Genomic DNA, 45,568 nt, shown 5'->3' with positions numbered 1-45,568 from the left:
ATGCTCGCCCCCACATCCAGGACTCGCTTTTGACCACAGCAGGGAGGGAGTCGTGCGACAGCCTCCTGCTTCACCAGCGCGTGCACCGAAACCGTCCCGGCCCGGGCCCGGCCGGCCGCCAGGCTCGAAGAACCGCCGCCCGGCCAGCCGCCACGACGTGGGCCGAGTCCTCACCACCGGCCCACCCACCACAAGGTAGGGACAAAACCTCGCCGCACAGCAGAATCAGGCTGACCGGCGGCGCTCAAGACGAGCCACCCCGCCGTCGAGATCGATCCCGGTTCTCCGCGGGGCACCATCCTGCTCGTCATCCCGCAGCACCAGCTCAATACGGCGTTGCTCCAGCTGGACCCGCTTGCTCGGGTAGATCAGAGCATGCAGTTCCTCAGTAGCCGTGGCACCCACACCCCGGCTCCCCAGCTCCCGTTCCCGAAAACGGCCAGGCAGCCACCCCCGCCCCTGAGCCTGCCGGACCACATACTGGACGGCCGCCAAAACGAACAGCGGTATCACCACGATCAACACCACGAACGGGCTTGTCAGCAAGCGCACCATGAACCGACAACGCCCACCATCGCACCCATGTTCCGGCCGACTTGACCAGCGAGGATAAAACGCAAGCTGACCTTGACTTTTAACCTCAACGGGGCGAACGGCGCTTCGGGCTTGATCGCTCGGGCCGGAGAACGCCGGACGGGGAAACAGCCCTTTGCGCGGTCGGTTTGACTGATGACGCCAACAGCGGTGCCAGGGTAACGGCCTTGGCCCCTGGGCTACAGCTCGCTGCCGCCATCGGCACCCTCCTGCTCACAGCCTCTCCCGCCGTTGCTGGCGGCGTGATCGTCTTCGACTCACCGTCGACCGACAACAGCTGCGCGAACGCAGCTGGTCACACCCCAGGCAGTACCGCGTCCAGCACGGGGGCCGCAGCCGGAAACGTTTTGGAGGCGCCGATCGTCGCACCGTTCAACCAGTGTGGTGGTGCCGACTTGCCGGCCCTGCCCCTTAACGATCTGGGTGTAGGCGTTGTGGTGAGCGTCCTGGACGATGGCCTTGAGTGGACGCACGCTGACATCTGAAGGCTGTAGAGGTGAACCACCGCATCCCCCCCTCCCCAGCCCACGCTGCGGGCCGGGCCCCACTCGCACGCGCGCATGACCTTGGGGCGAGTCCGGACAGCTTCACCCGCGCGACAAGGACGGCATGCGAGATCAAATCGGCACTCTCGATCCGGTACCGAGCAGGCCCGTGCTCCGCCCTTTTACGGACGGCGGTACTGCTGCGGCTTGCCTCAGGCCAGGCAACGGCCGCAATCTCAGCGGGTGTGCCACTGGTGATCGGGCAGGAAGCGTACGTCGTACTGCTCGGGGACTGTCGCGAACGCCTCCGGGCCTGGAACGACGGGCTGATGCGGCAGCCCGAGCCCGTCCGCCGGTGCACCGAGGTTCTCGAAGAACCGCTCGAAGGTGCCACCGGGGCCGGCGGCAACGCCCACGACCTGGCTGTGGTGTCGCTCCATGCGGTAAGCGTGCGGGCAGTTCTTGGGGACGAAGCCGAAGTCGCCGGGGGTGAGGAGATTTTCCTGCTGGCTGCCCTCGGTGTCCTCGACGAACAGCCGCACGGCTCCGTGGGTGACGTAGAAGACCTCGTGGGTGTCGGGGTGCAGATGGGCCGGTATGAGATCGCCCTTCGGGCCTTCGACGGTGAAGAAGTTGAAGATGTTCTCGGTCTGCTCGCCGCCCGCGTAAATGGTGATGAGGTCACCGCACAGGTGAGCGCGGTCGCCCTCGCCCTTCTCGATGAAGTAAGGCCGACCAGGCTCCGCAGGGATACGTGAAGCGCGCCGGTAACGGGTTACGTACTCGATGGTCATGGGGGTGTGTGCCCTCCGGGCTCGTCGGAACGACCTCCGTCGTGAATGTCAGGTAGCCTGACATGGTGAAGTGGTGACGAGCAAGCCGACCAGGCGGTGCGAAGTCGATGAACACACCACGGGGCCGGGCGCCGGCCCCGTCCCAGCCCAGATGGGGAGACCGTATGACGCCCACTCGCCGCAGCCTTCCGCGGCTGCTCCACGACGCCCGGCGATGGTTTGAGGAAGGGCTGGTCGCAGCCCTGGAAGCAGCAGGGACCGCACCCGTGTCACCGGCGCAGCTTCAGCTGTTCACCGTGCTGGACGACCAGGGCACCACGGTCTCCGAACTGGCACGCCGCATGGGCGTCACCCGCCAGACCGCACACCAGGCGGTGCACGGCCTGATCGCCGCCGGCCTACTCGAACAGACCGCCGATCCTGCATCCGCCCGCCAGCGGCTGATTCGGCGCACGGTGGAGGCCGAACGCACGCACCGTCAGGCCTGCGCCGTGCTCGAAGAGCTGGAGGAACAGCTCGCCACGCGCATCGGACAGGACGCGGTGCAGATCCTGCGTACAACGCTGGAAACGCCGTGGGGTCCCGCGCTGCCACCTGATCCAGCCATGTCGGAGCCCCAAAAATGAGGAAGCTTCACGGGCTTCGTTTTCGGCAGAGCGAACCGGGTCTGGCGCGTATTTCGAGAATATTCGCCAGACCCGGTTCGCTCTGCCGAAAACACGGGCCTGTTACCCATCGGCCAGCATCCAGCCGATACTGGTCGTTCCGAGGAGCAGCGGAAAGGCGGACACGACCCGTGCCTCAAGAGGCAAGGACGCTGAGGCACGAAGGGGTCCGGCAGACAGGGGTGCCCACCGTGCTGCCTGCCGGAGTGAGAGGAGTGCGGGGCCCGCGAGTGAGGTGATGGGTTCTCGCGGGCCCCACAAGTCCGGCAGACGATGGCACCCCTTGTCAGGGATACCTGCCGGAGCGGGTGGAGAGACCCGCGAGGGACTGGGGGAGCCAAGTCCTGCGGGCCCTGGTATCCCGGCCGGGTCAAGCACATGAAACTGCCCGCCGGAGCAGAAACGACATGATCCGCCGGCACTCCGAGGCGAGCACCGCCATCCCGATGCCCTCCGCGCGATGCGGCACGATCGAGCCCGCCGCCGTCGTTCGGCCCCGCCCGGCCTCCTCGACCGGCGGCTCGGCCAGCACCTCGGCGACCGTCTCGTGCGCATCAGCCAGCCGTTGAAGTGCACACGAGCGAGGCGACAAGACGAACCACTCGAACTCTCCGGCCAGGGAACCGAGTTCATGTCCGACCAGCAGAACCCGGCGATCATATTCGGAATGCGGATGGCTTCTTACGTCACCGAGCCCGCCCGTCGGCCCGTACAGGGTCGTTGCCGTCGGCTACCCTCGGTCGCCACGGTCCTCCAGGTTACGGGCGGCGGCCGCACGGAGGGGACCTGCACCTGGGGCACGCGGACTGAGGGGCGGCGGGGTCAGCGGAGGGCCGGGTCCGGACCGTGGAGGCCGAGGGACAGCGGGAGATCCTCCCGCTGCTTCACCTTGAGCTTCTTGAAGACCCGGGTCAGGTGCTGCTCCACCGTACTCGGTGTGACGAACAACTGCCCCGCGATCTCCCGGTTCGTGTGCCCCCGCGCCGCCAGCGCCGCCACCCGCCACTCCGCGTGGGTCAGCCCGCCCGCCCGCTCCCGGGCGTCCTCCGCGGGCCCGGCCCGGTGCGAGTGAACGAGGGCTGCCGCCCCGCACTCCCGGGCCAGGCGGTAGGCCAACTCCGACTGGGTCCGGGCCCGTCGGGCCTCTCCCAGCGACCCGTGCGCCATCCCCAGGTCGAGCATCGCTCCGGGCCAGCCCCAGCCGGTCGCCGCAGGTCCGCAGCAGCTCGGTGGCCTCGGTGAGCAGCGGCAGGCGGTCCCGGACGCCGGTGGTACGGGCCAGCAGGTGCAGTGTCCGACCCCGGGTGCGCGGATAGCGGTCGCCGGCCAGCGCGAGCTGTTCGTCAAGGAGTTCACGGGCGCGCTCGGGCCGGCCCCGCCCGCGCGGGTACGCCGGCCGATATCCGCCTTCCCGAGGAGGCCAAGGACCGGCTTGCTGCCATCGCTGCCGCCGAGGGCCTGTCGCTGCGCACCTACCTTGCCCGCCTGGCCGAGACGCCGCTCACCCCGGCCGAGCGCGCCGAGAAGGCACGGGCTGTTTTTACCGGGGTGTATGGGTTCAGGCACGGATTCCGTGAAGTCGATCAACGGACCGTCACGGTCTGTGCTCGATGGCCGAGACTTGCATGGATGGCTGTGCGGGTGCAGGCTCGGTCGGACAGAATGCTGGACATGACGACTTGAAGAGTACCGGCCCGGCGGCAGCACTGGCACAAGGTCGGGAGCGGCTGGTCCGTTCTGGACGGTGAACGCCGGATCTGCGCCGCATGCGGGACGCCCGTCCGCTCGTACCAATACCGCTTCTATCCGCCCGAGTCCTCCATGTTCGAGCGCTGCATCGGGTTCGCCTGGTGCTCAACTTGCAGGATCTACTCCGGAAACATGGTTCACATCCCGCGGAAGCGGGTTCTGGTCGATGCCCTCGTATCCCTTCCCCTTGAGCAACGCGAGCGGTTGCTGCGTTCGGAAACGGGACTGATCGAGTTCCTGGACCTCGGTGGGGGTGCTTGAAGGGAGTCCTGCCAGGAGACGGCGGCCAAGGTGACGATCAGTGACTTCTGAAAGGTGAGTGAGGGGGCCCGCCAATGTGGGCCCCCTCAGTGCGATCCGGTCACTCTCGTGAACTCAGGGAAGTTCAGCGCCCGAGTCGGCTCGCGGTTGGTGGCCCGGACGGCGTCGAGTTCAGCTAGCCAGCGCAACAGAGTGGCGGTATCCCCGGTGCTAGTGACGCCCCAGGGAGCGCTCTGCGCTTGAGCAGAGCAATCTCCTGGACCGCAAGGTGCCCTTGCCTCGAATTGCCGTTTGGCGGCCAGCGTCGAGATGTTTCCCAGGACTGAACTGCGACCCAAGAGGCAAGCAGGGGTGCCAAGGTCTCGGGTCAGGAGATCGCGCGGCGGTATGGGGTCTACTTCACTATGCGAGAAATGAATATAGGGGTCTATTGGCAAAAACGGACTCCGATAGCGCTGCTTCTTCACCCCCACGCCATATTCGGGCTGCGCGTCAGCTTGCGTAATTGGACTACCTGCACCTGTAGATACTGTGGTGGTCGTGAACCCGGCACCTATTTCGGGGTGGTTCGGGCCAGGTGTTGCGGTGCCGTCTAGGCTGGCCGTCGCAGAGGACCTCTGGCCGGGCGGTGGGATTGAATTCCTGTGCCCAGAATCTATGAAGAGACCGCAAAGGTGGCGTCGGATGCCGTTGCGGATGCCGTTCTGGAAGCCGCGTCCCCGATAGCCCTGGTCAGCCCACAGGTACCGCAGCCGCGGGAACTTGCCTGCGCAACGGGCGAGCAGGACCTCGACGCCGTCACGGTCGTTGACGCTGACCGGGCTGACGCACACCGCCAGGACCAGGCCGAGCGTGTCGACCATGAGGTGGCGCTTGACGCCGTGCACCTTCTTGCCGCCGTCGTACCCGTGCCAGCCGCCCCGCTCGGTGCCTTTGACGCTGGGCTGTCCACGATTCCGGCACTCGGTGTGGGATCACGGCCCCGGTTCAAGGAGTTCCCACTCCACATCGGACAGATCCGTCGCATACGCAGCACGCCCACCGGTCACCGCCCGCCTCCCCCGAAGGAGCGACTACCAAGCCGCCTTCCCTGAACGGGGCTTGTCAGACACCCTCTAACACCATGCGCGTAGGGCGGGCCAGGTCTTCGGGCCGACTTCCCCGTCGACGGCCAGCCTGCCCTTGCACAGCCTGTTGTAGTGGTCCTGAAAGGCGCGCACGGCGGCTTGCGTGTCCTGTCCGTACTGGCCGTCGATGCCGAACGGCCCGATGTCGTAATCGCGTTTGACCAGGATGCACTGGGCTTCCTTCACGGCCTCCCCGGACGAACCGAACTTGATGACGACGCTGTTGCCGTCGTAGAAGCCGCAGGTGAGGGGCGTGCTCGTGCTGACGTTGCCCGTGACTGAGGCAGCGGGCGCGGCGGCGTCGACATCGACGGCATCGGTGATGCGGGAGCCGTGAGACCGAGACACGCGGTCAGCAGTACGGCAGCAGACCTGACGAGGGACGTGCGCATGGGGACCGCCTCCTGTCAGAGTGTCACTTCGGCCCACAACGGCTTGTGGTCGGAGACCTTCGAGGAGGTGGCGTCCGACGACGTCACGTGGACGGACGGCGGGACGAAGAGGTAGTCGAATTTGTCGCCACTGTCATGGGTCGCCTCGCCGCTGCGGCACCAGATGTAGACCGATCCGACGAATTCGCCTTCCTTGATGGTGTTTCCGCAGGGGCTGTCGGTCTCCTTGAACGTGCCGTGGGCGCCACGGCCGTAACCCGGGTCGTAGAAGTTGTCGGCGACCGCCGAGAGAGGGTCGTCGTCGAAGTCCCCGCCGAGGAACTTCGTATACCCGGCGTACTCCGCCCTCGCGAGAAGAGCCTTGGCGGCTGCGGCTTCCTTGCGCCGGACGTTCAGTGGGAACGACTCGTTTCCCGAGGTCAGGTATGCCGAGCAGATGAGGAGTCTGCGGGAGCCCGACTTCACGCAGATGATCTGCCGGCGCTCGATGGGTTCCTTGATGTCCGCGGGGGACAGGACTTCGGCGAAGGACTTCTCGATGCCCAGGTCCTTGCGGTACAGCACGGCATTCTGCTGCAAGGCGTTGCTGTGGTAGCACTTCACCGGGTTCCGGGAGGAGCCCGTGCCGGCGAAGATGTCCGCGGTCACCACAGTCCTGGACACTACGGACCAGGGCGTCCGGCGCCTCATTGGTGAGCTTGCCGTAGACCTTGTTTCCGCCCGCCTGGTTGAAGGTGCCGATGATGATCCGGTCCGGGATCCGGTCCGGGATCCGGTCCGGGGTCCGGTCCGGTGACAGCGGGGCGGCCGCAGATGTCTGTGTTCTGACTCCCGGCCGACCCCGCGCGGCAGAGGCCGGCCCGGCCGAGAGGAGTCTGCGGGGCGCACGAGCACGTGTGCAAGGGCGGGAACTGGCCGAAGAAGTGGGCGACTGATCAGCTGTCGAGGGTCTCGTCGGCTTCCTCGAAGTCGCTTATCTCCGGAGTGCCACGGACCGCGAAGAAAGGAAGGACACCCTCCGCCACCACGTACTTGCGGGGTAGCGAGAGGCCGAAGTGCCTTTCGATGATGCCGATGGTGCGGCGATCGCGGTCCTTGTACGGCTCTTCCTCCTGATGCGCGGAGCGCTGCTCGGTACCCCCGCGCCAGTGCTCCTCACCGATTCCGAAGGAGCAGATGAGCTGCCCGTCCCGGGCGTGGTCGAACGTCTTCGGGGGATGTTCCGGCATCGGATCCAAACGGACGGCGTCCACTCCTCCGTGCGACACCTTCAGGAGGCGCTCACGGCCCGTGGAGTCGCCGTATTCCACGGCGAAGGACCATGCGCCGCTTCTGCCGACGCGGATCAGGCCGTCCCCGTCCTCACCAGGACGGTACTGGCCGTCAAAGACCGCATCCCATGCTTCCATGTCGCTGATCGGCCGGTGACCGGCACCTGTCCGTCCTCCCTCTTTGCTTCGTACATTAGAGGGCCCCACTGACACACAGGCAGTGCGCCAGTGGGGCCGCGTGCGCCATCGAGCTGCGTGGGAAATCTAGGACGCTATCGACCACTTCAGCTGCGCCGGCGCCGATGCCGGGCTTCCCGTGTACTTGGTGGTGTACGCCGGCGCCTTGCCGTAGTCGTCGCCCCCGCTGCCCAGGTACCAGCCGTTCCCTTCGTTCTTGACGAGTTTGGTGCTCGCGTCGTAGGACCACTTCAGCTGCGGGGGAGCGGACGCCGGGTCGCCGGTGTATTTCGTGGTGTACGCGGGGGCCTTGGCGGACGAGGAGTCGTCGCCGCTGCCGAGGTACCAGCCGTTCGCCTCGTTCTTGATGAGCTTGGTGGCGGGGTCGTAGGACCACTTCAGATTGCCGGGTGCCGACGCGGGTTCCCCCGTGTACTTGGCGGTGTACGTGGGAGCCTTGGCGGCGGAGGAGTCACCGCCGCTGTCGAGATACCACCCTGCTTCCTCGTTCTTGACGGGAGCCGGGGAGGGGGCGGCCGCCTGTCCCGCAGCGGGGATCAGGGCCACCATGGTTGCAGCAGCTACAAGGATCGCGGACCGCCGGGCGAGCGGGTGCACGAGCGGGTGCACTGGCATGGTCTTCCTGCCGTTTCTGCGCGTGATTCGAGAAGGCGAACGGTTCGCCCCTCAGAACCGCACTGTCCGCAATGAGCATGAGCCAGCGCTCGTTTGCGTACCTACCGGAACCGTTCCCCACCACCGGTTCGTGCATGGGCACACGGCTCGGCGCGGGTGCGCAGCGGCGGCGCCGCGCGTTCGCGGGCGCCCGGCGTACGCGTGAGGGCACCGCCGCCGGCACGGCTGCGGCGGCCCCCGCCTGCGTGGCGGGTTTTCGATACATGGCCGGGGGACACGCGGATCGAAGGTGGCTGTGTGCCTGTAGGAGCCGGACACGCGGAGAATCACCTGAGGGCGGACGGACACGGGAAAGCGTTCCGGGCGCCCGACGCCCAGTGGCTTCGGCCTCGACCTCGACCTCAGCAGCCGGAGGCTCCATGAACCGCTCTGTGAGCAGCGCCCAGAGCACCCTGATGAACAGGCAGACCGGCCCGGAACGCCCCTATGACGTCGTGCTCTTCGGGGCGACGGGGTACGTGGGGGAGCTCACGGCCGAGTACCTGCTCGCGCACGCGCCGAAGGGATGCCGGTGGGCGCTCGCCGGCCGCAGTCGCGCCAAGCTGGAGAAGCTGCGGGACCGGCTGGCGGCGCTCGACTCCGTACGGGCCGCGGACGTGGCTCTGGTGACCGCTGATGCGGACGGCTGATGCGGACGATCGGGCTGCGATGCGTGCGCTGGCCGAGTCCGCGCACGTCGTCGCCTCGACCGTCGGCCCGTACATCTCGTACGGGCAGGAACTGGTGGCGGCGTGCGCGGAAGCCGGTACCGATTACACGGACCTCACCGGAGAGCCGGAGTTCGTGGACCTGATGTACGTACGCCACGACGCGCAGGCCCGCAGGACGGGCGCGCGGATCGTCCACGCCTGCGGATTCGATTCGACGCCGCACGACCTCCTCGCGTACTTCACGGTGCAGCAGCTGCCGGAAGGGGTGCCGCTGACGGTCGACGGCTTCGTGCGCGCGTCGGGGATGTTCTCCGGCGGCACGCTGGCCTCGGCGCTGACGATCGCCTCACGGCAGCACCAGGCGAAGGCGGCGGCCGAGGAGCGGGGCCGGTACGAGCCGCAGCCGGCCGGGCGCCGGGTCAGGGCCCCGCTGGGGGCGCCGCGGTTCAGCAAGGAGACGGGCACGTGGGCGCTGCCGCTGCCCACGCTCGACCCCCAGGTCGTACGCCGCTCGGCGGCCGCGCTGGAGCGGTACGGACCCGACTTCCGCTACCGCCACTACGCGTCGGTGAAGTGGCTGCCCGTGGCTCTGGCCGGGCCGGTGGGGCTGGGCGCGCTGTTCGCGGCTGCGCAGGTGGCTCCCGTGCGGTCCTGGCTGGCGAGCCGCTACGAGCCGGGGAGAGGGCCGAGCGCGGAGCAGCGGGCGCGGGCCTGGTTCCGGGTGCGGGCCGTCGGCGAAGGAGGCGGCCGGCGTGTGTTCACCGAGGTCACGGGCGGTGACCCGGGCTACGGGGAAACGGCGAAAATACTGGCCGAGGCGTCGCTGTGCCTCGCCTTGGACGACCTGCCGACGACCGCCGGGCAGGTCACGACGGCTACGGCCATGGGCGACGCGCTGATCGGGCGGCTGCGGGATGCCGGTATGCCGTTCCGTGTCTGTCACACGGACTGACGAGGCGCGCATTCTTCGCCCTGGGCGGCGTCCCTCTTCTTGCGGAGTCCTTGTGCGGTCGCTGCGGAGCGTGCCGTCGCTGCGGAGCACACCGGAACGACGCCCCCCTGGCCCGCTACCCCGCCGGCAGTCGTCAGGCTGCGGGCGGGGTAGCGGGCGGGGTCAGGAGGTCAGCACTGGGGCCGCTTGCCATGGTTGGCCGCCTTACTACGGCGGGCTCTCTTCTTACGGCGCCGCTTCGAGGACATGCCGTCTCCTCTTCCGTGGTTTTCGACCAATTTATACCGTTTCGGCGTGATGTGCCTGGTGGGCGTCTGTGCCGGGTCGGCTGACGGCGTCGAGCAGCAGCTTCGCGGCCACGGTCGCCCCGTCGGTGCGGAACGTGCCGGCCACGGCGGTCGCTCGTGCGCGGGTCTCGGGGGCCAGGGCCGTCCCGAGCGCGGCCGACAGGGACGCGACGGTCGGAACCGGGCCGTCGTGTGCCGCGCCGATGCCCAGGTCAGCCACCCGGCCGGCGAAGTACGGCTGGTCGCCTCCCTGAGGTATGACCACCTGAGGCACGCCCGCCCAGGTGGCCGTCGTCGTTGTGCCTGCGCCGCCGTGGTGCACGACGGCCGCCGCCCGGCGGAACAGCGCCTGATGGTTGACCTCGCCGACGGCGAAGCAGTCGTCCCCCTCGTCGATCAGAGCCAGCTCGGCCCAGCCGCGGGAAACGACCGCGCGGCGGCCCTGCGCACGGATCGCCTCGATGACCATCCGGGCGACGTCTTCCGGATCGCGCATGGGAACGCTGCCGAAGCCCACGTACACCGGAGCTGTGCCGGCATCCAGGAACTCCACCAAATCGGCGGGGAGCGGGCGTTCGTCCGGCAGGACCCACGCGCCGGTCTGTACGACGCCGAGGCCCGCGGGCTGCTGCCACGGGGCCAGGACCGGGTCCGCCGCCAGCCACGGCCGGTCGGTGAAGACGTGGTCGCGGACGTTGCCCAGCGGCGGCAGGCCGATCGACGCCCGGTGACTGTTGACCGCCTCGCCGAACACCGCCTGCGCGTCCTGGGCGTCCCGGTCCCACAGCACCCGGTTGTCGGTCACATCCGGGGAGAGCGGCCGGCCCGGCCGCGGCATCGGCGGGTGGTGCGGCGACGGCAGGCTGACCGGCTGATAACTCGCGTACACGTAGCGAATGCCCAGCTTCTCGGCCGCTGACTTCACACCGGCCACGGCCGGCACGAGGCCGGTCGCCACCAGCACGTCACACCCCTCGGCTGCTGCGGTGACGTTGTCGTGGAATGCGGCGACCAATTCGGCCGCGCGCCGGGGCACGCCCGCCGCCGACGGCGGTGTCTTCCCCGTCACCAACCGGCGCACGGACTGGCCGGTCGGCACCATCCCCACGCCGACCCCGGCCAGCCGCTTCGCGAACTCCTCGTCCGGCGGCGCGCACACCCGTACCTCTGCGCCAAGTTCCTGCAAGCGCACTGCGAGTCCCACCAGCGGCTCGACGCCCCCGCGCGAATCGTAGGCCGCCAACAACACGCGCATTTCGTGACTCATTTCCGTAGTTCTGGCGTAAGTTCTGGCGTAGTTCCGGCTTCGAGGGGTGATTCTGCGGCATGTCCGGGTCCTTGCCTCAGGAGGGGCCTGGCCGAGGTCAGTAGAGGTCAGTAATCGAGGCTCGGGTACCAGTCGCCGCGGCCCTGCGGGGTCAGGTCGAGCAGGTGCCACACCGGGGCCAGGAGGTCGATGCCGCGCTGGTCGATGTCGTCGGCCATGCGGGGGTGGGCGGAGTACAAATGGCGGACCGTGCCGTCACCGTCGCGGGTGAAGACGGAGACGGTGGAGTCCTGTGCGCCATCCTTGTCCTCGCTGCCCAGGTCGTACTTGAACGTGCTGTCGCCGCAGCTCAGGAGCCGTAGCCCGTGCCAGCCGCGGTCGCGGGCGTGCTGCCGCAGGGCAGGCGGGTCGGCGGCCGCGGCGATGACGAAGTCGGCGTTGCGGGCGATGTGGCGGGCGATGCCGTTGAAGCCGTCGATCCACAGGGTGCACATCGGGCAGGGTTCGGTCTGCAGCTTGCCGTACATCAAGTGGTAGACGATCAGCGGGCGGTCCGGGGCGGTGAACAGTCCGCTCAGGGTGACCTCGCGGACCGGCGTGTCGCCGGCGTCCAGGTCGGCGGGGCCCTCGGTGAAGACGTAGTCGTCGACGGGCGGGCCCTGCGGGAGCGACCGCCGCTGGGCGGCGACCTTCTCCCGGTGGCGCATGAGCTCGATCTCGGCCAGGCGCAGCTCTTCGCGGGCGGCGAGGTAGTCCGCTGATTCCCCGGCCAGTCTGGTGTACCGCAACATCGCGTCGTCCTCCTAGGGCGCGGCCGGCCCCCCATCCCCGGTCCGGATCCCGGGCCGCGGTCCAGGCGTCCCTGGACCGGTGGTCCAAGTCTATGGCGGCTCCAAGGGTCGCCGACAGCCGAGCCTGCGCGTCCCATCGGTGTGCCCTGCCGTTCCCGGGCCAGTTCCTCCCAGCCCGCCGGACGCCGGGCGGGGCCGTCGCCGGGGACGTGGCGCACGGCGTCGGGGGCGAACCGCACGGCCTGCCGGAAGGAGCAGTCGTCCACGCGGGTCGCCACGGGCCGCCCGCGCCTCGCGCAGGCCAGGTTCGGTCCGTCGCCGCGGCCGACCGGCCGGTCGGCCGCGGCAACCGGCTCGGGGCCGGGGGCCTCTCCGACCGTCAGCGGTTTCACGAGGGCGGATAGAACTGGCGGACCCAGCTGCGGTAGGAGCCGATGGCCTCGTCGCCCGCGGCGAGGCGGGGGCGGGGCTCGTAGCGTTTGGTGTTCCAGATCTTCAGGTCGTCCTTGAGGGCGTTGACCGCGCCCCACAGGATTCCCCGGGCGACGCTCCGGGCCAGAGGCTGCTGCAGGAGCGGCAGAGCAGACCGTGGCGTCCCGTCGAGGCCGGTGCACGCTGCCGCGACCAGCATGCGCGTGCTCCTGGGGCCGGTCGGCGTGTGCATGGCCCAGAGGTGGATCGCGAGGCCGAGCGGGGGCATGGAGGTGTCGGTGCGGAAGCAGCCCACCCCCGCGAGGAGGAACGCGTACTCGCTCGTGATCTTCAGCGCGGGAAACCGCTTCGGCGCCAGTTGCAGGCGAAGCCGGAGGAAGGGCCCCTCGGCCTGAGGCGGTACGAGTTCCCGCACTGCCACCCCGTGCAGCGTGTTCAAGTGCCGGTAGTCGAGTGAGTTCTCGGAGAGGTCCTGGGCGTGGGTGAGTACATCGGCGGTCCAGACGGCCGTGGGAGGGGGGATCGCTCCGGGCGCGCCGGGAATCTCCCACGTGGGCGGAGCGTCGTCGTGGCCGCGCCAGACGAAGACGAAGCCGTCGCGTTCGCGGAGGGTGTGGTGCTCCAGCCGGATCCGCGGTGCCCGGCCGCCGGGGGCGTGGACGCAGGCGCCGTCGGGGGCGTAGGCGAAGTTGTGGAACGGGCACACCAGGTTCCGGCCCTCGACCGTACCGAGGCCCAAGTGGGCCCCGAGATGCGGGCAGTAGGGCCGCACCGCGCGGGGCCTGCCGTCGCGGGTGCGGTAGAGGACGACATCCTCGCCCGCGAACCTGCGGCTCAGGACGGCGCCCGGGGCGAGCTCGCGGGAGAGCGCCAGGCAGAACCAGCCGCTGGGGTAAGGCAGCACCGGGCCCCGGCCGTCTCCCACGACGCTCGGTTCCGTCCTCATCCCCATCCCCCTCCCCATCCCCCTCCCCATCCCCCTCCCTATGCCACGCAACTCAACCGCAGAGGCAGGCCGTCGAACATCCTTCATGCAGAAAAACACTCGTATGAGGGGTATTGCGCTGACATCGCCCTTGCGGCCGCCGTCGGGGCCTACTGTTTGCCCTCTTTCTGTTGGCAGGGGGTGCCGCCGTGACCGAGGAGCCGGTCGAGAGCCGCGATCACGAAACCCGCGATCACGAAACACGGCTGCACGAGGCAGAGGTCCTCGTCGTCGGAGCCGGACTGTCCGGGGTGGCCGCCGCCATCGCCCTGCGCCGGGCCGGCTTCGACGGCGTCGTCGTGCTGGAGAAGTCCGCGCGGCTCGGCGGTACTTGGCGGGACAACACCTATCCCGGGTGCGGCTGCGACGTCCCCTCGGTGCTGTACGAGTACTCCTTCGCTCCCCACCCCTGGAGCCGTTGCTTCGCCGCACAGCCCGAGATCCTCGCCTATCTCGAGACCACCGCGGCGGCCCACGGAGCCGACAAGGCGATCCGCTACGGCACGGAAGTGCTCGGCGGCCGCTGGGATCCGGACGCGCACCGCTGGACCCTCCAGACCACCAGCGGCACCTGGACGGCCCGCGCCGTCGTCGTGGCCACCGGCCCTTGGCACCGGCCCCGTTACCCCGACGTCCCCGGTCTCGACGGCTTCCCCGGGCCCGTCTTCCACTCCGCCCGCTGGGACCACTCCGCCGACCTGACCGGGCGTCACGTCGCCGTCGTCGGCACCGGAGCCTCCACCGTCCAGTTCCTCCCCGAGATCCAGCCCCGGGCCGCCCGCGTCGACGTTTTCCAGAGCACCGCCGACTGGGTACTCCCCAGACCGGACTACACCCTCCCGCCGGCCGCCCGCCGATTCCTGAAGCGCCACCCCGCGGCCCACCGTGCGCTCCGCGGCCTGCACCACTGGACACAGGAAGCCGTCGGCGTTTCCCTGCGCCATCCCTGGATGCTGCCACCGCTGGAGGCCGTAGCCCGCCGCCACCTGCGCACCTCGGTACCCGACCCCGCCCTGCGCCGGGCCCTGACCCCCCGGCACCGCCTCGGAGGCCGCCGCCTGATCGCCTCCGACACCTACTACCCGGCCCTGACCAGGCCCAACGTCCACCTCCACCCGACCCGCGTGGCCGAAGTGCAGGGGTCCGACGTCATCGGCGCCGACGGCACCCGCACCCGCGCCGACCTCATCGTCCTCGCCACCGGCTTCCACATCGGGGACCTGCCCCTGGCCCACCGCCTCCACGGCGCCCACGGCACCACGCTGGCGCAGACCTGGTCCCAGGGCCGCCGCGCCTACCTGGGCACCAGCGTCAGCGGATACCCCAACCTCTTCCTCCTCCTCGGACCGAACCTGCTCACCGGCCACACCGCGGTGCCCACCGTCCTCGAAGCCCAGCTCCGCTACATCACCACCGCCCTCACCCACCTGCGCACCGGCGGACACACGGCGATGGACGTACGGGCCGAGGCGGAGGCGGCGCATCACACCGCCCTTCACGCCGCGCTGCAGACCACCGTCTACAACACCGCCGGCTGCTCCAGCTACTACTTCAGCCACCCGGGTGTGAACACGTTCTGCTGGCCCTGGTCCACGCGCAGGCTCGTTAAGCGCCTGCACGCGTTCGACCCCGGCTCCTACAGCTGGTCATCGTCGGCCGCCCCAGGCCGGGCCGGTCACCAGGTCACCCATGTCTCGTGGAGCCCGTAGGCGGCGGTAGCTCGCCGGTTTGCGGGGCCGGGGCTCTGGGGCCTGTCTTCAGCGTTCCGGGAGGGGATCGGCAGTGCCACCGACGCTGTCAAGCAAGCGCTCGATCTCGGTGATGATGATCCCGGGTTCGGCCGTGGGGACCATGTGGTCGGCCTGCAGGGCGGGAACGTGCCGTCCGCGCGGCGACTGCTGTGCCCGGTACGCGTGGGATTCGTTCACGGACTTGCGGGCCCGTGCGCTCATGCCGGGGGTGGGCCGGGTCGCGGAGATGACCGTGACGGGGATGTCGCCGAGTTTCGGCGGGTGGTCGCGCAGGGCGCGCAGGTCGGCCTCGATGGAGGCCTGTTCGGCGCCCATGGTGCGTATCGCCGCGACGGTGAAGGCCTCCGCGCGCATGTCGGCGGCGGCATCGGGCGGAAGGGCGGCGGTCACCTTGCGGAAGAGGAAGCCGAACACCCCGAGGCGGGCCAGCAGCAGGGCTGCCCCGAGGCGGATCTTCTCCTGCTTGCGGACGGAGCGCTCGAAGAGCAGGTCGCAAGCCTCGTCCGTGGGATCGACCAGCACGAGGCCCGCGATCCGCTCGGGCCGGGCCGCTGCGGCGACGCGTACGATCAGGCCGCCCCAGCTGTGTCCTACGAGGATGAAGGGGCCCGGCCCGAGGTGGTCGAGCAGATCGCCCAGGTCGTCGGCGAGCCTGGTGAGAGGGCGTCGGCCCGACGGGTCCGGGGCGCTGCGGCCGAGGCCGCTGCGGTCGTAGACCACTGCCCGCGCCGAACCTGCAACGGCTTGCTGGACGAGCGCCCAGTACGAACGGGTCGAGGCCAGACCTCCCTCGAACACCACGGTCGGCCTTCCCCCTTCGGCAGGCCCCGGCTCCGACCCTGGCCCCGTCCCCGTCCCCGTCCCCGTCCCCGGCTCGGGCCTCGGCTGTTCCATGAAGAAGAGCTCGCGGCCGTCACGGGTCCGTGCGGTGCCGGGTATGCCCTGGCTGTGCTGTCGCTGCATGGTGACCGTCCTCAGAAGCGGATCCGGCAAGCCGTTCGACCGAAGGTGAACTTAGGTTAGCCTAAGTTTTCGGTGGGGTGGCGACGTGCAGCGCGGGCCTCCCCGCCCCCTTCCGGCAGCCCGAAGAGGCCGGTTATCCGGTGGGCCGATCGTCCGGGACCCAGTTGCCGTGGAGGCCGAGCGGGACTCGGGCGGGCAGGTGGATACGGGCGATCGGCCGGCCCGTGAAGTCCTGGGACGAGAGGATCACCAGGTCTGCGGCGCCGCGCTCCGGGTTGTGCACGTAGGCCATGACGTACCCGTCGTCCTCCGCCGTGGGCGCCTCGGCGGGGACGAACACACCTTCGCCGACCGCTGCGTAGCGCCCGAACTCGTGCGCCTCCGTGGTGCCGCGCACCAGGTCGTGCTTGAGCAGCGCACTGCTGAAGCCCACGTCCGGCCGCTGGTCCTCAGGTCCGGCGGGCGGTGCGTAGAGCTCGACGGCGGCGGCGTAGCCGTACCGGTACGGCCTTCCGGTGAAGCGGGAATTGAGGCGGGGGAACTCCTGGGTCCGGTCGTCCAGTCGCTGCTCCCGGACGGTTCCGGCCGCCAGGTCGATGGTCCACCGGTCGAGTGTGGGGCGGCTGGTGCCGAAGTCCCGGATGTTGAAGCCCTCGGGATGGCGGACGATGTCGACGACGATCTCCGTGCCGGTCTCGTAGGCGTTGAGGGTGTGGCCGACCAGACTCGGCGAGACCTCGAACCAGCGCACCTCACCGCCCTCTCGCGGCATCACGCCGACCCGGGCCGGGTGGGTGTCGTCCCAGACGAAGGGCACCCCCGTGGCGAGGTGAGCCGCGCTGAAGACCACAGGGGCGTCGAACAGGACGACGTGATGTTCCGTCAATGCGAAGTCGTGCATGTACGGGTTGCCGGGCGCCGGGACGGTGGTGGCACGCTGCACGGTGCCGGCGGCGTCCATCACGATGTGCTGGACGTGCTCGGAGCCGTAGCGGAAGGCGAGCGAGTGCAGCTCGCGGGTGTGCGGGTCGAAGATGGAATGGGCGTTGGCGTTGTAGCCCTCGGGCGTCGCGCCGAGGTCGCACGGGCCGACCGTGTCCAGCTCGTAGGTGAGTTCGTAAGGCTTCAGCCCTCCCTCGATGAGGGCGAACGTGCGCCCGGCCAGCCCCGCCACCTGGACGTTCGGGGCGAAGTCCATCCGCTCGTCGGCGACGGTCCCGCGGCGGGGTTCACCGAGGCGGTCGGCGACGGAGGCGGAGCGGACCCAGCGGTTGCGGTACCACTCGGCGCGCCCGTCGCGGATGCGCACGCCGTGCACCATGCCCTCGCCGAGGGTCCAGATGTGCGCGGCGGCGTCCTCGATGCCCAGCGGATTGGGGCCGGTGCGCAGGTAGCGGCCGCTGAGGTGGGACGGTATCCGGCCGGTGACGGGCAGATCGTAGGCGGTGATCTCCTCGGTGACGGGTGCGAAGTTCCCCGACAGATAGCGGTTGGTGATCCTCGGCATCGTCGTCATGCGGTCCGTCCTCGGTTCGTGGTCTGCTCCGGCCGGACCGGGGAGGCCTGGGCCGGGGAGGCCTGGGTCAGAAAGGCCTGGGCCACGGCGGTCATCAGCGCTTCGTAGCGGCGGGCGGCGGTGTCCGGCGGGAAGTGTCCGGCGATTTCGAGGCTCACGGCTCCGTGCGCGGCTGCCCAGAAGAGCTTGGAGATCTCATGGGCGTCGCCGGGCCGGAAGACGCCGGCCTCCATGCAGGCGGCGACCGCCTCGGCGGAGGCGTCGAAGGCGGAGGCCGCCACGGCCAGGGACTCGGCGGTCGGACGGTAGCCGGGGATGGCCTGTTCGAACATGACCCGGTAGTAGGCGGGCTCGGCCAGCGCGCGCTCCCGGTAGGCGGTGCCGAGCCGGGTGAGGTGGGCCAATGGGTCGGCTGTGCGCGGGACTTGCTGCTGGGCCCGGCGCAGCCGCGCGAACCCCTCCCGGTACAGGGCGTCGGCGAGACCGTCCTTCCCGCCGAACATGGTGTAGAGGACCTTGGTCGAGGTGCCGATCTCGGTGGCGATCCGCCGTATCGTCAGCGCGGCGATCCCCTCCTCGACCAGCAGTCCTATGGCGCAGTCGAGGACGGCGGTGCGTGCAGCCTCCTGGCCGCTGCGCAGGGCGTCCTGGTAGAGCGTGCTCATGGGTAACACTGTAGCTCACAGGTAACGCTGTTACCGCCTAGGGGTTCGTATGCAACACGCGGACACCTCGGTCGAGTTACCGATCCGATCCGATCCGTGCCGTGCTGAGCAACCAGTGGTGGACGGCGAACTACCGGTAGCCGTGCTCGGCGAACGCCGCCGCTGTCTCCTCGCGCCCGGCACCTTCCGCCAGCAGCAGGCGCAGCAGCACCCTGGCCTTGTACGGATCGAGCAGTCCGCCGTTGATCAGCCCGCGCCGCTGCAGGTCGGCCTCCGAGCCGGGCGCGCTGTAGGTGTGCCGCAGCACCGGGCCGCTGCCCGTCCGGGAGGTCAGGACGACCGGGATGTGTTCGGCGAGCGCGCCCAGTACGGGTGCCAGGGGAGCGGGTACGTGCCCGACGCCGAAGCCGGCGACCACCAGGCCCCGGTACCTCTCGGCCAGCCCGTCGAGCTGAGCACCGTCGTCGTCGAGCGTGACGCAGTGCAGGGCCACGCGGGCGGCGTCGAGCCGCGCTCTGTCGAACCCGGTGAATCCGGCCGCCGACAGGACGGTGGCACGGCGCTGCGGCGCGGCCAGGATCCGGACCTCGCCCTCGATGACGTGACCTGCCGGGCCGGCGTTCGGTGACGTGAACGTCGCCGTGCTCATGCTGTGAGACTTGCGGACCCGACGCGCTGCGTGCACCTCGTCGTTGAAGGCGACCAGCGCTCCGAGGCCGCGCGCCGCGGGCGAGGCGGCGACGCGCGCGGCCGCGAGCACATTGGCCGGCCCGTCGGCGCCGGCCATGCCCGGCTGCCGCATCGCGCCGGTCAGTACGAACGGCGCTTCGTGCGGCCAGACCAGATCGACGAGGAACGCGGTCTCCTCCAGTGTGTCGGTGCCCTGCGTGACGACAACACCGGCCGCCCCCGCCGCCACGGCACGCGAGGCGGCGTCGACGACGTCGAGCACCTGCGTGAAGGTCAGGCTTCCGCTCGGTACGGCATGGACGTCCTGCACGTCCAGCGACACCCCGAGCTCGTCGAGCCCGGGCACGGCAGCGGTGATCTCGGCGCCGGTCAGCCGCTCACCCTTGGCGCGCCCGGACACCGAAATCGTGCCCCCGAGCGCGAACAGTGCGATGTTCACGTTGCCCCCTCATGACCGTCGACAGCCGCCAGGTTACGTTCCCCTGTCTCCGTCTCCTCCGTCTCCTCTCCGAGGGCGATCCTGATCACTGGAGCGATCGCTTGTCAGGAAATCCGCATGCGGTTCGGTCGGCCCGCGTGATACTCCACCGCCATGGACGATCTTGTGACAGCGCGGCTCGTACTCCATCCGATGAGTCCCGGCGAGGCGGAACGCCTACTGGTGCGCGAGCCCGACGGCGGTGCCCGGTGGGCGCCCGGATACCCCGACGAAGGGGATGTGGCCGGAGCCAGGCGCTTCCTGAGCGTCTGCGCGAGCACCGGTGACCCCCAGCCGTTCGGCGCCTATGAGATCCGGCGGCGCGAGGACGGACGCGCGATCGGCGGGCTGGGCTTCCACGGCCCCGCGGACGACGACGGCAGCGTCACGATCGGCTACGGCCTGATCCCCTCGGAGCAAGGCAAGGGATACGCCTCCGAGGCGCTCCGCGCGCTGCTGGCGTTCGCCCGCGCCCACGGCATCACGCGCGTGCAGGGTGACACCGACCATGACAACGCCGCGTCCCAGCACGTCATGACGGCAGTCGGCATGCGGCTGGTCGCAGAGGACGAACGGCTGAAGTACTACGAGATCACCTGGGCCGAGGAGCCGCGAGGTGGCCTTTGCGGTCGGCTGCTGCCGTAACTCCCGGTCGTCGGTGTCGTTATGCGGTGGCGGAGGCCGCAGAGGAGACCGGGCCGCAGAGGAGCCCGCAGCAGGCGACGTCAGGAGGAAGCACTCGCCGTGCCCCGAGCTCCGCACGCTCTGCGCGTGCACGACGTACACAAGTCCTACAGGTCACGCCGTGTGCTCCGAGGCGTCTCGTTCAGCCTGGAGCCGGGCACCCTGGCAGGCGTCGTGGGGGAGAACGGATCCGGCAAGAGCACGCTGCTGCGCATCCTGTGCGGCCAGATCGCCGCCGACTCCGGCGCTGTCGAGCACGGTGGCTCCCTGGGGTACTGCCCGCAGGAGACCGTGCTCAACGACTCCCTCACCGTCGACCAGCATCTGAGCTGGTTCCAGGCCGCCTACGGTCTGGAGGAGCCCGCCCGGGCCGAGGAACTGCTCGAAGAACTCGGTTTCGCCGAATACCGGCACACCCGTGTGGAGGCCCTCAGCGGAGGCACCCGGCAGAAGCTCAATCTCACCTTGGCGCTTATGCACGACCCGGACGTGCTGTTGCTGGACGAGCCGTATCAGGGCTTCGACTGGGAGACGTACCTTCGCTTCTGGGACGTCGCGGCCCGGCTCCGCGAGCGGGGACGCTGCGTCCTCGTCGTGTCGCACCTGGCATGGGACACCCAGCGGCTCGATGTCGTGCTCCGTCTGCGTCATGGAGTGGCAACACCAGGGGAGTCCGACGCGATGCGTGCGGTGGCAACGTGACGCGTGCGCAGACAGGGCTGCTCCGCACGGGCGCCTCGTTCGCTCTCCTGGAACACGCTCGCAACCATCTCGCCTCGGTGCTGGTCGTCGTTTACATCCCTCTCTGGCTGACGCTGGAGCACTGGTTCGTCACCCCTGCGCCGGCGCGGTTCCTGCTGCGCGCGACGGGGCGTACCGTCACCGTCAGCGGAAATCACCTGACGATGGTGTCCGGGGCCGTCAACACGGTGACACTCATCGTCGGCTTCATGATGTTCATCACGACCTTCAAGTCCCTCGCCTTCGACCGCAGGCTCGCGTTCGCCGGCTATCCCCGTACGTTCCTGCTCCTGAGCAAGGTCATCGCCATGACCGTCGCCTCCGCCCTCATCGCGGGGTACGCCACGGCCGTGATCTGCTGGTACTGGGATCCCGTCCGGCCGGGGCTCCTCGCCGTCGGCCTGTTCACCGCCGCGGTCGCCTACGGCGGTATCGGCGTCCTCCTCGGGGCCTTTCTGCGCAACGAGTTGGCGGCGCTGTTCGTCATCATCATGGCGAGCCTGCTCGACACCATGCTGCAGAACCCCATGAGCAACACGGGAGCCGACAAGGACGGGCTCCAGCTGCTCCCCGGCTACGGTCCGACACAGGTCAGCGTTGCCGCAGGCTTCACCTCCACGGACACCCCGTACGGACACCTCCTGCTCGGCCCCCTGTGGTTCCTCCTCATGTGGGGGCTCGGAACCGCCGCCTTCTTCGCTCGCACCCGCAACCATCTCCGACTGCCCCGGAGCGCACGGCCGGCAAGGAGACTGACGTGACCCGTCACGAGATGCGCTTCGCCGGGCTCTGGAGGGCACCGCTCCCGCCCGGCACCATGTACGCGAAGCTCGCCGACATCGCGCGCTACCCCGGATGGTGGCCGGCCTTCCGTTCCGTAAGACAGACCGGCGAACGGGAATGCGAGGTTGTCATCAGGTCGATGCTGCCCTACGAGCTGACCGTACGGCTGAGACCGCTCGTCGACGATCCGGTCGAGCGCGTCCTGGAGGCGGAACTCGAAGGGGACATCGCGGGCAAGGTGCGATGGCACGTGGAAGGCGACGGCGGGCACGGCTGCGTGGCCTCCTTCGCTGAGCATGTCAGCGTCAGGAAGGCGGCGTTGCGACGATGGATGCCACTGGCGCGCCCGTTCTTCCACCTCAACCACGCCGTGGCCATGCGATCCGGACAGCACGGTGTGGTGGCCGGTGCGGAGCCCCTTGGGCGCCGGCGGTGACCGACCTGCCCGATGGAGGGGACCGGGGACCCTCAGTGCCCTTGTGAGGGGGCCTCAACCGGCAGTTCGACACGTACGCGGCGTGCGATCACCGACCGCGACGGATTCGGCGTCCTGGAACGCAGGGGACCGATTACCGCCAGCGCGGCGCGGGGGAGCCGACCATGCTGGAGGCATGACGACTCCGGATACGACCGATCAGCGTGCGGCTGATCTGCACACGACTGATCTGCCCGCGACCGGCTCGGCGGCCTTCCTCGCGGGCATGTACGAAGCCGAGGCCGCATTCCTGGCGGCCGGTGGCCCGGGCCGGGCCGCATTCGGTCTTCTGGCCCCCTACTTCGCCCCTGACGTGGTGCTGCACCAGGCCGACGCCCTCCCGTACGGCGGGACCTGGCGCGGACACCGGGGCATTCAGGACAACATGCTGGCGATGGCCGCGACCTGGGAGCTGTTCGAGTTCGCCGAGCAGGAGTTCCTCGCCGCCGGTGAGACGACGGTGGTACGCACCCGGGTCCGTGCCCGCGCCCGGGCGACGGGCCGCGAGCTGACGTTCCCGATCCTGCAGACCATCACGTTCAAGGACGGCAGGATCGCCGAAGTCCGCCCCTTCTACTGGGACACCCAGGCCGTCGCCGCTGCCTGTGCAGTGCCTGCAGGGCACGAAACGCCCCGCTGACCCTGGCCGGGCCTTCCTAATGGTCTATTTAGACCATAGTCTTCGGTCATGCCGCGCTGTGTCCTCGACAACCCGATCGTGCTGGCCGTGCTGGGACTCCTCCTGGAACAGCCCTCGCACCCGTACCAGATGCTCGCCGAGCTGCGTACGCGCAGCGACAACCACGCAGCCGCGATCAATCGGGGCTCGCTCTACAACGTCGTCGCCGCCCTGACCGAGGCCGGCTGGGCGGCCGTGCAGGGGCAGCAGCGCTCGGGCAACCGTCCCGAGAAGACCGTCTACGCACTCACGCAGGCTGGCCACGACGAACTCGTACGACGGCTGGACTCCCACATCCGCCACCCCGAAAGGGAGTTCTCCCAGTTCCTGGGCGCGGTCGCCTACCTCGGAGCCCTCGGGCCGAGCGGCGCCGTGGACGCCCTGACGGAACGGTCCCGGCGCCTCCGGCAGCGCACGGAGGCCGATGAGAAACGCCTGGCGGAAGCGCATGCGGCCGGGGTGCCACGGCTGCACGTCATCGAAGCCGAATACGCGCTCGGCCTCGCCCGCTCCGAGAAGACGTGGATCGACACCGTCATCGACGACATCCGCACCGGCGCACTGACATGGCCGGGCGTGCAGGGGGCCACCGCGGTCGTATCCCCATCCGTATCCCAGGAACGCTGAATTGAGGGCGCGTTGCGCTCCGAGAGCGAGAGGAACCGAACGCCACCGATGCCGATGCCAATACCGATACCGATACCGATACCGATACCGATACCGACAGACAACGACGGGCTCGTCTTCGGGATCTATCCGGGCGGAGTCACCGGTGACGACACCGGCCACCTGGCCGAGGGCCCGCCTGACGACCCGGCCCGCATAGCGACCGCACTCGACCTGCTCCAAGGCAGCCCTGGGCGCCCCTTCCTGGTACGCGCCTACACGGCTTTCGACGACACCACCCGGCCCGGCGAGCCGCACGCGACGGCGACACCGGACGCTGCGGAGCAGTACGCCGTGCGGGGCCGCCGCCTGGACCTCGTGGCGCAGTACCAGTCCACCGCCGGAGACGTCGACGGCTACTGCACCTTCCTGCGCGAGCTGGTCGAACAGTACGGCGCGGTCACGAACACCCTGCAGGTGACGGAAGAGCCGAACGTCACGACGAACCCCACGCTCGACGGCTACTACCCCGGAGTGAACGAGGCCATCGCCCGCGGAGTCTCCGCCGCCAAGGCGCGAGCACGGGAACTCGGGCACGCGCACCTGCGCGTCGGCTTCAACACCACCCCCCTCTTCGGGCCTGCCACCTCCTTCGTCGCCGAGCTGACCGACCACGGGAAGGCGGACTTCGTCGGTGACCTGGACTACGTAGGCCTGGACTTCTTCCCCGACGTCTTCCGGCCCGTCGCCGCGCTCGACCTCGCAGCCGCCGCCGAGGGACTGCTGCGCCACCACCGGGACGCCGTACTGGCGCCCGCCGGCCTGGCACACCTGCCGCTCCACATCACCGAACACGGCTGGCCCACCGGCCCCGACCGGCCGCTCCACCGTCAGGCCGACGTGGTCGAGACGGTGATACGGACCGTCGCGGCTCACGCGGAGGAGCTGCGGATACGCGCCTACACCCACTTCGCACTGCGCGACGCCGACAGCACGAACCCCGGCCTGTTCCATCGGTTCGGCCTCACCACCGACGACTACACCCCCAAACCGGCCTTCGAGGTGATGCGGTCGCTCGTCGCAGAGTTCGGGGTCTGACCGCCCGAAGGCCGGTGGCACGTCGGCTGCTTCACGGGCCGATCTCGAACCGGGGTGGTTCGAGGCCGGTGAGGCATCCGGTTTGCGGGGCGGTCGGGTTGTCGAAGAAGGAGACGGTGATCTCTTGGGCGCACCGTGACGTGGCGAACACGACATGGGGCTCGTAGGGGACCGTGACGACGGTCGCGCGGCTCAGCGTACGGGCGACGTACGGCCCGGCGGCCGCCCCGGTCTGGGAGTCGAAGCCGCCCGACAGGGCGAGGGTGGGGATGTCGCTCCGCGTGACGTCCCGGATCGAGGGCGGCGCCGCGGGGACGTCCCAGACGGCGCAGTCCGGACGGAGGAAGGTCAGCTGCGGGGCCTGGGCCAGTACCGAGCGGGGGAACGACGGGAACGCGTCGTGCCCGCCCCGGAGCCCCTCGGCCCGGCTCTCGTACGGCACCCACTCACTGCAGAAGACGCCGTAGGCGAGCCCGTGGGCAGTCCTGCCGAAGGCCTCGGGGCTGAGCTTGCCGCCCGCCCACTGCTCGGCGATCCGCTGCGGTTTGCCGTGGGCCAGCTCGTCGAGGGAGCGGGGTACGCCCGGCGCCACGTGGGTGGCGGAGGTCATCCAGTTCACCAGGGCTCCGCCGTCCAGTACGACCTTCACCGGCTTCGGCCGGCCGGGGACGGTGACGGTGGTGGTGACCGGGTGGGCTTCCAGTTCACGGACGAGGCGGTCGAAGGTGGCGGACAGGTGCGGATAGCGGCGGTTGCACGCGGGCTGCTCCGCGCAGGCCTTGAACAGGCCGTCGAAGCCCTGCCGGGCGCTGCTCCAGGTCAGCGCCGACCCCGCCTTGGACGGCGGCAGGATGCCGTCGATGCCGACCGACCGGATTCCCTGGGGGTGCTGGCGCATATAGATGAGCGCCAGGTGGGTGCCGTAGGAGATGCCGAACACGTTCCACTGGTCGATGCCCAGCGCGACGCGCAGGTCTGCGTAGTCGGCGGCGCTCTCGGTGTCGTTGTAGGCGCCGAGGTCGGCGCCGCGGTCCGCCAGCCGGTCGCGGCAGGTGCGCGTCGCCTCGACGTGCAGGCGCTCGGTGGACGGCGCGTCGTAGACGAGGCCGACGGCGCGCGCGTTGAACTCGTCGATGTTCGGACAGGTGAGGACCGGGTCGGCCGAGTACGTGCCCCGCTGGGACATGAAGATCACGTCCCGGTCGCGGTTCAGGCCGCCGTCGATCGCCATCTTCGCCTCCCCGACGGCGTCGTCGCCGGGTCCGCCGGCGAGCCACACGATCGGGTCGGGCTTCGGTTTGGCGGCCGCCGCCGGCACGATCGCGACACCGAGGGTGATCCTTCGACTGTCGGGCCTGGCGCGGTTCTCGGGCACGGTGAGCGTTCCGCAGCGGGCCTTTTCGAGCGCGGCGATCGGCTCCGGCGTCTTCGGGCAGGGGCCCGGCTCGAAGCGGGCGTCGCCCGCCGTCCGGGCGACTGTGCCGATCGCTGCTCCGGTGGAGGGGCCGGTGCTGGTGCCGTGTTCTGCATGCGCGGGTATCGCGAGCAGGCCGGTTATGAGGATTCCGGTCGCCACCGCGGCCGGCACGGCGTGGAGCCGGCGCACGATACGGCGGTGGTGTCGGCGAGGTGCGTGGTCGAGTGTCATGTGCCCTCCCGGTCACTTCGGGATGATCGTGAACGGTTTCGGCGTGAGACCGGCCACGCAAGCGGTGTCGGGCGCGGTCGGACGGGCGAGGAACGAGGCCAGCACCCGTTGCGCGCAGGGCGATTGCGGGACCACCCAGTGCCCGATGCCGGGGATCTTCACGGAGGTCGAGCGGGACAGCGTACGGGCCGCGTCCCGCGCCCAGCTCGCCCCGGTCTTCGTGTCGAACGTCCCGGAGATGGTGAGCGTCGGCACCGCGCTGACGGTGGCCACCCGCTGGGCGGAGCTGCGGTCCGGTACGTCCCAGACGCGGCACACCTGGTGCTGGAACGGCAGCTGCGGCGCCTGGGCCAGGACCGTGTCCGGCCACCCGGGGAAGGCCCGGCGCCCCGCCTTCAGCACGTCGGTCGGCGTGGAGCCCGGCACCCACTCGCTGCACGCCACCGACTCCGTCAGCCCGTGGGCGCTCGCGCCGACGACCTGAACCGAACCGGCCGCGCGGGCCTGAGCGAAGCGCTCCGGACGTCCGTGGGCGAGTTCCTCGATCGCCGCGGGGACGTCGGGTGGCTTGACGGCGTTGGCGACCAGCAGATTCAGCACCGCACCCCCGTCGAGGACGACCTTCACCGGGTCTCCTCCGCGCGGCGGCCGGGCGTTCAGCGTCAAGGGCCGTTTCTCCAGCCTGCGCACCTGCTCGGTGAGGGTCCGGCGGAGGTCCGGGTAGCGGCTCTTGCAGCCGGGCTCGGCCGCGCACGCCTTGAAGAGGTTCTCGATGCCCTCACGGGCGCTGCTCCAGGTCCACGGCAGGGTTGCGATCTGCGGAGGCGTGACCGAGTCGATCGCCACCGCACGCACCCCCTGGGGGTGTCTGCGCAGATAGGTGAGGGCCAGGTCGCTGCCGTAGGAGTAGCCGTAGACGTTCCACCGGGGGATGCCGAGTGCCGTGCGCAGACCGGCGAAATCGGCGGCGTTCTCAGTGGTGTTGTAGGCGCTCAGGTCGATCCCGTCGGCTGCCAGGCGGTTCCGGCACTTCTTCGCCGAGTCCAGCAGGAGCCGTTTCGCCTGCGGCACGTCGTAGCCGAGCCCCACCGCCTTCGCGGAGGACCGGTCCAGCTCCGGGCAGGCGAGGTTCGGCCGGTCGTAGAGGTTGCCGCGCTGGGCCATGACGATCAGCGCGCGATCCCGGTTCAGGCCGGAGCCGACCAGGAAGGGAATGTCGTCGAACGTGTCGCCGCCGGGGCCGCCCGCCATGAACACCACCGGGTCGTCGGCGGGCTTCGCCGACGTGGCGGGAATGACCGCCACGGCCAGCCGGATCGTCCGGCTGCCAGGGCGTTCGCGGTTCTCGGGGACTTCCAGGAAACCGCACCGTGCGGTGCTCAGTGCGGCGATCGGCTCGGGCGTCTGCGGGCAGGGACCGGGCACGAACCGCGACGACGGGGCGGCCTGGCCTGCCTCGGCGGGGTGGCCGTGCGCTGACGCGGCATTGCTCGGCGCCGGGCCGAACGCTGCCAAGGCCACGGCGGCCGTGGCAGCCACCGCATGGATGCCGTGCTTGGTCATGTGATCCCGTTCCTCAGCCGATATCCACGGCTGCCCGGCCGGACAAGGCCGCGGCGGTTGGGCGGATCGCGATGTTATGGACGGTACGGGGTGGGCCGGACGGGCGCACACGGACAGCCGCCGCCGGAGGGATCTCCAGCTCAACCGGGATCTCAAGCCGGTCGGCGGGCAGCCTCAGCTCGGCCACCGCTTGCGACGGCCTGCTGAGGCGCTGTCCGGGCTGCCGCCTCCCGCCAGAGCGGTCACACAGCCCGTCGGATACGCCTTAGCGCACCCGGTACACCCGCCCCGTCTGCGCCCCCTCGACCGAGCGGACGTACGCCGTTGCGACGCGCGCCGCCGGTACGGGCTCCATGCCCGCGAAGAACGGCCCGTAGGCGGGCAGGGACTCCTCGGCCACCGTCGGGCTCACCGCGTTGATCCGCTGCGGCGGGAGCTCGATCGCGGCGGCCCGCACGAACGCCTCGACCGCGCCGTTGGCCGCGGACGCAGCGGACCCGGCCACGATCGGCTCCTCCGTGAGGATCCCGCTGACCAGCGTGAACGAGCCGGTCGCGGCCACGTGCCGGGCACCTTGGCGGACCAGCTCCAGCTGGCTGAGGGCCTTGCCGCGGAACGTCGCCGCGAAGTCGTCCGCGGCCAGCTCGGCCAGCGGCTTGAACACGGCGTCGCCCGCCGCGACGGCCACCGCGTCCAGCGGACCGGCCTGCGCGTACATCCGGCCCACGGCCTCCGGGTCGGTGACGTCGCAGACCAGGTCCCCGCCCGTGCGGCCCACGCCGATCACCTCGTGGCCGCGCTCCGCGAGCGCCTTGTGCACCACGGAACCCAGCGTGCCGGCCGCGCCTACCAGAAGAATCCTCATAACCCACCGTCCAATGCCTGGAATACGAACCCCCGGGAAATGCCGGGGGAGATGCCGGGAGCCCTCTGGGAATGCCCCGGAGAGGGAACCGGGCGAGTCGTCAACCACCCGGCGCATCCGACGCTACGGATTGCGCTCCGCGCCCGGAAATGCCGTCTGGGCAGCGACTATGCTTCCCAGGCATGGATGTGGAGCTGCGTCACCTCAAGGCCCTGGCCGCCATCGCCGAGGCGGGCACCGTCACCGCCGCGGCCGCCCGCCTGCACATGACGCAGCCCGCCCTCTCCCGCACGCTCGCCCAGCTGGAGGCGCGCGTCGGGGTCCGGCTGGTCGACCGCTCCTCCCGCCGCCTGGAGCTCACCCGGGCCGGGGAGACCCTCCTCGGGCACGGGCGCGCCATCCTCGCCCACCTCGACGCGGCACTCGCCGACACCCGGGCCGTCGACCGGCCGCTGCGGCTCGGCTACACGTGCGCCGTCCTCGGGCAGCAGACCGTCCCCCTGCTGCGCTCATGGCGGCGGGCGCACCCGCACGCACCGCTCGAAGTCGTCCGGCAGGACAACAGCACCGCGGGCCTGGCCACCGGCGACACCGACGTGGCGGTGCTGCGCACAGTCCCCGCCGACCCGCGCATCCGCACCGAGGCCCTCTACACCGAGGACCGGGTCGCCGCCCTGCCCGACGACCACCCGCTCGCGGCCCGCGACCGGGTGCGCCTCGCGGAGCTCACCTCCGGCCCGCCCCTCCCGCTGGCTCTCTGGCCGGACACCGGCACCGCCTCGGTGGGCCTCTGGCCGGCGGCGCAGCGCCCGGACCGCACGATCGAGGTGCGCAACGTCGACGAGTGGCTGAACCTCATCGCCACGGGCGGCGCGTTCGGCGTCGGCGCCGCGGGCACGGCGGAGAGCCACGGCCACCCGGGCGTGCGCTTCGTCGCGGTCGACGACGCGCCCGCCGCCACGGTCTACCTCGCCCGCCCGGCCCACCCCACGCACCCGCACACGGAGGAGTTCCTCGCGGCAGTGCGGGAGGTCGTCAGCGCCTCGGTCTGAGTCCTGTACGGGAACAGGCCTTGCACGATGAGAGCTTGCAGGTCGGGCACTTGGACGCACTGCCCGACGGGCGCTTCATCCTGCAGGGCCACGGCGCCGCAGGAGAGCGGAACGCGCGGCGGCCCCCTACCAGCGGCGGGCAGGTGTAGAGGGCTGATCCGGACCATCTCCAGACCTTCTCCGCTTTCGGCCACCAGGGCCGCGTCGGCAAGCGGCCGGCGAAGTCGGCGAACTCATCGCCGGCCTCGGGCGGGACGCGGCCCTTCTTGAGGTAACGCCAGGCGTACTTGGGACTTATTCCGGGCAGTGGCGTGCATCGCGTAACTGCCTCTTCATCGCACCTGGTCACCGGGCGTATGACGGTTGTAGCCGCAATCGGATGAGGGTGCCATCGTGGAGTCATGGACGGGAATCGGCACACCCACACCCACCCGCACCCGTACCCGCACAGCCATGACGCCGGGGACAAGGTCGACGCGGCGATGGAGGCGTCGCGGGACGGTATGCGCACCTTGTGGCTGTCGCTCGGCGTGCTGGGGGCGACCACCGTCGTCCAGGCGGTGATCTCCGCGCTGTCCGGGTCGGTGGCGCTGCTCGGTGACGCCCTTCACAATGCCGCTGATGCGTTGACCGCCGTCCCGCTGGGCATTGCGTTCGTGTTCGGGCGACGGGCTGCGAACCGTCGCTATACGTACGGTTACGGCCGCGCCGAGGATCTCGCCGGTGTCGCGGTCCTCGTGGTCATGGCGGCCTCGTCCGCCCTGGCCGCGTACGAGGCCGTCGACCGCCTCCTGCACCCCCGCGACGTCACGCACCTGTGGGCCGTGACCGTGGCCGCGCTGGCCGGCTTCGCCGGCAACGAGTGCGTGGCCCGGTACCGCATCCGCACCGGCCGGCGGATCGGCTCCGCGGCCCTGGTCGCCGACGGCCTGCACGCTCGCACCGACGGCTTCACGTCCCTGGCCGTCCTCCTCGGCGCCGGGGGCGCTTTCCTCGGCTGGCGCCTGGCCGACCCCGTCATCGGATTGTTCATCACCGCCGCGATCCTCCTCGTCCTCAAGGACGCCGCCCGCGAGGTCGGCCGTCGCCTGATGGACTGCGTCGAGCCGGAACTCGTCGACAGTGCCGAGAGCGCCCTGCGCAGCGTGGACGGAGTGCGCGGCATCGGGCAGGTGCGGATCCGCTGGGTCGGGCATGTCCTGCGCGCCGAGGCCGACATCGTCGTCGACCCGCACCTGACCGTCGTCCAGGCGCACCGGCTCGCCGTCGCGGCCGAGCACGCGCTGATCCACGCCGTCCCCCGGCTGACCGCCGCGACCGTTCACACCGACCACACCCCCGTCGGCGTCGATCCGCACGCGCCGCCGGCCCGCCACGGTGCCACCGGCTGACGGGGTGGGTTCCGAATTCACTGGCACGGTCGGGGCGTTGGGTGGCACGGTGCCGCCATGGAACAAGCAGAGGTGTTGCTCATCGGAGGGCGTGCCGGCGTCGGAAAGACGACGGTGGCGTGGGAGGCCTCGGCCCGTCTGCGTGCCGCGACGGTCCCTCACTGCGTCATCGAGGGAGACTTCATGTGCCAGGTCCACCCTGCCCCGGAGGGGGACCCGAGCCGCAGCGAGATCACCGAACGCAATCTCACCGCGGTCTGGTCGAACTTCGCCGAGCTCGGCTATCGCCGCCTGATCTACACGAACACCGTCAGCGTGCTGGCCGGGAACACGGGCATGTTCCGGCGCGCCATGGGCGGCGACGTGCGGATCGTACGGGTGCTGCTCACGGCCTCGGACGCCACGACCGGTGAGCGGCTGAGGGGCCGGGAACTCGGCTCGGAGCTGGAACAGGAGCTGAAGAACAGCGCCTACAAGGCCCGTCTCCTGGACGAGCGGGCACCCGGGGACACGGTACGCGTGGCGACCGACGGGCGCTCCGTCGCCGACATCGCGCGCGAAGTGGTGGCCGCCACCGCCTGGTTGCCCCGGATCGACGGGTGACCTCACCTCTGCAGGTGTACCGGCGCATCCGGCGCCACGGAGGCCCGCTCGTGCATGCCGCCGTCGCGGGGACGCAGCCTCCCCCGTAGGGCCCTACGCCGTAGGGTCCTCCCTCGTAGGGCGAGCACGGCACAGACGACGGCCATCGGGGCGGTCATCAAGAGGGTGACCGGTGTGACGTCCAGGCCCGCGCCCTCGGACAGGAGGACGCCCGAGACGAGGGAGAGGACCATGTTGTTGCCGGCGTGGGCGAGGCTTACGACCCAGACGCTCTTGCTGCGTACGTACAGCCAGACCAGGAGCGCCTCCTGGAACTGGAAGGAAACCGTCCAGGCCAGCAGGCCGATGATGACGCCGGGGAATTCTATGTATCCGGCGAAGGCCAGCGGGTAGTGCCACGACGCCCAGATGAGGCCCGTGACGACCGTGGCCTTCGTGGACCGGCCGGGGGAGAGGCGGGGGCGCAGATAGCTGGTCCAGCCGAATTCCTCGCCGCCGTAGATCGGTGTCAGGAGCGGCAGGACGGCCATGAGCAGCAGGACGAATACCCACGCGGGCATGCCGCCGGCGAAGTCCCGGAGCGGGGAGAGGTCCGGGGTCCACAAGCCCAGTGCCGCCGCCAGCCCCATCGTGGCGGCCGTCAGGGCCAGGGGGCCGAGCCAGGCGGCCACGTAATAGGGCCACGCGCTCCGTATACGGAGGCGCAGGCCGGCGTCGGCGAAGCCCTCCTTGGTGACCCAGCGGCGCACCACGGTCGCCGCTATGGCCGGCATGAAGCCGAAAGGCAGCTGCACCAGCGGATTCTCCAGCGACAGGCCGCAGGCGAAACGTACTGTGAAGACATAAGCCCAGCTGGCCCCGAAGCAGATGACGAGGAACGCCGCTACCCCCCTTTTCGCCGCCACCCCCTTCTTCGCCGCCGCCCTCTTCTTCCTCGTCCCGCCGGCTTCCGGCCGCAATGCCTTCGATGCCATGAACGCACCCCCGCTTTCCCGGTGTTGTCTGCAGTGCCCGGCAACCTTCGCCGGGAAGGGGCGGGCGGCACATCCCGGTAGCGGGGGAATCCGTATCTGGCTCTTGCGGGGGAGGCTTCCGGGAAGACGCGAGTGCGATACTCCCCGGCGTGTGCACGCCCACGTCTTCACCTTTCGTCGCGGATACCCGCAAAAGCCGGCTCCACGCCGGGTTCCACGCCTGGCTCCACGCGCTTCTCGGTGCCGCCGCCGGCCTGCTGCCGCTCGCCGTGGCGGTACCGGCGGCCGCGGTCGCCCCGGCCCACTGGCCGGGGTCCGTCCGCACCGGTCTCGTCCTGGTGCTCTGGGCGGTTCTCTGCGCCGCGGCGGGCCGTCCGTACTTCGCCCGGTACGCATCCGTGCGGCTGGCCAACCACCTGCTGGGCACGGCCCTGCCCGTGCCGGGCCGCCCCGCAGCCGCCGCCGAAGCGGACGCGCGGCCGCACCACCGCCTGCGTACGGGAGCGTGGTTGGTTCTGCACGCCCTGCTGGGCGGTGTATCGGTCGTCGTCTCCGGCTTCCTCCTGATGGCAGCCGTCGCCCTGCCCGCCGTATGGCTCAAGGGAGGGGACCGGATCACCGTGTTCCTGCCGGTGGGCGTGGCAGGGGGCGCGTCGGGACTGTGGACGTTGCCGGCGGGCGCCCTGCTCCTGGTCCTCGCCTGCTCTGCGGGCAAGGGCACGGCAGCCCTCTTCCGGCGGCTGGCCGCACCTCTCCTCGGTCAGCTTCCTGCCGAACGGCTCGCCGCACTCGAAGGACAGGTGCGCGTGCTCGCGCAACGGAACAGGCTGGCTCAGGAGTTGCACGACTCGATCGGTCACACCCTGACCGCCTCCACCATTCAGGCTGCGGTCGCGAAGGAGCTCATGGACACCGACCCCGCCGCCGCCCGCCGCGCCCTCACCGGCCTGGAGGGAGCGTCGCGCGCGGCCATGGACGACCTCGACCACGTCCTCGGCATCCTCAGGGAGGGCCGGGCCCCGACGTCCCCGCCCTTCTCCCTGGCCGACCTGCACGCCCTGGTGGACCGGGTGCGCGGGACCGGCACGGACGTCGAGGCCGACATCACCGGTGACCTGGCCGGCGTACCGGCGACCGTGTCCCGGGAGGCGTACCGGATCGCCCAGGAGGGACTCACCAACGCCCTGCGCCACGGCGCCGTCACCGGCGGCCGGTCCGCGCCCGTCGGCCTGCGGGTGGTGGCCACGGCGGCGTGGCTGGAGGTGGAGGTGGCCAACCGGATCGCCGGCCCGTCGGCCCACTCGCTCGCCGGCCGGACCCGCCGCAGGAAGGGGCAGGGCGTCACCGGCATCGCCGAGCGCGTGCACCTGCTCCGCGGCGAGGTCTCCGCAGGGCCCGACGCCTCCGGTACCGGCTGGCTGCTGGCCGTCCGCATCCCACTACGGTCGACACCATGACCACGCCCACGCCCATGCCCATGCCGATGACCATGCCCACGACCGGCGACGTCACCGTGCTCGTCGCCGATGACGAGGAACTCACCCGCACCGGCCTGCGTACCCTGCTGTCCGCCCGCCCGGGCCTCGACGTGATCGGCGAGGCCGCCGACGGCGACCAGGCCCTGGCCCTGGCCGCCGAACTCCGGCCCGACGTCGTACTGATGGACGTACGCATGCCCGGCATCGACGGAATCGAGGCCACCCGACGGCTGCAGGCCGCAGCCCTTCCCGAGCCGCCCAAAGTCGTGGTCATCACCACCTTCGAGAACGACGAGTACGTCTACGACGCCCTGCGCGCCGGAGCGAGCGGCTTCGTCCTCAAGCGGGCGCCTTCGGAGCAGATCGCCCATGCCGTACGCCTGGTCGCCACGACCGACTCCGTCCTCTTCCCGGACGCCGTCCGCAGACTCGTCGCCGCACGGCCCGCCCCACCGCCCCGCCCCGCGCGCGGCGTGCCCGCGCTCACGAGCCGCGAGGTCGAAATCCTCCGCCTCGTGGCGACGGGCCTGTCCAACCCGGACATCGCCGGGCGCCTCGTCGTCAGCCTGGAGACCGTCAAGACCCACGTGAGCAACCTGCTGGCCAAACTGGGCGCCCGGAACCGCACCCAGGCCGTGATCCTCGCCTACGAGTGCGGCTTCGTCGTCCCCGGCGCCGGAAACCCCGTGGGTGTCGCCGGCAACGCCGTGGGCGTTACGGCCTATTAGGGCCTGTCCGGCGCGTCATTGTCACCGGTTCACCAGTGGACGGGCAGCGTCAGCAAACCGCCTCCGGGGAGCCGGTCCGTGCGCCAGGCCAGTGCGTCGAGCGGAACCGCCGGGCGCAGGCCGGGCATGCGGCGCAGGAGGGTACTGATCGCGATCTCGAGTTCGGCCGTTGCCAGAGCCGCTCCGAGGCATGTGTGCGGCCCGTGGCCGTAGACGACGTGGGACTCGTCGCGGCGCCGGATGTCGAAGCGGTCGGGATCCTTGAAGTGCGAGGGGTCGCGGTTGGCGGCCCAGGTGAGCGGCATCACGCTGTCGCCGCGCCGGATCCGCGTACCGCCGAGCCGGAAGTCCTCTCGGGCCACGAGGACGCGGAACAGCAGGGCAGGGGTCTGATAGCGGATCAGCTCCTGCACGGCGCCCGGGATCAGCTCCGGCCCGGCACAGAGCGCCCTTAGCCGATCGGGATGGTGCAGCAACCGCCACAAGGATGCCGCGATGGCGCTCGCGGTGCTTTCGTAGCCGGCGAAGAGGATGCTCAGAGCGAGCTGCACGATCTCGGCGTCGGTGAGGCGGTCGTCACCCTCCTGCGCGGCCAGCCAGGCACTGAGCAGATCCTCGCCGGGGTGCGCCCGCTTCTCCTCCAGACGCTGCCCGAGATAGGCGAGCACTTCGAACAGCGCGGACAAGGACTCGTCCCGAGTGGTGTCGCCGATGGTGGCCACGGTGGCCATACGGTCCGTCCACCGGCGGAATCCGGCACTGTCCCGGGCCGGAACGCCGAGGAGCTCGCAGATCACCGTGATCGGGAGCGGGTAGGCCAGGCCCGCCACCAGGTCCGCGGGCCGGCCCGCCTCCTCCAGAGCGTCGATGAGGTCGTCGGCCAGCTCCTGGATGCGGGGGCGCAGCGCGGCGACCCGGCGGGCGGTCAGGGGCTTGGCCGCCAGACGACGCAGCTGGGTGTGCGGGGGACCGTCGAGGAGGAGCGTACGGTCCCGCAGGACGCCTTCACTCATCGATCCGGCCGCGCCCAACTCCGGGCCGCCGCCCACCCCGATATCACGCGCCAGCAGGGGATGGCTCAGCGCCGTACGGACCTCGCCGTATCCGGTGACGGCCCAGACCAGCTCGCCACCGGGCAGGCGCATCCGGAAGACGGGCGGCCGGACCGGTGCCGGTGAAACTCCATTGCCGCCCCGGTACTCCGTGGGTAGCGTCACCGTCCGTGACACCGACTCTGCGCACCGAGCGTCTTCTCCTGGTTCCCTACACGCCCGAGGACGAAGAAGGGTTCCTCGCCCTCTTCCAGGACCCGCGGGTGTCCCGCTGGATGGGAGACGGACCCTCCAGCGAGGAGGACGACCGGGCTCTCTTCGGGCGGATCTTCACCAAGGTGTACGCCCAGGACCTGTTCGACGTGTGGGCCGTGCGCCGCCCCGACGGACGCCTGATCGGACATGCCGAGATCAAGCCGACCGACGAGGTCCGGGGCCACGAGATCATTTACGCTCTTGCGCCCGCTGCATGGGGGTCCGGCCTGGGGACCGAGCTGGCGGAGGCCATCGTCGCCCACGGCTTCGGAACGCTCGGGCTGACCGAGGTGCATGCCACTGTGGCGGCACCGAACAAGGCCTCGCTGGCCGTACTGCAGCGGATCGGCTTCGAGCACGTCCGGGACATCGCCGAGGACGACGGCAGCACCACCTGCGTGCTGACCCGGCGCGCGACGACCGTCGCCCGGGACGGCTCAAGGCGTCGTCACCGGGATCCGGCCGAAACGGTGGTGCTTCCGGGGACCGCCCCGCTGGGGTAACACCACATGCCGGACGATGACCGTCGGCCGACGCTGAGGTCATGGCCTTCAGCAAAATCCCATCAGGCGACCACCCGGAGGACGCCTCCCAGCCGGACACGGTCGCCGAGGCGCGCCCCAGGAGGCGCCACGAGCAGGCCCATGCCTGGGCTGCGACGCTCGCAGGCGTGGTGGCCCTTGCGCTCTCGATCTACAACCTCGTGGCTCTCCAGCGGGAACCTGCTGTCGACGTCGCCCTGCCGCACATCACCCGGGTCGCTCAGGGGAAGGACACCTGGCTCTATTTCCAGCCGACGCTGTCGACGCGAGTCAAGACCGAGCGCGTCGAGGTGATCAACCAGGTCGAGTTTCACCTGCAGCCGGCCGCATCCGGCACCAAGGCACCTGCCTTCTTCTGGGACGAGACGGGATCGTTCTCCTACAACGCCACGGCCCACAACCTCACCTACCAGCGCGTCGCAGACCCGAGTCCCCTTCTGGTCAGCCAGAGCACTCCGCAGCAGCCGCTGCTCCTCTTCAACGCGGTCGGCTGGGGATTCGCCGAAGGCAGATATGAAGGCACCCTGGTTTTGCGGCGTGCAAGCGGGAAGGCCCCTCTCAGGAAGAGCTTTTGCATGGTGGTGTCCAAGGGTGCTGCCGCGACCATGCGAGGCGCCGGCCAATACCAGTTCCATGACTTCCGCGACGACGTGCCGGGGAGCGATGCCCGGAAGGCGGAGTCCGAGGGCTGCTACGTCTTGTCCCCGGTGTAGCCGATTCGTCCCTCGGTTCCTGTTGCCTCGTTCTCCCCTGCCCGCATCGAGGGCACGCTGGCAGGGTGGCGCCATGCGAACCGTGACATCTGCTGCCACTGCCACTGCCACTGCCACTGCCGCCGCCGTTCTGGCTCTCTTACTGACCGGATGCGCGGGCGGCGGCGGGTCTGCCGAACCCGACGAGCGCGACACCCCGTTCCGGCAGGGCCGTCAATTCGGGATTGAGTACAGAGAGAAGCTCCGTGGCCATGAGACCGAGGCGCAGGCGCGTACAGCGGCTCGGCGTATGTGCAGGGAAGGCGCACTCGTCCAGGCCGCGGACGGTGGAGAAGAGGACTGGTTCAGGGCCTGCGTATATGCGGTCACCGAGAAGCACGGCGGCGTGCCGTACGCGGGGTCCGTGCGCGAGGTGCGACCTGAGGAGGGTGCGGGGCAGCCGCGCGGCTGAGGTGAGCGCTCCGGGATATACGGCTCGTGACCGACGATCCGGGACGGTGCGGACGTGAAGGATGGAGCACGTCGGAACACGAACTCCCAGGAGAGAACAGTGACTTCCTTTTCCCGCCGTAAGGCGGTCGCCGGGCTGGCCGCGCTCGCTGCCGCCTTCACCCTGAGCGGTGTTTCCGCCGGCTCCGCCGCTTCCGCCGCCTCCGCCGAGCACCGTGAGCAGAAGCCGGAGTACGCGAGCGTGACCGGAAGCGCGGAGTTCGTCCTGCCCTACTACAAGGACAACGACATCCGCTCGTTCACCTTCGACGCGCATGCCGCTCCGTACAGCCGGCCGCTGCCCGGTGGACGGATGTCCAAGGGGCTTCCCACCGACGCGCGGGGGACGGTAAAGATCTCCCACTACTCCGCCGAACAGAACATCACCTACACGTCCGAGGGGCGCGTGGACTGCCTGGTGACCGGCCCCGGCACCGCGACGCTGACGGCGATCATCACCAAGGTCGGCCCCGGCGGGCCGGACAGCGTCGGACAGCGGGTCGGATTCAGCGTCTACGACGGCGGCAAGGACCGGGGCCGCTCCAAGGACCGGGTGGGGTTCTCCTGGAACGGCGTGAACCTGATGCCGAAGGGTGACGCCGAGCCGGAGGACGCGCCCGTCGGCACCTGCATGGCACCGGCCCCGTACGCCCCGGTCGTCAAGGGCGGCTACACGGTCAAGCACGCGGAGCTGCTGCCGGAGCCGAAGGGCTGATGCCGCCCCTGGCGTCCCTAGGCTCGCTCGGCCGGTCGCCGTTACTCGACTACTCGACTACTCGACTACTCGACGACGAGCTCGACGGCGATGTTGCCGCGGGTGGCCTTGGAGTACGGGCAGACCTGGTGGGCCTGCTCCACCAGGCGGGTGCCCGTCTCGCCGCTGAGGCTGTCCGGGAGCTCGACACGGAGGACGACGGAGAGGCCGAAGCCGGAGTCGTCCTTGCCGATGGAGACCTCGGCGGAGACCGAGACGTCCTTCGTGTCGACCTTCGCCTCGCGGCCGACCAGGCCGAGGGCGCTGGCGAAGCAGGCCGCGTAGCCGGCGGCGAAGAGCTGCTCGGGGTTGGTGCCCTTGCCGTTGCCGCCCAGCGGGGCCGGCATGGCCAGCGCGAGGTCGAGCTGCCCGTCCGAGCTCACGGCACGGCCTTCGCGGCCGTTGGCGGTGGCGACAGCGGTGTACAGCGCATCCATGGGAGGTCCCTTCGGTTCGTTGCCGTGCGGCGGTCTGGCCCGCCGCACGGCATAATGGTTGCACACGATTTAGTTGTGCGCAATTGAATCGGGGTACGGGATACCCTGAGGTCATGACCTCTCCGCCCTTCCCCCTCCCGGACGACGCGGAGCTGCTCCGCCTCGATCACCAGATCTGCTTCTCGCTGCACGCCGCGGCGCGGGCCTTCGGCGGTGTCTACCGCGACGCCCTCAAGGACCTCGGCCTGACCTATCCGCAGTACCTGGCCATGCTCGTCCTGTGGGAGGAGCCCGGCCCCCAGCCGGTCAAGGCCATCGGCGAGCGGCTGCGGCTCGACTCCGGCACGCTCTCCCCGCTGCTCAAGCGGCTGGAGGCGGCCGGCCTGGTGGCGCGCGAGCGCAGCGTGGAGGACGAGCGCTCGGTCGTCGTCCGGCTCACGGAGGCGGGGGAGGCGCTGCGCGAGCGTGCGCTGCCCGTGCCCCGCCGGATCGTCACCGCGACGGGGCTGTCGCTCGAAGAGGCCCTCACCCTGCGTGCGCTGCTGGAACGCCTCACGGGGAACCTCGACGCGGCGCAGGGCGGGGAGCGGTAGCGCTCAGCTGGTGTAGAAGCGCTTCACCGCCTTCAGGAACTCCCTGGGGCTGAGCCGCCCGTTTCCGTCGGCGTCGAGCTCCTCGAAGTACGACCGGGCCTCTGCGGCCGACATGCACAGGTAGTCCGCGGCCCGGAGGAACTCACCCTCGTCGAGTGAGCCGTCGTCGTCGCTGTCGAGCAGGTCGAAGAGTGTCCGGCACACGTCCCCCTTGCCGGGGCGGTCCGGGGAGCGGAAGCCGGGGGAGGTGCGCGCGGCGACGTACTCGTCGGCTGTCAGGATGCCGTCACCGTCGGCGTCGCCGAGGGAGAGAAGGAACGTCCACTGGGTCTCGTTGGCGTCAAGGAGGGCCCGCCCCTTCGGCGAATCCTCCGGGATGCCGAGCTCGGCGAGGAGCCTGTGGGGCGCCCGCAGGAAGTCGGTCCGGTCGACGGCTCCGTCGCCGTCCGCGTCCATGCGCCGGAACTCCTGGACGGGGGCGAGCTGGGCATTCTTGATGATGTCGGTCATGCTCCGAGAGCGTGCCAGTGTGCCGTGCACGGGTCGGCGAATCCTTGCCGGGGTTCCCTCCCACGGGTGAACCCGGCCGGCGGCTGCGGCCGGCTCAACTGCCGGGGCTGACGGGCGGCGACGGCTCGCCTGCCGCACCCGGAGCCCCGGGTGGGAAAGGTTCGATGCCCGTGACGCGGTGTATGCGGGACGGCTCTAACAGGACGATGACGCGCCGCTCGCCCGGGACGCGCCACTCGAACCGCTCGGTGCCCAGGTAGCTGCGTGCCAGCCCGTCCATGTTCCGGTCCGCCTCCGGGCCTTCTGTGAAGCGGACGGCGCGGCCGCGGATCTGTACGCGGTCGTAGGGGTCCGCCGGGTCCGCGTGGGAGAGGCACACCCGTGGCTCGCGGCGCAGGTTGCGTTCCTTGATCCGCCCGATGGCGGTGTTGAACAGCAGCAAGTCGCCGTCGAGCCCCAGCCACATGGGGCTCACGTGTGGCGAGCCGTCAGGGTTGACCGTGGCGACGTACCAGATGTGCGGTGTCTCGATCCGTGCGCGTATGTCGTTCGGTATCGCGACCATGGGGTGTACGTGCCCCGGCGTGACGCAGGTGATGCGCCGGGAGGCGGGTGCTCTCGGGATCAGCCGTTGAGGTCGAGGATGTAGTTGTTGGTGATGAGGAAGGTCGTCACCCTGCCGGTGCCGAAGGTGCCTGTGCCCGACTCGGACTCCCTGGCGCCGCCGAAGGGGCCGCCCCCGACGACCGCCCCGGTACCCAGCTCCCTGGCATTGCCGGAGGCCGTGTCGGAGAGCCGCTCCAGCCTCCTGTCGACTGCGAGGTCGACGATCTCGCCACTGCCGCCGCTGAAGATGCTGAGCCGGTCGGACGTCCTGGTCTGGTAGACCAGCCCACTGACGGTCGCGGTTCCCGAGAGGGTCAGTTGGCCGTCGTAGGAGGTGGTGGGCGTCGCGCAGCGGAGGGTGCCCCTGCCGTCGACGGCTCCGTTGGCGGTGATGTTCACGGTGATGGAGCCGGCGCAGTTCAGGGTGGCGGCGAAACGGCTGCCGGCGGCGGCAGCCGGAGCGGTACCGGCTGCCGCCAGGGGGAGCACCCCGGCGACGGCGGCCGCGGCGGCGATCAGTCTGCGGGCACGGGACGGGAGCATGAGGCCCTCCTCCGGTCTTCACGGACATCGGAGGTGCACACCTCCACTCGGAAGTGTGCTCTCGCCTCACTCGGGGCGGAATCGCTCGTTCAGGTGACGGGCAGGGCAGGGCAGGGCAGGGCAGGGCGGCAGCCCGCTCAGGCGTGGCTCCGCGCGATGAGGTACGTGAGAAGGATGAGGGCGGCCAGGGTCAGAACCGGGATGGCGATGGTCTTGGCCGTCCGCGTGAGGACTCTGGTGGCGCGCACCGGCCCTTCCGCGTAGCTCGCTTCCGGTGTCGCGGACGAGCCGAGGCTGTGCCGGGCCGTCGCGACGACGACGAGTGCCAGCACCGCCGTGATCAGGGATGCGAGGAGCGATCCCGTCATTCCGAACCGTGCGACCTCGTTGTCCAAGGTCGTCGGCGGGGTGTTGTACACCCGGGCCTCCACCGCACGGAACGCCGCAACCGCGGCGAAGACGAGCGTGATCAGCGAGGTGACGGCCAGACCCAAGGAGAAGGCTGCGAGAGCGGGCGCGCGTTGAGGGCCTGCCGGAGGCGTCTGCGGTTGTCGGCCTACAGGAGCCTGAGGGCGGTGTGATGCCGACGGCGCGTGGGCCGTCGGCGGGGGAGCAGCCGCCCGCCGGTGCGCGGGCGTATGTGCAACCGGACGCGCTGCAGGACGCGCGGCCGTGGCGGCAGAGGCAGCGGCCACAGCCGGGGGCTCGGCCGGGGGCTTGGTCGTGGGCTCGGCCGCGGGGGCGGGCTTCCCGCCCGGAGGCGGGTGCAGGGTACCCGACGCGGGGTGGTGGACCGGCGTTTGCGGGCGCGGTTCGTGCGTACCGGGCGTCTGCGTGACCGGCGTGCGCGTCGGCATCGGGCGGTGGCCCGCGGGTGGCGGCATGCCCGGCGGCTGCGCAGGGGCGGGCGGCTTTCCCGCCGCCGGTACCCCCGTCGTCGGACGGTCCCGGGACACCGGGCGGTCCGGAGGCACCGGCGCCCGCCCTTCCGCCGGCAGCATCTCCACCTCCACGCGGACCAGTCCTTCTCCGACGACGCCCTTCAGCACGATGCCACCGCTGAGGTGCCCCGGTCCCGTGGAGGTGTCGACGCTGATGTCGAGCCCGTCGGATGCCTCGGCCACCCGTAGCCAGTCCTCCTTGGGGTGCGCGGCGCAACTGCGGGCCAGGGGCGGCCCGAGGAGCCGTACCGACCGGTGCGGCGACGGTGCATGCTGCGGCACCGGGCCGAAGTCCAGACGGGCCGGATACGGATTGACGGCCACCTCGCTCAGGGCGCGTCCGGCCTCGTCGGCCACGGCCCGGATGTCCTTGCGCGCCATCTCCGCCAGGGCTTCGCGGGCTCCCACGGCGACGGACAGGTCGGGGTTCTCCATGCGGGCCCGCAGCTCGGCGATGGCGCCGCGGCGGGTGTAGATGTCGGGGCTGTGCATCGCGGCGCGTACGTCGTCCGGCACGGGGGAGGGGGCGATCCGCCGCCGGTGGCTGCGCGCCAGGTACAGGTCTCCCTGCATGTCCACGCTGCGGCTGGGGGTCTGGTTCGGGTTCTCCTGCCGTACGCGGTCGAAGACGTACTCGTACAGCTCGTCGAGGGAGATCCGGCCGTCCTCGTCCAGGTCCGCCTCCCCGGTGGCGAGGCCGGAGACGAGGGCGCTGGTGAACACCGAGGGCCGCGGACCGGCCGTCTGCGTGAGCTCGGCGCCCTCGAAGGCGTACTCCATGGAGTTCGAGGCGGTGATGACGGCCCAGCCGCGCCCGCCGCCGAGCTTCTCGCCGGCGAAGGACTCCAGCACGCCCACGTCGCCGGCGGCGCGGGCGACCGCGCCCTGGGGGAAGGCGCCGCCGTAGCAGCAGTCCAGGAAGAGGACGATGCTGCGAGCGCGGGTGCACGACATGCACCGCCGTACGAAATCGGCCGGCACGGCCGTGGAGGCCAGGCGCCGGGGCGTCGTGTTGCCGGCCGCGAAGTACAGTTCGCCGGACTCGCTCTTGAGCCCGTGGCAGGAGAAGTGGACCAGCAGCGTGTCGCCCGGCCGCCGGTCGGCGAAGAAGTCGTCGAGCCGCATGGCGATGGCGTGCGAGGGCTCGTTGCGCACGATCCGGACCTCGAAACCGCCGATCCGCGGATCGCCCAGGACGCCCGCGAGCGCCTCGGCGTCCCGCGCCGGTGACATCAGCTGTCGCAGCCCCGCGTCCTGGTAGCTGTCGTTGGCGACGATCAGCGCGTACCGGGACTCCGTCATGGCGGTACCTCACCCGGCGGGGGCCCGCCCGGCGGCGCCCACCCCGGCGACGCCCCTGCCTCCGCACGGGGCGAGTGGCGGCGGACGAAGAGGTCGAAGGCCTCGCTGACCTGCTCCGGTGTCGCCTCGGAGATCTCCAGGACGTCGTCGTCGAACGTCAGCCGCAGCGACGGCCGGGACTCCCGGCAACGGCCCCACCACGCCTGGATCATCCCGACGACCTGCTGCAGCGCCCCGGCGGACGCCCCCAGGTTCACCAGCAGGGCTCCCACCTGCGCGGGGTCCACCGCCCGCGCGCCCGGCGGTGCCTGTGCGCCGGCCGGGAGGGACGTCACGTCGTCCACGTCGAGCCGGAGCAGTTCCCGGCGGAGATGGCCGGTCAGCTTCTCGATGTGCTCGGCCTCCGCGCCCTCCGCGCCCTCCTCGGACAGGAAGATCTGCAGTCGGTTTTCCACCTGTATTCGCCCCTTCGCGCTCAGTCACGTTCAATCACGCTCACTCGCGCTCACGGCTCACTACCAGTCTGTGATCCCTCCTACCCGGGCGCAACCAGGGTCCGTGGCCAGGGCACCGATCGAACGTCCATGCTTTGTTTATCGCTGTACGGGAATCTCGCCTCACCCGTCCGCAAGGACTGAACTACTCGGGAGAACGAGAGGAGGTACAGCGATGAAGCTTCTCTTCGCCGTCCGTAACGCCGTGTCCGGCCAGAAGAGCCTGAAGGCGAGCGCCTGGTACATCTGGTACTAGGCGAGACGAGCCAACGGTCCCGGCCCGCGCCCGGCGGAGTCGCTGCTCTCACCGGCCCCGCCCGGCGCGGGTCCTCGGCCCTTCGGAGATCCGCATGCCACGCTCTGCCCTCCCGCCTTCCCGCCCGCATACGCGAACCACCGTATTCACCCCCCGCCTTGCCGCCCTCCTGCGGGACCACCTCGGCAAGGACGCCTTCCGGCTCGAACCCGACACCATCGGTGTCGCCGGACACGAACTCGCCGACGCGATCCTCGCGGCCCGCCGCGCCACCGAGACCGAACGGCCCACGTTCAAGCCGCTGCACGGGCGCTCGATCTCACGCAACGAGGCGTCGTCGGTGATGCGGACCGTCGGCCGCGACGTGCGCGAAGCGCTGAGCAGGCCCCTGCGGGAGGGCGTGGACCTGTCCGGTCCCTGGCCTCACACGGGGCACTTCTTCCTGCGCGACCTCGTCCTCGGCAACGACCCCCGCCGACTGCGCATCCTGATGAGCCGTAACCTCGAACTGACCCCCAAGCTCACCTGGTCGGTGATAGCGGCGGGCGCCGCACTCCCCAGACGGCTGCTCGCCGGGCGAACGCTCGCCGGGCGAACGCTCGCCAGGCGGAGCAGCCGTGGAGCCGCGGAGACCGCCCTCGCCGGCCTGATGGCCGACGATGCCGGCTACCAGGCCCGCCGCTACGCCATGGGCATGTACCGGCGGGCCGCCGCCCCGGTGTGCTTCACCGTCTCCGCACTCGTCGCGAACGCCCTGTGGCTGGGTGCGCCGTTCGACGACAGCACACCGAACCGGAACATCATCTACGAATCGCTGCGCATGCTGCCGCCGTCGTGGAACATCCTGCGCAACGCCTCTCCCGAATACCCCGCCATCGACCCGCGCATCGGCAAGGGCGACGACATCCTCATCCTGCCGCTGCTCTCCCACCGGGACCCGGCCCTGTGGGACGCCCCGGACGAATTCCGCCCGGAGCGCTGGGACCACACCGACCCCGACACGGCCCCCGGCTACCTGCCCTTCGGCCACTCCTCCGAGCGCTGCTGGGGACGGCACATGGTCATGCCGCTCGCC

Annotated in this window: 47 protein-coding genes and 2 pseudogenes (1 of these 49 cut by a window edge); 22 read left to right on the top strand and 27 right to left on the bottom strand. The window is 70.5% G+C overall.

From position 1 onward, the window contains the following. Window positions 1–225 precede the first annotated feature (225 nt). Window positions 226–555: a DUF6191 domain-containing protein gene (locus IE241_RS31295; RefSeq protein ID WP_190025239.1), complete on the bottom strand. Its 330-nt coding sequence runs from the start codon at window positions 553–555 to the stop codon at window positions 226–228. Between the two features lie 281 nt (window positions 556–836). Between IE241_RS31295 and IE241_RS35070 the strand changes: the two genes are divergently transcribed. After that, window positions 837–1,079, top strand: a complete 243-nt coding sequence (locus tag IE241_RS35070) for a chaplin family protein (RefSeq protein WP_190025238.1) — start codon at window positions 837–839, stop codon at window positions 1,077–1,079. A gap of 236 nt (window positions 1,080–1,315) precedes the next feature. On the opposite strand, the gene IE241_RS31285 is transcribed toward IE241_RS35070, so the two are convergent. Continuing rightward, window positions 1,316–1,873: a quercetin 2,3-dioxygenase gene (locus tag IE241_RS31285; protein ID WP_190025237.1), complete on the bottom strand. Its 558-nt coding sequence runs from the start codon at window positions 1,871–1,873 to the stop codon at window positions 1,316–1,318. A gap of 164 nt (window positions 1,874–2,037) precedes the next feature. On the opposite strand from IE241_RS31285, the gene IE241_RS31280 reads away from it, so the two are divergent. Beyond that, window positions 2,038–2,499: a MarR family winged helix-turn-helix transcriptional regulator gene (locus IE241_RS31280; RefSeq protein ID WP_190025236.1), complete on the top strand. Its 462-nt coding sequence runs from the start codon at window positions 2,038–2,040 to the stop codon at window positions 2,497–2,499. A gap of 861 nt (window positions 2,500–3,360) precedes the next feature. Here IE241_RS31280 and IE241_RS31275 read toward each other — a convergent pair. From IE241_RS31275 to IE241_RS31250, 6 genes and pseudogenes are all read right to left on the bottom strand, one after another. Continuing rightward, a complete protein-coding gene (locus IE241_RS31275) occupies window positions 3,361–3,720 on the bottom strand; it encodes a helix-turn-helix domain-containing protein (protein WP_190025235.1) in 360 nt (119 codons plus the stop codon). A gap of 914 nt (window positions 3,721–4,634) precedes the next feature. After that, a pseudogene (locus IE241_RS35065) lies at window positions 4,635–5,468 on the bottom strand (transposase); the annotation flags it as partial. A 195-nt stretch (window positions 5,469–5,663) separates the two neighbouring features. Continuing rightward, window positions 5,664–6,023, bottom strand: a complete 360-nt coding sequence (locus tag IE241_RS31265; RefSeq protein ID WP_190025234.1) for a peptidoglycan-binding domain-containing protein — start codon at window positions 6,021–6,023, stop codon at window positions 5,664–5,666. Between the two features lie 59 nt (window positions 6,024–6,082). Further along, window positions 6,083–6,718 carry an exonuclease/endonuclease/phosphatase family protein gene (locus IE241_RS31260; RefSeq protein WP_190025233.1) on the bottom strand — a complete coding sequence of 212 codons (636 nt, stop codon included), beginning with the start codon at window positions 6,716–6,718 and terminating at the stop codon, window positions 6,083–6,085. A gap of 284 nt (window positions 6,719–7,002) precedes the next feature. Further along, complete coding sequence (locus IE241_RS31255) at window positions 7,003–7,476, bottom strand: hypothetical protein (protein WP_190025232.1); 474 nt, start codon at window positions 7,474–7,476, stop codon at window positions 7,003–7,005. A 126-nt stretch (window positions 7,477–7,602) separates the two neighbouring features. After that, window positions 7,603–8,151 carry an RICIN domain-containing protein gene (locus IE241_RS31250; RefSeq protein WP_190025231.1) on the bottom strand — a complete coding sequence of 183 codons (549 nt, stop codon included), beginning with the start codon at window positions 8,149–8,151 and terminating at the stop codon, window positions 7,603–7,605. Between the two features lie 455 nt (window positions 8,152–8,606). On the opposite strand from IE241_RS31250, the pseudogene IE241_RS31245 reads away from it, so the two are divergent. Next, a pseudogene (locus tag IE241_RS31245) lies at window positions 8,607–9,813 on the top strand (saccharopine dehydrogenase family protein). A 170-nt stretch (window positions 9,814–9,983) separates the two neighbouring features. Here IE241_RS31245 and IE241_RS35150 read toward each other — a convergent pair. The 4 genes from IE241_RS35150 to IE241_RS31230 all read right to left on the bottom strand — a co-directional run bounded on the left by IE241_RS35150 (window position 9,984) and on the right by IE241_RS31230 (window position 13,536). Continuing rightward, the gene (locus IE241_RS35150) at window positions 9,984–10,061 is read right to left on the bottom strand and encodes a 50S ribosomal protein bL37 (protein ID WP_372504737.1); all 78 of its coding nucleotides are present in this window, start codon (window positions 10,059–10,061) and stop codon (window positions 9,984–9,986) included. 31 nt (window positions 10,062–10,092) lie between these two features. Then, complete coding sequence (locus tag IE241_RS31240; protein ID WP_190025230.1) at window positions 10,093–11,355, bottom strand: glycosyltransferase; 1,263 nt, start codon at window positions 11,353–11,355, stop codon at window positions 10,093–10,095. A gap of 119 nt (window positions 11,356–11,474) precedes the next feature. Further along, entirely contained in the window at window positions 11,475–12,158 is a 684-nt protein-coding gene (locus IE241_RS31235; RefSeq protein WP_190025229.1) for a DUF899 family protein, read from the bottom strand. Window positions 12,159–12,546: 388 nt separating this feature from the next. Beyond that, complete coding sequence (locus tag IE241_RS31230; RefSeq protein ID WP_190025228.1) at window positions 12,547–13,536, bottom strand: Rieske 2Fe-2S domain-containing protein; 990 nt, start codon at window positions 13,534–13,536, stop codon at window positions 12,547–12,549. A 188-nt stretch (window positions 13,537–13,724) separates the two neighbouring features. Here IE241_RS31230 and IE241_RS31225 point away from each other — a divergent pair, with 188 nt between their 5' ends. Beyond that, window positions 13,725–15,284, top strand: a complete 1,560-nt coding sequence (locus tag IE241_RS31225; RefSeq protein ID WP_229900104.1) for a flavin-containing monooxygenase — start codon at window positions 13,725–13,727, stop codon at window positions 15,282–15,284. Between the two features lie 48 nt (window positions 15,285–15,332). Here IE241_RS31225 and IE241_RS31220 read toward each other — a convergent pair whose 3' ends face one another. From IE241_RS31220 to IE241_RS31205, 4 genes are all read right to left on the bottom strand, one after another. After that, a complete protein-coding gene (locus tag IE241_RS31220) occupies window positions 15,333–16,127 on the bottom strand; it encodes an alpha/beta fold hydrolase (protein WP_229900102.1) in 795 nt (264 codons plus the stop codon). A 295-nt stretch (window positions 16,128–16,422) separates the two neighbouring features. Then, window positions 16,423–17,805, bottom strand: a complete 1,383-nt coding sequence (locus IE241_RS31215) for a carotenoid oxygenase family protein (RefSeq protein WP_229900100.1) — start codon at window positions 17,803–17,805, stop codon at window positions 16,423–16,425. Beyond that, on the bottom strand, window positions 17,802–18,470 hold the full coding sequence (locus IE241_RS31210) for a TetR/AcrR family transcriptional regulator (protein WP_190025226.1): 669 nt from the start codon (window positions 18,468–18,470) through the stop codon (window positions 17,802–17,804). The genes IE241_RS31215 and IE241_RS31210 overlap by 4 nt, the downstream gene beginning before the upstream one ends. A gap of 130 nt (window positions 18,471–18,600) precedes the next feature. After that, on the bottom strand, window positions 18,601–19,599 hold the full coding sequence (locus IE241_RS31205; protein ID WP_190025225.1) for an asparaginase: 999 nt from the start codon (window positions 19,597–19,599) through the stop codon (window positions 18,601–18,603). 153 nt (window positions 19,600–19,752) lie between these two features. Between IE241_RS31205 and IE241_RS31200 the strand changes: the two genes are divergently transcribed. The 7 genes from IE241_RS31200 (at window position 19,753) to IE241_RS31170 (ending at window position 24,704) form a co-directional block, all read left to right on the top strand. Further along, window positions 19,753–20,283, top strand: a complete 531-nt coding sequence (locus IE241_RS31200; protein WP_190025224.1) for a GNAT family N-acetyltransferase — start codon at window positions 19,753–19,755, stop codon at window positions 20,281–20,283. Between the two features lie 120 nt (window positions 20,284–20,403). Beyond that, entirely contained in the window at window positions 20,404–21,024 is a 621-nt protein-coding gene (locus IE241_RS31195; RefSeq protein ID WP_190025247.1) for an ABC transporter ATP-binding protein, read from the top strand. Beyond that, entirely contained in the window at window positions 21,021–21,824 is an 804-nt protein-coding gene (locus tag IE241_RS31190) for an ABC transporter permease (protein WP_190025223.1), read from the top strand. The genes IE241_RS31195 and IE241_RS31190 overlap by 4 nt, the downstream gene beginning before the upstream one ends. Beyond that, the gene (locus tag IE241_RS31185; protein ID WP_190025222.1) at window positions 21,821–22,282 is read left to right on the top strand and encodes an SRPBCC family protein; all 462 of its coding nucleotides are present in this window, start codon (window positions 21,821–21,823) and stop codon (window positions 22,280–22,282) included. Before IE241_RS31190 ends, IE241_RS31185 begins: the two co-directional genes overlap by 4 nt. A gap of 175 nt (window positions 22,283–22,457) precedes the next feature. After that, the gene (locus IE241_RS31180; protein WP_190025221.1) at window positions 22,458–22,961 is read left to right on the top strand and encodes a nuclear transport factor 2 family protein; all 504 of its coding nucleotides are present in this window, start codon (window positions 22,458–22,460) and stop codon (window positions 22,959–22,961) included. A gap of 48 nt (window positions 22,962–23,009) precedes the next feature. Further along, the gene (locus tag IE241_RS31175) at window positions 23,010–23,627 is read left to right on the top strand and encodes a PadR family transcriptional regulator (protein ID WP_190025220.1); all 618 of its coding nucleotides are present in this window, start codon (window positions 23,010–23,012) and stop codon (window positions 23,625–23,627) included. Between the two features lie 54 nt (window positions 23,628–23,681). Next, the gene (locus IE241_RS31170) at window positions 23,682–24,704 is read left to right on the top strand and encodes a glycoside hydrolase family protein (protein ID WP_190025219.1); all 1,023 of its coding nucleotides are present in this window, start codon (window positions 23,682–23,684) and stop codon (window positions 24,702–24,704) included. 31 nt (window positions 24,705–24,735) lie between these two features. On the opposite strand, the gene IE241_RS31165 is transcribed toward IE241_RS31170, so the two are convergent. The 3 genes from IE241_RS31165 to IE241_RS31155 form a co-directional block, all read right to left on the bottom strand. Next, window positions 24,736–26,352 (bottom strand): alpha/beta fold hydrolase, encoded by a 1,617-nt coding sequence (locus IE241_RS31165; protein WP_190025218.1) that lies wholly within the window; start codon window positions 26,350–26,352, stop codon window positions 24,736–24,738. A 12-nt stretch (window positions 26,353–26,364) separates the two neighbouring features. After that, a complete protein-coding gene (locus tag IE241_RS31160; RefSeq protein ID WP_190025217.1) occupies window positions 26,365–27,915 on the bottom strand; it encodes an alpha/beta fold hydrolase in 1,551 nt (516 codons plus the stop codon). 265 nt (window positions 27,916–28,180) lie between these two features. Beyond that, window positions 28,181–28,780: a short chain dehydrogenase gene (locus IE241_RS31155; protein ID WP_190025216.1), complete on the bottom strand. Its 600-nt coding sequence runs from the start codon at window positions 28,778–28,780 to the stop codon at window positions 28,181–28,183. A gap of 182 nt (window positions 28,781–28,962) precedes the next feature. Between IE241_RS31155 and IE241_RS31150 the strand changes: the two genes are divergently transcribed. The 3 genes from IE241_RS31150 (at window position 28,963) to IE241_RS31140 (ending at window position 31,826) form a co-directional block, all read left to right on the top strand. Further along, window positions 28,963–29,832, top strand: a complete 870-nt coding sequence (locus tag IE241_RS31150; RefSeq protein WP_190025215.1) for a LysR family transcriptional regulator — start codon at window positions 28,963–28,965, stop codon at window positions 29,830–29,832. 401 nt (window positions 29,833–30,233) lie between these two features. After that, the gene (locus tag IE241_RS31145) at window positions 30,234–31,223 is read left to right on the top strand and encodes a cation diffusion facilitator family transporter (protein WP_190025214.1); all 990 of its coding nucleotides are present in this window, start codon (window positions 30,234–30,236) and stop codon (window positions 31,221–31,223) included. A 57-nt stretch (window positions 31,224–31,280) separates the two neighbouring features. Continuing rightward, entirely contained in the window at window positions 31,281–31,826 is a 546-nt protein-coding gene (locus tag IE241_RS31140; RefSeq protein ID WP_190025213.1) for a hypothetical protein, read from the top strand. A gap of 2 nt (window positions 31,827–31,828) precedes the next feature. On the opposite strand, the gene IE241_RS31135 is transcribed toward IE241_RS31140, so the two are convergent. Then, window positions 31,829–32,620 carry a CPBP family intramembrane glutamic endopeptidase gene (locus tag IE241_RS31135; RefSeq protein WP_229900098.1) on the bottom strand — a complete coding sequence of 264 codons (792 nt, stop codon included), beginning with the start codon at window positions 32,618–32,620 and terminating at the stop codon, window positions 31,829–31,831. A 329-nt stretch (window positions 32,621–32,949) separates the two neighbouring features. On the opposite strand from IE241_RS31135, the gene IE241_RS31130 reads away from it, so the two are divergent. After that, window positions 32,950–34,257 (top strand): sensor histidine kinase, encoded by a 1,308-nt coding sequence (locus IE241_RS31130; protein WP_190025211.1) that lies wholly within the window; start codon window positions 32,950–32,952, stop codon window positions 34,255–34,257. After that, a complete protein-coding gene (locus IE241_RS31125) occupies window positions 34,254–35,006 on the top strand; it encodes a response regulator transcription factor (RefSeq protein WP_229900096.1) in 753 nt (250 codons plus the stop codon). Before IE241_RS31130 ends, IE241_RS31125 begins: the two co-directional genes overlap by 4 nt. A 29-nt stretch (window positions 35,007–35,035) precedes the next feature. Here IE241_RS31125 and IE241_RS31120 read toward each other — a convergent pair whose 3' ends face one another. Continuing rightward, window positions 35,036–36,151, bottom strand: a complete 1,116-nt coding sequence (locus tag IE241_RS31120; RefSeq protein WP_190025210.1) for a cytochrome P450 — start codon at window positions 36,149–36,151, stop codon at window positions 35,036–35,038. 77 nt (window positions 36,152–36,228) lie between these two features. On the opposite strand from IE241_RS31120, the gene IE241_RS31115 reads away from it, so the two are divergent. The 3 genes from IE241_RS31115 (at window position 36,229) to IE241_RS31105 (ending at window position 38,772) form a co-directional block, all read left to right on the top strand. Beyond that, on the top strand, window positions 36,229–36,816 hold the full coding sequence (locus IE241_RS31115; protein ID WP_190025209.1) for a GNAT family N-acetyltransferase: 588 nt from the start codon (window positions 36,229–36,231) through the stop codon (window positions 36,814–36,816). 41 nt (window positions 36,817–36,857) lie between these two features. Beyond that, window positions 36,858–37,568 carry a hypothetical protein gene (locus tag IE241_RS31110; RefSeq protein ID WP_190025208.1) on the top strand — a complete coding sequence of 237 codons (711 nt, stop codon included), beginning with the start codon at window positions 36,858–36,860 and terminating at the stop codon, window positions 37,566–37,568. A gap of 550 nt (window positions 37,569–38,118) precedes the next feature. Next, the gene (locus IE241_RS31105) at window positions 38,119–38,772 is read left to right on the top strand and encodes a hypothetical protein (RefSeq protein ID WP_190025207.1); all 654 of its coding nucleotides are present in this window, start codon (window positions 38,119–38,121) and stop codon (window positions 38,770–38,772) included. Window positions 38,773–38,837: 65 nt separating this feature from the next. Here IE241_RS31105 and IE241_RS31100 read toward each other — a convergent pair whose 3' ends face one another. Further along, window positions 38,838–39,248, bottom strand: coding sequence for an organic hydroperoxide resistance protein (locus tag IE241_RS31100; RefSeq protein ID WP_190025206.1), 411 nt, complete (start codon window positions 39,246–39,248; stop codon window positions 38,838–38,840). A 113-nt stretch (window positions 39,249–39,361) separates the two neighbouring features. On the opposite strand from IE241_RS31100, the gene IE241_RS31095 reads away from it, so the two are divergent. Next, a complete protein-coding gene (locus tag IE241_RS31095; RefSeq protein ID WP_190025205.1) occupies window positions 39,362–39,841 on the top strand; it encodes a MarR family winged helix-turn-helix transcriptional regulator in 480 nt (159 codons plus the stop codon). Between the two features lie 3 nt (window positions 39,842–39,844). Here the strand turns inward: IE241_RS31095 and IE241_RS31090 are convergent, their stop codons facing one another. The 5 genes from IE241_RS31090 to IE241_RS31070 form a co-directional block, all read right to left on the bottom strand. After that, window positions 39,845–40,351 (bottom strand): EF-hand domain-containing protein, encoded by a 507-nt coding sequence (locus IE241_RS31090; RefSeq protein ID WP_190025204.1) that lies wholly within the window; start codon window positions 40,349–40,351, stop codon window positions 39,845–39,847. 94 nt (window positions 40,352–40,445) lie between these two features. Further along, window positions 40,446–40,916: a TIGR03618 family F420-dependent PPOX class oxidoreductase gene (locus IE241_RS31085; protein WP_190025203.1), complete on the bottom strand. Its 471-nt coding sequence runs from the start codon at window positions 40,914–40,916 to the stop codon at window positions 40,446–40,448. Window positions 40,917–40,975: 59 nt separating this feature from the next. Further along, window positions 40,976–41,500, bottom strand: a complete 525-nt coding sequence (locus tag IE241_RS31080; protein WP_190025202.1) for a hypothetical protein — start codon at window positions 41,498–41,500, stop codon at window positions 40,976–40,978. Between the two features lie 137 nt (window positions 41,501–41,637). Next, window positions 41,638–43,743: a caspase family protein gene (locus tag IE241_RS31075; RefSeq protein ID WP_190025201.1), complete on the bottom strand. Its 2,106-nt coding sequence runs from the start codon at window positions 43,741–43,743 to the stop codon at window positions 41,638–41,640. Beyond that, complete coding sequence (locus IE241_RS31070; RefSeq protein ID WP_190025200.1) at window positions 43,740–44,198, bottom strand: hypothetical protein; 459 nt, start codon at window positions 44,196–44,198, stop codon at window positions 43,740–43,742. The genes IE241_RS31075 and IE241_RS31070 overlap by 4 nt, the downstream gene beginning before the upstream one ends. Between IE241_RS31070 and IE241_RS35060 the strand changes: the two genes are divergently transcribed. Next, window positions 44,134–44,493, top strand: coding sequence for a tryptorubin family RiPP precursor (locus tag IE241_RS35060; RefSeq protein WP_373300808.1), 360 nt, complete (start codon window positions 44,134–44,136; stop codon window positions 44,491–44,493). The two genes, IE241_RS31070 and IE241_RS35060, sit on opposite strands and share 65 nt — an antisense overlap. A 94-nt stretch (window positions 44,494–44,587) precedes the next feature. After that, window positions 44,588–45,568 carry the 5' portion of a cytochrome P450 gene (locus IE241_RS31065; RefSeq protein ID WP_190025199.1) on the top strand. Its footprint extends 132 nt past the window's final position, so 981 of the gene's 1,113 nt are visible here — the first part of the coding sequence; it begins with the start codon at window positions 44,588–44,590; its stop codon lies beyond the right edge, outside the window.

The sequence above is a fragment of the Streptomyces hiroshimensis genome (genome assembly GCF_014650335.1).
In the GTDB taxonomy this organism is placed as follows: Bacteria; Actinomycetota; Actinomycetes; order Streptomycetales; family Streptomycetaceae; genus Streptomyces; species Streptomyces hiroshimensis.
Note: the sequence above shows the minus strand (reverse complement) of the source record. Positions and strands in the feature narration are given on the sequence as shown.

What these genes read in the sequence shown, in the direction of transcription:
- IE241_RS31210 (WP_190025226.1), bottom strand. Translation starts at nt 18,470, where the DNA reads ATGAGCACGCTCTACCAGGACGCCCTGCGCAGCGGCCAGGAGGCTGCA.
- IE241_RS35150 (WP_372504737.1), bottom strand. Translation starts at nt 10,061, where the DNA reads ATGTCCTCGAAGCGGCGCCGTAAGAAGAGAGCCCGCCGTAGTAAGGCG.
- IE241_RS31090 (WP_190025204.1), bottom strand. Translation starts at nt 40,351, where the DNA reads ATGACCGACATCATCAAGAATGCCCAGCTCGCCCCCGTCCAGGAGTTC.
- IE241_RS31110 (WP_190025208.1), top strand. Translation starts at nt 36,858, where the DNA reads ATGGCCTTCAGCAAAATCCCATCAGGCGACCACCCGGAGGACGCCTCC.
- IE241_RS31100 (WP_190025206.1), bottom strand. Translation starts at nt 39,248, where the DNA reads ATGGATGCGCTGTACACCGCTGTCGCCACCGCCAACGGCCGCGAAGGC.
- IE241_RS31285 (WP_190025237.1), bottom strand. Translation starts at nt 1,873, where the DNA reads ATGACCATCGAGTACGTAACCCGTTACCGGCGCGCTTCACGTATCCCT.
- IE241_RS31275 (WP_190025235.1), bottom strand. Translation starts at nt 3,720, where the DNA reads ATGCTCGACCTGGGGATGGCGCACGGGTCGCTGGGAGAGGCCCGACGG.
- IE241_RS31165 (WP_190025218.1), bottom strand. Translation starts at nt 26,352, where the DNA reads ATGACACTCGACCACGCACCTCGCCGACACCACCGCCGTATCGTGCGC.
- IE241_RS31080 (WP_190025202.1), bottom strand. Translation starts at nt 41,500, where the DNA reads ATGCTCCCGTCCCGTGCCCGCAGACTGATCGCCGCCGCGGCCGCCGTC.
- IE241_RS31235 (WP_190025229.1), bottom strand. Translation starts at nt 12,158, where the DNA reads ATGTTGCGGTACACCAGACTGGCCGGGGAATCAGCGGACTACCTCGCC.
- IE241_RS31230 (WP_190025228.1), bottom strand. Translation starts at nt 13,536, where the DNA reads ATGAGGACGGAACCGAGCGTCGTGGGAGACGGCCGGGGCCCGGTGCTG.
- IE241_RS31140 (WP_190025213.1), top strand. Translation starts at nt 31,281, where the DNA reads ATGGAACAAGCAGAGGTGTTGCTCATCGGAGGGCGTGCCGGCGTCGGA.
- IE241_RS31295 (WP_190025239.1), bottom strand. Translation starts at nt 555, where the DNA reads ATGGTGCGCTTGCTGACAAGCCCGTTCGTGGTGTTGATCGTGGTGATA.
- IE241_RS35060 (WP_373300808.1), top strand. Translation starts at nt 44,134, where the DNA reads ATGTGCTCGGCCTCCGCGCCCTCCGCGCCCTCCTCGGACAGGAAGATC.
- IE241_RS31120 (WP_190025210.1), bottom strand. Translation starts at nt 36,151, where the DNA reads ATGCGCCTGCCCGGTGGCGAGCTGGTCTGGGCCGTCACCGGATACGGC.
- IE241_RS31085 (WP_190025203.1), bottom strand. Translation starts at nt 40,916, where the DNA reads ATGGTCGCGATACCGAACGACATACGCGCACGGATCGAGACACCGCAC.
- IE241_RS31215 (WP_229900100.1), bottom strand. Translation starts at nt 17,805, where the DNA reads ATGACGACGATGCCGAGGATCACCAACCGCTATCTGTCGGGGAACTTC.
- IE241_RS31145 (WP_190025214.1), top strand. Translation starts at nt 30,234, where the DNA reads ATGGACGGGAATCGGCACACCCACACCCACCCGCACCCGTACCCGCAC.
- IE241_RS31175 (WP_190025220.1), top strand. Translation starts at nt 23,010, where the DNA reads ATGCCGCGCTGTGTCCTCGACAACCCGATCGTGCTGGCCGTGCTGGGA.
- IE241_RS31180 (WP_190025221.1), top strand. Translation starts at nt 22,458, where the DNA reads ATGACGACTCCGGATACGACCGATCAGCGTGCGGCTGATCTGCACACG.
- IE241_RS31095 (WP_190025205.1), top strand. Translation starts at nt 39,362, where the DNA reads ATGACCTCTCCGCCCTTCCCCCTCCCGGACGACGCGGAGCTGCTCCGC.
- IE241_RS31250 (WP_190025231.1), bottom strand. Translation starts at nt 8,151, where the DNA reads ATGCCAGTGCACCCGCTCGTGCACCCGCTCGCCCGGCGGTCCGCGATC.
- IE241_RS31200 (WP_190025224.1), top strand. Translation starts at nt 19,753, where the DNA reads ATGGACGATCTTGTGACAGCGCGGCTCGTACTCCATCCGATGAGTCCC.
- IE241_RS31280 (WP_190025236.1), top strand. Translation starts at nt 2,038, where the DNA reads ATGACGCCCACTCGCCGCAGCCTTCCGCGGCTGCTCCACGACGCCCGG.
- IE241_RS31170 (WP_190025219.1), top strand. Translation starts at nt 23,682, where the DNA reads ATGCCAATACCGATACCGATACCGATACCGATACCGATACCGACAGAC.
- IE241_RS31160 (WP_190025217.1), bottom strand. Translation starts at nt 27,915, where the DNA reads ATGACCAAGCACGGCATCCATGCGGTGGCTGCCACGGCCGCCGTGGCC.
- IE241_RS31155 (WP_190025216.1), bottom strand. Translation starts at nt 28,780, where the DNA reads ATGAGGATTCTTCTGGTAGGCGCGGCCGGCACGCTGGGTTCCGTGGTG.
- IE241_RS31125 (WP_229900096.1), top strand. Translation starts at nt 34,254, where the DNA reads ATGACCACGCCCACGCCCATGCCCATGCCGATGACCATGCCCACGACC.
- IE241_RS31255 (WP_190025232.1), bottom strand. Translation starts at nt 7,476, where the DNA reads ATGGAAGCATGGGATGCGGTCTTTGACGGCCAGTACCGTCCTGGTGAG.
- IE241_RS31240 (WP_190025230.1), bottom strand. Translation starts at nt 11,355, where the DNA reads ATGCGCGTGTTGTTGGCGGCCTACGATTCGCGCGGGGGCGTCGAGCCG.
- IE241_RS31075 (WP_190025201.1), bottom strand. Translation starts at nt 43,743, where the DNA reads ATGACGGAGTCCCGGTACGCGCTGATCGTCGCCAACGACAGCTACCAG.
- IE241_RS31150 (WP_190025215.1), top strand. Translation starts at nt 28,963, where the DNA reads ATGGATGTGGAGCTGCGTCACCTCAAGGCCCTGGCCGCCATCGCCGAG.